Raw genomic sequence first — 57671 nt, 5'->3', positions numbered from 1 at the left:
GCCGAGGTTCCACAGTGCCTCGCAGGCAACCAGTGCCCCCGCCGCGTCCGCGCTGCCGCCGGCCATGCCCCCGGCGACCGGAAGGTGTTTGGTGATGTGGATGCGGACGTTCGGTTCGGCTCCGCTGTGCTTGGCCAGCAGTGTGGCGGCCCGGGCAGCGAGATTGGACTCGTCGGCGGGCACGCGCTCCGCCCCGGCCCCCGAGACGGTGAGGCTCAGCCTGTCGGCCGGGGTGGCAGTGATCTCGTCGTAGCCGGAGACCGCCAGGTAGACGTTGGCGAGTTCGTGGAATCCGTCCTCACGAAGCCCGCCGACGGAGAGTTGCAGATTGACTTTGGCCGGGGCGCGTACGGTCACGGATCGGGTTCGGGGCACGACGACGGTCCTCTACGTAGGCGTGTGGAGTGGGCTGGGTGCTCGATGGCCGGGAGGTCGTCCCGGGCGGGGGCGCGGCCGCCGCTCAGAGCCTGTCGACGGCCGCGCGGTACTCGCCGAATCGCGGGTGGTCGAAGACCAGGCGGACGGGGACCGGCTTACCGGTCAGCCGACGGCTGTGCATCGTCATGCGGGTGGCCTTCAGGGAGTCCCCGCCGAGCGCGAAGAAGGTGTCCTGCGGGGATATATCCGGCACGTCGAGAACCTCCTTCCAGAGGGTGAGGAACGGGTCCTCGCCGGGCTTCTGCGGGGCGTTCGGGGCGGGCGTCGCGGTGGCGAGGGACAGCAGGGCGCGGACGTCCGCCTTGCCAGTGGCGGCCATCGGGATCCGGGGGACCGGAGCGAGCACGGGGATCATGTGGTCCGGCACGATGTCCGAGAGCTGCCGACGCACGTCGTCCGGCGTCGTGTCCGGCGCGGTAACGACCCAGGCCCGGAGGGTCGCGGAGGCCTCGGAACGATCCAGGGCGACGGCGACGTCCAGGACTCCGCCGCACTTGCGCAACGAGGCTTCCACCTCGCCGAGTTCGACCCGGAACCCACGGATCTTGACCTGGTCGTCCGCGCGGCCCAGGAACTCCAGCTGCCCCGCCGGGTCGAGCCGGCCGAGGTCCCCCGTGCGGTAGGCACGGACGGTCCGGGCTTCGCCGGGAACCCGGATCTCGACGAATCGCCGTGTCTCTTCCGGGGTTGCCCCCAGATAGCCGTGTGCGAGCTGGGGGCCGGCGACACAGATCTCGCCCGTCTCGCCCTCGGGTACCGGTTCGAGTGCGTCATCGAGGAGGTGGATGGCGCAGCCGGGCCACGCCCGGCCGATCACCGGCGTCCGGCTCCCGCGGACGGCGGCCCCCGCCACGTCGACCGTGCACTCGGTCGGACCGTAAAGGTTGTGCACCGCCACCCCCTTGAACGACCGGAGCGTCGACCACAGGGGAGCGTCCACCGGCTCCCCGCCCAGGACCAGGACGGTCAGTCGCTCCAGCACCTCGCGGTGCCCTGCCAGCAGGAGGGACCGAATCTGGGTCGGCGTCGCGTCGAGCGCCTCGATGGCGTGGTCCCGCAGAAAGCCCGCCAGACGATCCGGGTCGCGGCGGGTCGCCGCGTCGAGGAGGTGCAGCGTGCGGCCGTGTGCCAGGTGGGCCAGCTCGGAGAAGTAGGCGTCCGTGGTCATCGGGTTGTTGAGCGCGACCTGGCCCGTCCACGCAGGAAGCGGGCCGTAGACGGAGTCCTCATGGGCCCGGTCCAGGTGGGCGAGAGCGCCGTGTCCGACCAGAACGCCCTTGGGCTCTCCGGTGGTTCCCGAGGTGAAGATGGTGTAGGCGGACCTGTTGAGGTCCGGGGCGGGCAGGTCCAGCGGGGCCGTAGCGGGCTCGGCCGCGATTGGGTCGCCGTCTCGGCCGACTGCCAGGACGGGAATGCCGAACCGCTCGGCCTGCGCCATCAGCTCCAACGGTACGACGAGCAAGGCAGCTCGAGTCACCGTCAACATATGCAGCGTCCGGTCGGGCGGCGCGGCCGGGGAGAGCGGGAGGTACGTGCCGCCGGCGTGCCAGGCGGCGAGGATCGTGGTGGGAATGGCCGCGCCGCGGGGCAGCATGGCGGCGACGGTCCGCTCGGCGGTGATGCCTGCGCGATGCAATGCAGCGGCCAGCCGGAGTGAGCGGGCGTGCAGTTCCTCGTAGGACTGCGACCTTCCGGAACTGACCAGGGCGGGTTGCCCGGGCCGGGTGCGGGCGACACGGGCGATCTCGGCGTGGAGCGCCCGCGGGGGTACGGAGGTGTCGAGCTGGTCGGTCATCTCACCGGGTTCCGTCTCGGTCAGTTCTCGGAGGCGACGCTGCGCATGCTCCACAGCAGCGTCCGCATGGATGGGGGTTGCGCCAGGGCGTACACGATGGCGTCGGCGACGTCCTCGGCGCGCATCATCGTCGTGAGCTGCGGCATCTCGGGGGTGCGGCCCCGGCCCATGGCGAACTCGGTGTCGGTGGCGCCCGGGCACATCGCGGTGACGCGGATGCCAAGGGGGCGCAGTTCACGGTCAAGCGATCCGGCGAGTCCGACGACAGCGTGCTTGGTGGCCGCGTACACCGCCTCGTCCGGTCGGCCGCGCAGCCCAGCCACAGAGCTGACGAGAACGATGTCACCGCCGCCGCGCGCGGTGAGCAGGGGGACCGCCTGGCGGACGGACCAGACCGTGCCGGTGAGATTGGTGTTGATGAGTTCCTGCACCTCTACGTCGGACAGGGCGAGGATGCCGCCGTAGGCTCCCACGCCAGCGTTCGCGACCAGACAGTCCACGCCGCCGAAAGCGTCCACCGCGCAGGAGAAGAGTTCCTCGACGCGCTCGGGGGAGCGGATGTCCACCTCGGCCCATGCGACCCGTTCGTTGCCGAGTTCGTCGGCGATCTCCTTGAGCCGGTCGCCGCGTCGGGCGCCGAGGACAACCTGAGCGCCGAGCTGGTGGAGCCGGCGTGTGGTGGCGGCGCCGATGCCCGAGCTGGCCCCCGTGATCACGGCTACTGAGCCGCTCAGGTCCCTCATTTGGCGCCTCCCCGGCCGGACAGGACCGTCTGCGCATGGGCGTGGACCGCTTGGGCCAGCATCAGGTCCTGTTCGAACGTGATCTTGAAGTTGGACGCGGTGCCTGGTGCCGTGACGACGGTGCCACCGAGGCGGCTGACCATCCCGGCGTCGTCGGTGTGTGTCGTTCCCTCCCGCAGGGCCTCCTCGTAAGCGGCTCTCACGCAGTCGCGATGGAAGACCTGTGGGGTCTGGGCGGCGCGCAGGGTGCTGCGGTCGAAGGGCTCAGCGAGGAGCGGTTCCTCGGCGGCCAGGTGCACGCTGTCCGCCAAGGGGAGGACGGGCACCACACCGCAGGGGTGTGGTGCCGGCCCGGGGCTCTGGGCCGTGGCACGGAGGCTGTCCAGAAGCCGGTCCACGGTGCCCGGCTCGGTGAAGGGGCGTGCGACGTCCGTCACCGCGACCCATTCCGGTCCCGATGGGAGGGCGGTGACCCCGGCGTGCGCGCTGGCCTGCCGGGTCGGCCCGCCGGGGACGACCCGGACCGGCACCTGCGGTTGCCTCGAGTCGATGAGTTGTTCGAACTCCTCGGTCAGGCCGTCCGGCGCGGTCACAGCGATGGCAGTTACTGTGCGGTTGGCGGACATTGCTTCCAGGACGTGCAGAAGCAGTGGCCGGCCGCCGAGTTCGATGAGGGCCTTGGGCCCGTGGCCGAGGCGTTCTCCTTGCCCGGCGCCCAGGATGACGACCCCTGCGGTCCAGGGTTCGCCGAGCGTGTACGGATGGTGGTGTGGCAGCTTCAAGTTTCCCCCGTAGTGATGTGTGTTCGGTGGTGTCAGGTCGGGTTGTCGTCCGCCTCTGTCAGATATCCCCGCACCTTGTTCATTAGGTTCGCGACGGTGTCCTTCGCGTACCGGCCGGTGGAGTAGCCGGCCCGCAGCACCATGAGTTCGTCGCCGGGCTCCAGATCGACGCTGATCCAGGGGAGATCGCCGTAGGCCGCTGTCTCCGGGGGCCAGAAGTGGGAGACGTCGAGCCCCGGCAGTTCGGGCGGGGCCGGGGCGGCCTCGACGTTCAGGTGGACGTAGGGCTGGTCCGGACGTCGGTCACGTGCCTGGGGCGCCAGCCTGTCCAAGAGGACCTCGAAGGGCATCATGTCGTGTTCGAGCGATTCGAGCATGGCACTGCGGGTCCGGTCGGCGATGTCGAGGAAGCCGTCCTGTGCGGGAGTGGGGACCCGGAGCAGCACGCGATTGTTGAGGTAGCCGATCATTCGCTCGCCGCCGTCGAGGAAGCGCCGGGACGATGGGTGCAGCAGGCCGGACTCGTCCTGGCCGGTGACATCGCGCAGTGCCGTCACGACCGCGGAGGCGGCGAGAGCGGTCAGGGAGATGTATCCGTGCGGAAAGCTCCGTTGCCGCTCCAGAACGTTCCTCGTGGGGAGGACCGCCCTCCACTCGGCACCCCCGCCGGGGCTCCGTTCGGTCCGTATCGGAAGCCGGGTCGTGGGGAAGGGCCCGAACCCGTCCCATATTTTCTTCCAGTGGGTGAAGGCCGCGTGGGCCTCCGCACCGACGAGCCAGTCGCGCTCGTAGGTGCTGAACTCCGAGAAGTCGGAACCCTGTTCGCCGGGACGGGAGCGCTCCCGAGAGCCTTCGTGCGGCGCTTCGGAAAGCTGCCGGTAGGCCGTCCCGAACTCGTCCAGGAACACGCCGACAGAGGCTCCGTCGAAGACCAGGTGGTCAATGGCCACGGACAGGGACCATTCCTGTTCGTACCGCATCAGAAGAGCTCTGAAGAGGGGGTACCGATCCGGCGCGAAAGGCTCCTGGAGCCTGTGGAACGCCGCCTCCTCCACGTGTGCCCGTTGTGCCTGGGGGACTTCGCGCAGATCGATGGTCTCGGTGGGCCATTCAAGCTGATGCGGATTCAGGCATTCGGCGCTGCCGTCGACGCACGACGCGGGGAAGTAGGTCCGAAGCGCGGTGTGCTGCTGCACAACCCGGGTCAGTGCCCCGTGGAGCAGTTCAGGGCGTACGGTCCCTTTGAGCCGCAGTCCGAACGAGACGGGTGGCTTGCGCCACTGGTCCGAGCCGCTGGCCAGGGCGATCCGGCCCAACTGATTGCGGGTCATGGGTATCTGACGGGAGCCCGTCGGGATGGGGTGGGACGGTGAAGCGACTGTCATGCCGATGACCTCTCAACGAGGCTCGCCAAGGAGGCAAGCCGGGTAATCGTCAACAGCCGTCCAACGGTGTCGACTTCAGTCACATCAGCAACGACTATAGGCTAACGTCACAGAAATCACAGGAGGATTGATCAAGGAAGTCACTGTCCGGTCCGGTCGGTTGATCACCGCTTGACGGCAGTGCGAAGACGGGGGGCTTCATGTCCGGTGAGCGCGTTCTGCTCCTCGGGGGCAAGGCGGACTTCATTCGTAAGGCGGTGGAGTGCGGCCTGGAAGTGGTCAATATCCAGAAGCCCAGTGGCTTCGCCCCCGCCCTCCTCGAACACTGCGGCCAGCTCCACGTGCTGGACTACCAGGATGTGCCGCTCGTGACTGCCGTCGCGGAAGCAATACACCGGGTGCGGCCCTTCACTCGCGTACTGACGCAGACCGAGGCCGCTCTCGTGGTGGCCGGCCATCTCACGAGCCACTTGGGCCTTGCGGGAAACGGGGTGGAAGCGGTGCGCATTCTGCACGACAAACGGGCGTTGCGAACGCTGCTCAACCACAAGGGAATCGGCGAAGTCGCTTTTCTGCAGGGGGCCGCGCGAGAGGATGCACAGGACTTCGTGCGCCGGCACGGTGCGGCCGTACTCAAACCCGCCATGGGCTCCGGAAGCCTGGGAGTCAGAAAGGTCCGCTCTCCCGCAGAGGCCGATGAGGCCTGGCAGTGGGCGGACCGCTCGGGCTTGACCGACTTCATGATGGAGGAACTGCTGGCCGGCCCGGAGTTCAGCGTGGAGACTTTCTCCATAGGCGGCGAACACACGGTGCTGTGCGTCACCGGCAAGGACACCGCGGCGCGCTTTGTCGAGGTCGGCCATGTGGTCCCCGCGCCGCTGCCCACGGAGACGGCCGAGGAGATCGGCCGCTTCGTCCGGAAGGTCCTGGACGCGGTCGGGCTGATCGAGGGGCTCGCGCACACCGAGGTGATGCTCACCCCGGACGGGCCGCGTGTGGTGGAGTCCCACAGCCGACGGGGCGGCGGGCGCATCAATGAACTGGTGCAGCTCGTCCACGGCATCGACATGGATGTGCTCGCCCTGAAGGTGGCGCTCCCGGGTCAGAGGGTGCCGACGGTTCCCGCTGCGACGGGCGCCGCCGCCACGCGCTTCGTCATGGCAGAGCCGGGCCGCGTGACCTCCGTCGACGGTGTTGCGGCCGCGGCCGCACTGCCGGGCGTACGGGAGGTCAAGGTCGGAGTCGCTCCAGGTGACGTGGTTCGTCCCACGCAGTGGTCCGAGGACCGGTGCGGTCACGTCGTGGTGTACGCCGAGGACTCCGCGGCCGCGGAGCGGCTTGCCCGGCAGGCCGTCGACGCCATTGTCATCCGTACCGTCCCGGACGACGAGGCGATCGCCGCACCCCTGCACCACCGGCTGGCCGAGGTCGACGAAGTGCTCGATCCCTTTGCCTCCCGAGAGGGCCGGCCGGTGAACACGTGATCGCAAAATTGCGTGCCGCAGTGCCGTCGTGTGGACCAGCCAGGACTCTCGTACTCAGCGGATTCAGCGGTTCGATCGGAACCGGTCTGTTTCTCGCGGGCAGCATGCTCTTCTTCACTCGGGGTGTGGGGCTCTCACCGTTCCAGGTGTCCCTGGGGTTGTCGCTCGCGGCTGTCCTCGGGATGATCGCCTCGGTCCCCGTGGGCAGCCTGGCGGACCGCGTGGGGCCGCGCAGGGCCCTTATCGCCCTGCACATATGGCGCGTCGTCGCCTACAGCCTGTACGTCACCGTGCACAGCTTTGCCGCCTTCCTGGTCGTGGTGTGCGCGACGACGATGGCCGACAAGGCAAGCCCGTCCGTCAACCAGGCCATGGTGGGCACCCTTTTCGACCAGCAGGAACGGCTGCGGACGATGGGCTTTCTGCGGGCGGTCCAGAACGTCGGGCTGTCCTTGGGCGCCTTGATCGCGGCGTTCGCGCTGCCATGGGATTCGCGGTCGGCCTATGACACCCTCGCGCTCGGGAATGCCGCCTCGTACGTGGTGATGGCGTTCCTCATCTGGCGCATCCGCGGAATCGACAGCGGCCGGGCGGCATCCGCGAAGGCGGCCGTATCCGCGAAGACAACGGAGAACTACGCGGTCGAGGCAGCACAGGCCACGGCCGCCAACCCGTTCAAGGAGCTGCCCTTTCTGGCGCTCAGCGGACTCAACGGTGTGCTGGCACTGCATGACACGGTCCTGTTCGTGGGGCTTCCGCTATGGATCGCCCAATTCACGCGCGCGCCGGTGTCCCTGGTGAGCGTCGCACTGATCCTGAACACCCTAATCACGGCGCTGAGTCAGACGTGGTGGACGCAGCTGGCCGACACCACGGCCAAGGCGGTGCGGGGCATGGTCATCGCGGGCCTGGTACTGGCGCTCGCCGCCTTGTCGGTCGGCCCCGCCGCCCACGTCGGCACCGGGACCGCATGTGTGCTGCTGCTGTGCGGGGTTCTGTTGCTCACGGTGGGCGAGAACCTGCACGCCGCGTCAGCCTGGGCGATCAGCTTCGAACTCTCGCCGGCCACGTCCCGCGCCAGATACCTCTCGGTGTTCGGCCTCGGACAGTCGACGCGGGACCTGGTGGGCCCGGCGCTGATCACCACCGTCGTCATCGGAATGGGCACCTGGGGATGGATCGGACTGGCAGCGCTCTTCACGCTCGCCGGTGCGGCATCCCGTCGCGCCGCACTGTCCGTCGAACGGATCCGGCAGATGCGGTCCGCGCAGACGGCAACGGACCCACCCACTGAACGCATGCAACCCCCGGCCGCGCCCTCCCCTCTCTGACGTGGGGATGGGGCGCAGTGATGTGAAAGGAACCGCATTGTCCGAATCAGGCCATCGGCATCTGTTGTTCATCGGCGGTGGACTGGACCTCCCCGTGCGCGCCCGTTCGCTCCGGCCGGATCTGCGCACCAGCGTGATCTGCCGGCGGGAAGTCCTGTCCCACCTCGTCGAACCGGAGAAGATCGAGCGGTTGATCGTGCTGCGGTCGGACGCCGCTGTCGAGGAATGGGTGGCGGCCGCCCGGTTCATTCATCAGGCCGACCCGGTGGACCGCGTCTTCAACTTCACAGAAAAGGACACCGACAAGACCGTGGCCATCGGTGCCGCACTCGGGCTCCCGACCCCCGCAGCCGACACCTACCGCGTGATCGCCCACAAGCTCGACATGCGGTGGCGGCTCTCGCAGCGCGGCGTCGACGATACGCAGGCCCAATTGGCGGAGAGCGCACATGATGTCGCGGCTTTCGCGGAGCGCGTGGGGTTCCCCGTGATCTGCAAGCCGGTGCAGGGGGTGGGAAGCCGTGGGGTCACCCGGATCGACTCGAACGCCGACATCGACGCGGCCCTGGCCTGGGGCGCGGAGGCCGTCGAGTCCCTGGACCGGCGAGAAATGATGGTGGAGCAGTTCCACAGGGGAGTCGAATTCAGCGTCGAATGTCTGAGTGAGCGGGGCCGCCACGTGGTCGCCTGCATCACGCAAAAGATCTCCGAACGCGAACACTTCGTCGAGCTGGGCCACGTCCTGCCGGCCCCGCTCGGCGACACGGACCGCAAGCGGATCGAGAGCGTCGTGGCGGACATGCTCGATGCCCTGGGCGTCACGGACGGAGTGACCCACACCGAGGTCATCGACACAGGTGACGCCGTCCGTATCGTCGAAACCCATCTCCGGCCGGCGGGCGACGAGATCCCCTACATGCTGGAGAAGGCGTCCGGCATCGACCTCATCGACGCCCTCGCCCGGCAGAGCGCGGGACTGCCCGCTCTCGACATGGTCATCGGGCGACTGGAGAGCGCCGAGCCGAACCGCTATGCCGCCATTTGGTACGTGTGCCCGCCAACGGCTGGTGAGATCCGGGACATCGAGGGGCTCGAAGAAGCGCGCGCCCTGCCCGGAGTCTGCGAGGTGTCCGTCCTCCGCGGCGTCGGCGAACGGCTCACAGGGCTGTCGGCATCTGCTGCTCGGGCCGCCTACGCCTGGGCTGTCGGGTCCTCCCCACAAGAGGCGCTGGAGCGAGCCCGTGCCGCGGCCGAACGACTGGCCTTCACTGTCTCAGTATCGGGCCTTCCGGCCGTCCCCGCGGATCTGGATCTCGGCGGCGACGTGCCGAACGGAGAAGTGGCCGTACCGAAGGGAGAACAGCGAACGTCCTAGGAGTGTCCTGAAGTGCAGCGTCTGCATGTTTTGCAGGCGATACGTGGGGCGGGCACCGGCCGCCGATGTCAGTCGTGAACGGCCGAGGCCCTGGTCGGCTAGGAGATGTCTTCAAATGATCTCGGATGGTGGATCTTGGTCGGGTGATACATCCAGCCCGGCCGGCGCAGTCTCCTTGTACTTGTTGTGCACGTGAGGCGCCTCGGATCCGACAGGTGTCACCGAGTATCGTGCAGGTTGCCTTAACGGAGGTTGGCGGACACCAACGTCGACAACCCGAACCGCCAGGTGCGGCTGAGTTTCCTGGGCTGACCAAGACCGTCCCAGGGGTGGCCGCGAATCCTCCGTACCTTGCAGGCCCGAAACGGGAGAGACCTTGCGCGGTACGGACCTGGAAATGATCGAACGCCCCTATGACGGTTGCGGAAAGCGCCTGCTCGGCGTGCGGCGGCTGTCCCGCATGAAGCTGGCCTGTCGTCCCCGGAGCGTCAACGGGAAGACGTGCTGACAGCCGCGGCATCTGTCGGTGGGCACATCATCGGCTGGGCTGATGACTGGGAGGTATCGGGAGCCACGGACCCCCAACAGCTACCACGTCCGCCTCGGCCCCACCCTCGAGGGTGGCCCCCTCCTGGCCCGCTGGTAACCGCCCTGGCCGGACCCGAGGATGTCCCGGCCGGCCGATGGCGGGCCGACCTGGACATCGGGCTCAGGCGAGGTCGAACCGGTCGAGGTTCATCACCTTGTCCCAGGCTGCGACGAAGTCACGCACGAACTTCTCGCCCGCGTCCTGGGACGCGTAGACCTCCGAGACGGCTCGGAGCTGGGAGTGCGAACCGAAGATGAGGTCAACGGCGGTGGCGGTCCACTTGATCTCGCCCGTGACGCGATCCCGGCCTTCGAAGACGTTCTCAGCCGATGCCGACGCCTTCCACTCCGTGCCCATGTCGAGCAGGGCGGTAAAGAAGTCATTGGTCAATGCCCCCGGTCGCTGTGTGAAGACGCCATGGGGGCTTCCCGCGAAGCCGGTGTTCAGGGCGCGCATACCGCCCATCAGCACGGTCATCTCGGGAGCGGTCAGCGTCAACAGGCTGGCGCGGTCCAGCAGGAGCGTTTCCGGCGACAGCTTCTCTCCCGCCCGGAGGTAGTTGCGGAACCCGTCCGCCCTGGGTTCGAGCACGGCGAACGACTCCACGTCGGTCTGCTCCTGCGAGGCATCCGTGCGTCCGGGGGCGAAGGGAACGGTGATGTCGTGCCCGGCGTTCTTCGCCGCCTGCTCGACGGCCGCGCATCCGCCCAGGACGACCAGGTCGGCGAGGGACACTTTCCTTCCGCCGGTCTGTGAGCCGTTGAAGTCCTGCCGGATCTCTTCGAGCGTCCGCAACACCTCGGCCACCTCGGGCAGGTCGTTGACCTCCCAGTCCTTTTGCGGCGCGAGTCGAATCCGTGCCCCGTTGGCCCCGCCACGCTTGTCGGTGCCGCGGAAGCTTGAGGCCGCCGCCCAAGCGGTGGTGACCAGCTGGCGGACGGACAGTCCCGAGGCGAGAATCCTGCGCTTGAGGTCAGCGATGTCGTCGGTGGCGACCAGTTCGTGATCGACCTCGGGGACGGGGTCCTGCCACAGCTGGGGCTCGGCAATCCAGGGGCCGAGGTAGCGCGAGAGCGGTCCCATGTCACGGTGCAGCAGCTTGTACCACGCCTTGGCGAACGCTACCGCGAGCTCGTCCGGGTTCTCGTGGAACCTCTTCGCGATCGGTCTGTAGACCGGGTCCATCTTCAGCCCGAGGTCCGTCGTCAGCATCATGGGAGCGTGCCGCTTCGACGGGTCATGGGCATCCGGCACCGTGTTCTGGGCCGCGGCATCCTTCGGAGTCCACTGCTTCGCCCCGGCGGGGCTCGTCGTCAGCTCCCAGTCGTACCGGAACAGGTTGTCCAGGTACTCGTTATCCCACTTCGTCGGCTGGGAGGTCCATGCGCCCTCCAGTCCACTGGTGAGCGCGTCGGCGCCCTTGCCACTGCCGTACGTGTTCCTCCAGCCGAGGCCCTGCTGCTCCAGCGGACCCGCCTCGGGCTCCGGGCCGATGTACGAGGGATCGACCGCACCATGACACTTGCCGAACGTATGTCCGCCGACGATCAGCGCCACCGTTTCCTCGTCGTTCATCGCCATCCGTCCGAATGTCTCGCGGATGTCCCGGGCGGCAGCCAGCGGATCCGGGTTGCCGTTGGGCCCCTCCGGGTTGACGTAGATCAGACCCATCTGGACGGCACCGAAAGGACCGGTGAGTTCCCTGTCGCCGGTGTAGCGTTCATCTCCGAGCCAGGTGTCCTCGGGCCCCCAGAAGATTTCCTCGGGTTCCCAGATGTCCTCCCGCCCGAAGCCGAACCCGAACGTCTTGAACCCCATCGATTCCATCGCGCAGTTGCCGGCGAAGACCAGAAGGTCGGCCCAGGAGAGTTTCCGTCCGTACTTCTGCTTGACCGGCCAGAGCAAACGGCGCGCTTTGTCGAGGCTCGCGTTGTCCGGCCAGCTGTTGAGGGGTGCAAAGCGCTGAGCACCGGCGCCGCCACCGCCCCGGCCATCGGCGATGCGGTACGTTCCCGCTGCATGCCAACTCATCCGGATGAAGAGCGGCCCGTAGTGGCCGTAGTCGGCCGGCCACCAGTCCTGCGACGTCTTCATCACCTCGAATACGTCGCGCTTCAGCGCGTCGACGTCGAGGGTCGAGAACTCTTCCGCGTAGGTGAAGTCCTCGTCCATCGGATTGGACCTGGACGAATGCTGATGGAGAATCTGAAGGTCCAGCTGATTCGGCCACCAGTCCCGGTTCGTCCTGGGCCGGGTCGGGGTGGGGGCCGGGGAAGGGATTACTGGGTTCTCGCTCTCGCTGCCGGACACGTCCGTCCTTCTTCCTGTCTCGAAGATTCCTTCTGCTGGCTACTGGCTGCTTGCTCTTGACGTTGGTTTGTCTCGTGGTGTCGAACACTGCGACCCGCGCTCGCAGCGCGCATGGCGCCCGCCGGCGGGAACCGCCTGACCGGACCCGCGGCAGTCAACGCGGGCTACCGGCCGGCGGGAACCCACCCTCATGCACGACGCCGGTGATCGATCCTGTGTCGGCGTCCGTATGGTCGCGCATCGCAGGCCGCACCGTTACGAGAACACGCTGAGCACCCTGCGTAACAAGCACTCGAAGGCCGAAGGCGAGGTGGGTGCGCTCCGACGGGTACGCCATCAGCCTCGTCAAGCGACGCGGCCGGCGGGTCGGTGAGGTGCCGTCGGCAGGTAGAGCGACATCATGTGGTGTGGCGGGGCGAGACGACCTCGTGCGGCACCCCGGTCGGGATCCACCGGGCGCGCATGGAGGGCACGGCCCACCGCCGGGAGTCCGCGCCGACCGTGAGGGTTCCGCGTCACGCCAGGCCAGCTGGTGTGTCCGGGGCGGGAGCGCTGGGTGAGCCGGGTTCCCGCAGGTATGGGGGCCGCGGGCGGGCGGGGTTACCGTGCGGTTCACCGAGTACCCGGAGCGGTGCACGGGTTCCTCGCCATACCGGGCGTGGAGAAGCAGACCGAGAATGCCCGAGCGGAGATCCTCGGATCCTCCGCTCGGCCCTGGCAGAGCAATGGTGGGACACGCTCGATCGAGCAACCACCCGAGGCGTGTCCCACTCTGTGCTCAATGAGCGGCGCGGCCTCGGCCCTTCGGTGTGGTGGAACGTTCGATCAGAGCGTTGATCTTCGTGTCACTGTGCTCATCCATCGGCATGGCGTAGTCACCGACGGCCCAAAAGGTGCCGGAGTCACCGGCCGGCGCGAGGTCGTAAAAGGTGTACGACGGCCAGCTGGTGTCGGCGTCCGGAGCGAGTGCTCCGGCCTGCTTGGTCCACTTCGCGCCGTCGTAGTGCCAGATGAAGGGCTCGGACCCCACTTCGGCGCTCCTGTCAGACCCGGTGGCCCACAAACCACCCGCGCCATCGGAGGAGAGGGCATCGAGGTGCATGTCGGCGAGCGGACCGGTGACGTCTCGCCAGGCGGTTCCGTTCCAGTGCATGACGCCGGGGACGGGCGGGGCGGCGTGCGTTCCGTAGGCCCAGCCGCCGACGTACACACTGCCAGGCGACTTTGCAACGATTTGCACGGCATCCGTGCCCTTCTTCAAGGGCGGTTGCGGCAAAAGGGTCCAGGTCGTGCCGTCCCAGTGGTAGACGACGGGATGGCCGTCGTCCACGGGGTACTGCATGCCGGTCGCGTAGGCGTTGTCCGCCGACAAGGCGTCGATGTCCCTGATGTCGACGAGATACGGCAACTTGAAGGTCTGCCAGTTCCCGTCGGCGTAGGTGTAGAGGGCCTTTCCCCCCTTGAACAGGCGCCCGGGGACGGCGTCGAGCGGAACCTCCGGCCAGGATCTGTCGAGGGCGCCCACGGTGGGCACGCTGCTCCAGCGATCGCCGTCATAGTGCACGAGAGTCTGGCCGTCCTCGTCCGACCCGTACGCCCACACGTCTTTGGCGGAGACGGCGCTCACCGCCGACCACTGCCGTACGTCCGGCAGCCCCGGCGTGGTATCCGCACGCCAGCTCCGCCCGTCCCACCGCATGATGATGCCGCGCGTGGCCTTTCTGCCGACAGCCCAGGCATGATGCGCGTCGGGCGCGGAGACCGACATCAGAGACTCTGCCGCGCTGTCACCCGAAAGCGATAGCTCCCACCCCGGCGCCGTGGCCGCCGCCACCCCCGTGCCTCCTGTGGTGAGCAGTGTCGCCCCAAAGGCCAGGGAGACGGCCATGGCGCGCACCAAGTGCCGTAAGTGCATCAGCGGGTCCTTCCTACACGTCGAAAGTCACGGGGATCGCGTCCGGCAGGGAAGCCGGACGAGGTACGAGACCCACGGCAGTCGGTGATGGTTGTACCGGAATGCGCTGATCACGCATGGGCCGAACGGCACTCGGTGCGGTTGTGGGCGATTTTGGCGGCGCTCCAGTCATCCATCGCGAACGAGACTTCCGCGAAAGCCAGGCCGTTTGAGAACGCCGGTCACAGCCGACCTCAAACGATCCGGCAACCGCTCTGGTCAGCAACTCACCACACGCCAGACACAGTGCGACAGGACAGCAGGTCGCGCTCGAACCTCTTTCGCGCAAACCCGAAGCCTGGAAGGCCATGGCCGCGGCGGGAACAGTGGTCAGGCCGGCACGGTTACATCGACCGAGGGACCGGCGCCGCACGGGCGGGGAACACGGAGGCCACGAGGTCGTCCGCCCCACCAGGAGCCGGGCCCGGGGTCGCGGTACGCCCGCCGCGTGTTCGGAGCAAGACGTATGTCTGCAGGAGGAATGTTTCATGACTGGTCGGCCCTTGACGCTCATGGCAGTACACGCCCACCCTGACGACGAGGCCACCGGAACCGGAGGGGTCCTCGCGCGGTACGCGGCAGAAGGCATCCGCACGGTTCTCGTGACGTGTACCGACGGCGGTTGTGGTGACGGGCCGGGGGGTGTCAAGCCGGGCGACCCCGGGCACGATCCGGCGGCCGTCGCCTTGATGCGCCGTCAAGAACTCGAGGCGAGCTGCGCCGCCCTGAAGATCAGCGATCTGGAGATGCTGGACTACGCCGACTCCGGAATGATCGGCTGGCCGAGTAACGACGCCCCAGGATCCTTCTGGCAGACCCCTGTGGAGGAAGGCGCCGCCCGGCTCGCGGAACTCATGCGGCACTACCGGCCCGACGTGGTCGTCACCTACGACGAGAACGGCTTCTACGGCCACCCCGACCACATCCAGGCTCACCGCATCACGATGGCGGCGCTGGAGATGACCGCGCTGACACCGAAGGTGTACTGGACGACGATGCCCCGCTCGGGGATGCAGCGGTTCGGTGAGATCATGCGCGAGTTCCATGAGGACATGCCGGAGCCGGATCCTGCCGAGGCCGCCGCGATGGCCGAGATCGGCCTCCCCGACGATGAGATCACCACGTGGGTGGACACCACCGCATTCAGCAGTCAGAAGTTCGATGCGCTGGCCGCGCACGCCAGTCAGGGCGAGAACATCTTCTTCCTCAAGATGGGCAAGGAGCGGTTCGGCGAGTTGATGGGCATGGAGACCTTCGTACGTGTCAAGGACGCCACCGGCGCGGCCGTACCCGAGAACGATCTCTTCGCCGGACTGCGCTGACCGGCCCGTCCGACCGAGGTCCGGAAAAGCTCATCGGCCGCGCGACGCGATCGAGCGGACGCACCCGGAGGCTTGTCCACGCGAGTTGCGCTCCGGCAGCCCGCGTCCGGGCACTCGCCGACGGCGTCGACGGGTGCCCGCGCTGCTGACCCGACACCGCGCTCGTCCCCAAACCGGCAATCAACCGCACAGGTGGGAGGCCTGCGGGCTGCTGACTCGGAAGGTGCGCGGCAGCCCAGGTCACAAGCTCGGCGGTCTGCTCCGATCAAGACAGACCGCCGAGGAAGCGACACGAAGCTGAGGCTCCTATGTCCGACAGGCCGTGAGACAGCGGAAGAAGCAACAGGGCACGACTGATATAGAAACCCTTGACATGTCGTGATTCAGCCGGAATTGACGCTGCGTCGGCTCAGATCGCTCGCCCTTGGCCGCGCCGGTGGGCACAGACCGTCAACTTCCTCTTCACGGGGTTGCTGTCGCTGCTCTTCGCCGTGGGCCTGTGGCGTGCTGGGCCTTCCCACTGGGGTGCACTGCTGATCGGCGTATGGGCGGTCGGTCTGCTGGGCGCAGGCGCCTTCCGTACGGATCCGGTGAGCGGTTACCCAGTCGGCACCCCCGATCAGCTTCAGCACCCCACCCGCGTCGGTGCTCTGCATGACCTGTTCTCCCTCATCGGATTCCTCGCCCTTGCCGTAGCCTGTTTCGTCTTCGCGGCACCTCAACCGCCACCTTCCTCGGCTCGTACAACTATAAATTCAAGGTCATCTCGCGAGACTCCAAGACAGGAAAAGCCAAGATAGATATCCAGATCAAGAACGACACCACCATCACCTCCTTTACTCACCTACCGGGGCCCGCCCAGAAATGTATTGAGAAATATGTCGGCAACCCACTCACCTATATTGCGGATCGGTTCGATCTTCCGCTTAGAACGAAGACGCAGTTCGCATATTGGGAGGAAGAGGTGAACTTGCGATGAAGAAAGCCATGGTGCTGTCCGTACTCTGCGTCGCATTGGCGCTCGCCGGTGGGGGATTCCTCCTTTACCGCGCAATCGACTCCGGAGCCATCACCGGAGGCTCGGCCGAACGCACTGAACTAATCGGCTCCTGGCACGCCCCGAATGGAGCCCAGGTGACTCTACGCAAAGACGGCACCGCTGAAGGAATTAAGATTCCTGGCCACTTCTCGGACGACGAGAGGCCACAGAACCCCGTCACCGGCGAAGGAAAGTGGACCTTGGAGAAGTGCCGCACCTTCGTAGACCAGGAGATCACTGTCGTACTCAACACCGGACCCGGAAAGCGCTCAACCATCGAATTTCGGATCGTGGACAAGGGAGCCCGGGGTGGCATCTACCGCCCCATTTCCGTGGAGTCCTCAAGTATGTTCGTCTTCAAGAAGCCTTACTAGGGCTTGATCCTGCATAAGGGTCCGCCAGCAAGCTGGCGGACCCTTATGCACCTCGAGGTGCGGCTCTTCGGCGTTCGGCCAGGGTCCATTTCGCCGCCATCCACGTCGCCATAGCCCAGCAACTCATCGCCGAAGCCGCCGGAACGGCCGCCACCGCGCAAAAGAACGCAGCGGAAGCAAGGGTCGTCGCGGGCAAGGCCAACAAGGCCGCAGCTGACGCTGAAAAGTACAGCAAAGAGGCAACGCAGGGGGCCGGCCAGGCGAACGAATACGCCAAGCAAGCAAGCATGCAACGGAAGCCGAAGAATCGGCAGCCGCCGCCAAGCCGGATGCCATAGGCCTCGGGTTCCAATGGCTGTTCGGCACCGGAAACAAGGTGGACTTCTTCACCGCCGGAGACGAGTTCACCGAGCAAATCCGCAATGATCATTCGATGGACTACGTCCGCGCAGAGATCGTCACGAAAATCCGGAACGACGATCCGGACCATTTCCTTGGCGGTTATAGCGTCATGAAGCTTGAGGGCTGGCCTCGACTGCTATCGGACGCCACGGATGTACTCTCGCTCGGCTGGACAGGAACAGCCAAGAACCGGGCCTCCGGCGGGAAGTTCGGCACCTCAACCGCCACCTTCCTTGGTTCATACGGCTATAAATTCAAGGTCATCTCGCGAGACTCTAAGACAGGGAAAGCCAAGATAGGTATCCAGATCGATAACAACACCACCATCACCTCCTTTACTCGCCTACCGGGGCCCGCCAAGGAGTATATTGAGAAATATGTCGGTAACCCACTCACCAGTATTGCGGATGCGTTCGATCTTCCGCTCAGGACAAAGCATCAGACCGTTCATTGGGAAGAAGAGGTGAACTTGCGATGAAAAAAGTCATCATGATTTCCGTGCTCTGCGTCGTACTGGCGCTCGCCGGTGGAGGGTTTCTCCTCTACCGCGTTATTGACTCGGGGTTCTTCACTGGTGCCTCCGCAAAGCGGAGCGAACTGATAGGTACCTGGTCCGGACCCCGGGGGGCACGGGTAACCCTGCATGAAGACGGCACGGCCGAGGCGGTAAAGATTCCAGCTGGCTTGGTCGGCGAGACACCCGTAGGTTCCACCACCGGCGAGGGGACATGGACCCTACCGAAGAGGCCAACCTCCTTGGCGGATCAGCAGATCACTCTCGATCTCAAAACGGGTCCAAAGATCCGCGCACTCATAGATGACCTTTACGTCATGGGTAAGGGAGCCAAGGACGGAATCTACATCCAAACCGAGGAGGATTCACCGAACAGATTCGTTTTCAAGAAGTCTCCCTAGCGTATGTCGTTGCCGTCGCCTTCAGCTGACGCCATGCACGGCAGTGGTCAGCGATTTCGTGCTGGACATAGGTGACGCAAAGGGAATCGTGAAATACTAGGCTTCGATCTTGCAATAGGGTCTGCCGACCTAATGACAGCCCGTCATTTACCTCAATTAAGAAGCATGAAGTTTCGGTTTCTATGCGTCCGAGCCTGACCACAGTTGACCCTCATGGACTGGGAGGGCTGGGGCACCGCCCCCTCTGGCTACGACGCTGCGAACTTGTACCTGCACTCCCTGCCCCTGCCGGACCTTGCAGAACGGGTTCGCAAAGAGTTCTCCCACATCCTGGACACCTCCAACCGGCCGAGTCGGCGAGCTGACCGCCTGGACCGAAATCCTCCCGGCAGCACCCCGCGTGCCGTTCTACGCCGATCTGGCCGACGCCGTAAGGGGCCGGAGGGAGACCGCCGCCAAGCCCTGGAGGCGGAGGCCCAACGTCTGCGTGTCAAGCCGCTCGCCGCGGTCTACGCGGCACAGCATCCGAGCGCTGTGAAGGCCGCGGTCGCGGTCGACGGGGCCGCCCGCGAAGCCGCCCTGGAAGGGCTCGCCGAGTGGCGCCAGCGCCAGCAGGAGGAACAGGACGCGGCCGACCGGACAGCGGCCCGCCCAACCTCGCCCAGGGGGCCGCCCTCTCACTGGAGGACGCCTGGGTGCTCCCCGGCATACTCGCCGCGGCGGACACCTGGGACGACGCCCTGCTCCAGGCGTATTACGAGCGCCGGATCAACCGCGTCCGCCCGGTGGTGGAAGCGTCGGTGCAGATCGGCCAGGGCAGCTGGACGGCACCCCGGACACGGACATCCCCGGCCTCATTGCTGATCGCCGCCCACGGTGGCGGCTACCTGCCCACCCACATCGGCCGGGCCGACCACGCGTGGCGGGCCCGCACCGACGCCGCCGCGGACTGCGCCCACGCGCCCAGCAGTTACCTGCGGGGGCTGTACTTCGACTCCCTCGTCCACGACCCGCACGTCCTGCGGGAGCTGGTACGGGTCGCGGGCGCCGACCGGGTGCTCCTCGGCTCGGACTTCGCCTTCGACATGGGGCCCAGGACCCGGCCGGTGCCCTGCGCGCGGCGGGCCTGTCCGACACCGACCGCCACCGAGTCCGCGGCGGCAACGCCGCCGCGCTCCTCACGCTCCCACCGCCCCAGCCGTCCAGCCCTGAAGAGGAGACAACCCCATGAGCGCACGTCTGCTCACCCACCTGCGGCACGTCGGCCTCGCCGTGCCCGACTACGACAAGCAGCTCGATTTCTACTCCGGCCTCTGGGGCCTGACCAAGGTCGCCGAGGGCTCCGGCATCTCCTTCCTCGCCGCCGAAGGCTCCCCCGAGCAGTACGTGGTCCGACTGCGCAAGGCCGACGAAAAGCGCCTCGACCTCGTCTCCTACGGGCCGCCCACCCCGCCGACGTCGACATCCTCGCCGAGCGGCTCCTCGCCGGCGGCGTGCAGTTGATCACCCAGCCGAAGCCGGCCGCACCCGCGGCAAGCTCGTCCTCACCCTCCCCAACTGACCGCCCCGGCGCGGACTTTGGAGCCGCACGTGTACTACGAGATCCGCCGCTATCAGGCACAGCCCGGTCGCCGCGAGGAATGGGTGCGCTACATGGAAGACGTGGTCATCCCGTTGCAGGCCTCCCTCGGCATGGCGACCGCCGACCGGCTGGCTGTGCCGCTGCACTTCCACCCGCAGACGCCGGTCCAGTCGGTCATCGACGCCTATTGCTCGAACCTCGTAACCCCTGTGGGCCCTGTGCCGGCCGGAGCCGGACTCGGCTGCACTACGACCTCGGCATCCTCCCCGCCCTGTGGGTGATCGCCTGACACCGGGGCGGGGGCGTGGAGTTCTACCTCGATCGCACCTGCCTCTTCGGCGAGGCGGGAGGGCGGCTGGTTCACCCACCACAGCCCTCGAGCGACAACGGGCTACTCGCGGCCGCCCTGGTTTCCGTGCGCATTCAATCCTGTCTTGGGCTTCGGTGGGGGGCGGTGGCAGAGTCTGCCACCGCCCCCCCTTGGTTCTTCAGTCGGGCTTGAACGGCTGAATGCGGTTCGCCTCCATGCCCGTTTGAAGCCGGCCCCCGCTGATGCCTGAGGGGGGTGGGCTGTCTTGCCCTTCTAGTACGACAGGTCCTTCTGGTCGGTGATCAGGCGGCCGGCGATGTGCAGGTTGCCGTCGGAGTCGAGTACCGCGATGACCTTCTTCGTGGAGCCGTGGTGGGTCGTGAAGTAGATCTTGTCCGCCTCCTGCGAGGTGGAGTAGTTCGTGTTCACGGACAGCTCGATGCTCACCGGAGAGCTGATGAGCACGTCCTTCTTGGGTGAGGTCGGGTAGATCTGGTTCTGCCGCAGTTTGATGCGGCCGTGGGTGTCGCCCTCGTCCCAGTCCGTCGCCAGTCCAAGATCGATCTCGGCCATGTGGCTTCCCCTCCAGTTCAGGCGGACCGCTACTCCGCTCGCAGGTCTCCAGCCACGTCGCTCCATGTCTGCAGTCCGGCAAGGGCGCGCCCCGCTCCCCCAGTGAAAGAACTTTCCGGCCCGGGCGCGTCGCAACACTTTCCGAGCCAGTTCGAGAACCTACACAGCCCGTTCACCTGATGGGGGCAAACGCCATGGATAGCCATACAATGACCAAAAACATCGTCAGATGTCTGAATAATTGCGTACCGGGAGCGAAGGGGAAGTGGCCGCTCGGCCGCTCCGTGACAGCAATCCAGCTCCTCCGGTCGAGTGCGCCTGCGTCAAGGCCAAGGTCAAGTCGGACCGGAGCGCCGTGGTGGGGGAGAAGGACGAGAACAACGCCGGCCGTTAGAGCCGTTGCGGTACCGCCACGCGCCCGAGAGAACGCGGCCATCGTGTCCTGGCTGCACGGCACCGAGGTGTGCCGGGCAGAGGTGGCCTTGATGGACGGTACATCGCCCGACCTGGCCACCTTCGTCACGCTCACACTCGCCACAGTTTGCTCGGGCTCGCCCCGGTGCACCCCAAGCTTCCCTGCGGCGAGCTCGTCACCGGCACGCAGCGCGGCGCGCCCTGGCCAGAGCTCCTACGCAAGCCTGATCGGCTTCAGTTCGTCGAAGCGGTCGCCCGGTCCCGGGTTGGCCGCGCTGGTCTTGCCGCCCAGCTGGGTCATGACGCCCCAGACGGCGTTCAGACCGGTCGTGACCGCGCCTTCGGCCCAGCCGCCGGTCCAGGACACGTCGTCGCCTGCGAGGAAGATTCCGCGGTGGGCCGGGTCGAAGCAGTCCTGCATGAAGTGGGTGTAGAGGCGCTCCTGGTAGCGGTAGTGGCCGGGCAGGTTGTCGCTGAAGGCGCCCATGAAGTCCGGGTCGTTCTCCCAGGAGATGGTGACGGGCTCGCCGATGATGTGCGACGCGATGTCGACGTCCGGGTAGATCTGCTTGAGGGAGTGCAGCATCAACCGCACGCGTTCGTCGACATCGAGCGGCAGCCACTTCAGCGCATCGTCGTTCCAGGTGTACGACAGGCAGATCAGCGCCGGCTTGTCGGGACCGTCGTCCAGCAGATACGTGCCGCGCGTGAGCCGGTCCGTGAGCGTGGTGCTGAGCACATGCTGACCGGTCTCGGCGTCGACGTCCTTCCAGAAGGGCCGGTCGACGACGACGAACGTCTTGGACGACTGCATGTAGTGCATCCGCTCGATGGCCGTCCACAGCTGGTGGCTGAACAGTGATTCGTCGGTGTCGATCCGGGCGGACAGCAGCCATGACTGGCAGGTGGCGATCACCGCGGGGTAGGACGACGTCCTGCCCCACCGGTCCGTGACCTCGATATGGCTGCTCCCACCGTCTGCCCGTCGTATGCTCCGCACGGCGCCGCGGGGCGAGCCGCCGTGCAGAGAGGCGAGACTCGTTCCGGCGGGCCAGTGTGCGAGCTGCTCGGGGCTGTGCTGCCACAGGAGCTGGGGGAGGCGCTGGGCACCGCCGACTATGCGCTGTTGGTCGTCCTCGGCGCCTACGTAGACCACGCGCAGGATCTCCAGCATCGAGTCGGGGAAGTTGGTGTCCCAGCCACCCGTGCCGAAGCCGACGAGCCCGAACGCCTCGCGGTATTCGAAGGGGAGGGCGGAGAACGCCTTGGAGGTGGCGAGGTAGTGCGAGAAGGACATGTCGTCCAGGACAGGCACCAGCTCGTTCCAGAGCTTCTTGATCGTGGCGTGGTCGCGGGCCGCGATCGCCTGCTGCATCGTGCTGAAGTGGGAGCGTTCCTCGAGGCAGTCCTGCCAGGCCGTGGCGACCTCATGGAACAACTGCGGCAGGTCGGCAGGGGTCTCGGCGTAGTGCTTGCGTCCGGCGATCTCGATAACGGTGCTGTCGGACGCGGGGGTCAGGGGGTTGGGGAACGGCTTGGTGCCGAGGCCGAGGAGGTCGATGTAGTGGAAGAGAGCACGGGCGGACAGGGGGAACCGCATGCCGCCGAGGTCCGCCACCGGGTGGCCGGTGCCGGGCCGGCCGGCACCACGCATTCTGCCGCCGAGTTGGGCGGACTCGTACACGACCGGCTTCAGCCCCAGTTTCATCAGCTCGTAAGCAGCCACCAGACCGGACATGCCGGCGCCGACGACGGCGACCTCCGTGCCGTGGTGCTGGGGCGGGATCGAGCCGAGCCCGTCGGGGTGGGCCAGGTACTCGTCGTAGGGGAAGGGGAAGTCCGGGATCAGCATGCTGATGCCGCTCTGCGGGGTGGTGTTCACGGGATGTCCTGAAGGGCTCGTGCCGAGTGGGCCCGGCGCGGGTCGGTGGTGCGGAAAGGGAGGGGGTGACGCTTCGAGGCAGGCCGGTCAGCCGCGCGGAGCGAGGTAGTCGGTGTCGCGGCGCGCCGCGCGCAGGAGGCGGCGGCTGACGTTGCCCGTCACCAGTTCCTCGGGTGTCTCCCCGGCCGCGACGGATCGGCCGTAGGGATCGCTGAGGCAGCTCAGTCCGGCGAAGCCGGGGCCGGCGTGGTTGGCGTAGGCGATGAAGATCTGGCTCTCCAGCGCCCGGGTGGGCACCACCATGCCGGGGATGAGACGGGTGTCGAACGGCGAGGGCCGACCGTCGGCAGGTCCGCGCAGCGGGACCGCGGTCGGCACGCACAGCAACTCGGCGCCGGACAGCGCCACCGCGCGGGTGAATTCGGGGAACTCCACGTCGAAGCAGATGCCGAGCGCCACCCGGAGCCCGTGCAGGGGAACGATGCGGGGGCGTTGCCGGCCAGGCGTGAAGTACCTGTTCTCCACCGCGCCGAAGAGATGCGTCTTGTGGTACCTGGTCAGTTCACGTCCGGTGCGGTCGAAGAGCGAGGCACTGATGAAGCGTTCGCCACCCTCGTGGTCGACGGTCGAGGCGACGAGCGCCACCCTTGTGGACCGTGCGAGGGCGGCCAGCCGCTCGCGGTACCGGGCTCCGTCGTCATCGGCGACGGCCGCGGGGTCGTAGCCGCTGACGAACAGCTCCGGCGTCACCAGAAGCTGCGCACCGCGCGCCGCGGCCTGCTGGGCGAACCTCTCGACGGTCGCAAGGTTGCGGCTGACGTCCCCGACCACACCGGTCGCCTGCAGGACCGCCACCGTCAAACATCCGAGCTCAGTCATCGAGCGTGCCCTCGCACAGTCGTCGTACCACCTCGGTCAGTACGTCGACCCCGGCACACAGGTCGGCGTCCTCGGTGAACTCGCCCTCGTTGTGGCTGACCCCCTCGCGGCTCGGGACGAACAACATGACCGTCGGCACGATGTCGTTGACGTTGATGGAGTCGTGTCCGGCCAGCGTGTGCACCGGCCGGCTGCTCACCCCGAGGGAGTCCGCGCACGCGCGAGCCAGGTCCACGCCGGCGGTCGGGTACGGACGGATGCCCCACGCGTGGGAACCGTCGACCTCGATGCGGACGTTCACCTCGTCCTCGATCACCTTGATGCCCTGCTCCAGCAACTGCTTGGACTCGGCGAGGACCTCCTCGTCGGCGGAGCGGAGATCCATCGTCAGGACGACCTGGCGGGGCACGACGACGGGGGAGTTGGGCAGCACGGTGAGCTGTCCGACGGAGGTGTGCAGCGCGCCGTCGGGGTAGCGGTCGGCCAGCTCGCGCAGCAGGACCACCAGCCGGGACGCGCCGAGGAGGGCGTCACGGCGGTCGGCGATGACGGTGGATCCGGTGTGTGCCTGCTCGCCGTGCACGGTGACGGTGAACTTCTCCGCCGCCCAGCAGGAGTGGACGAGCCCGATCGTCGTGCCGGAGTCCTCCAGGGACCGCCCCTGCTCGATGTGGATCTCGGCGCACGCAGCGGCCTTCGGCCCGGTCCCCGAACCTGTGTGCCCGATGGCGGCCAGGGCCTCGGCGACCGTCACTCCGTCCACGTCCCGGGTGGCGAGCGCGTCCGCCGCCGTCATCTTCCCGGTGAAGACCGAGCTGCCCATCATGGACGGGGCGAACCGGGACCCTTCCTCGTTGAACCAGTCGACCACCGCCAGGTTGTACCTGGGCCGGTGCCCGGCGCCGCGGCCCAGGGCCAGTCGACGGCCCGCGTGCAGGGCGGCCGCGACACCGTACGCTCCGTCGAACTTGCCGGCCAGGGGCTGGCTGTCGAGGTGGGAGCCGACCAGAACGTAAGGCGCTCCCGGGTTCCACTCCAGGAGCCCGAAGACGTTGCCGATCGCGTCGACCTCGACGGTGAGACCGTACTGGCCCAGCAGGGTCGTGAACCAGGCCCGCGCCTGGGCGTCGGCGACGGTTGCGGCCTGCCGGTCGACGCCTCCACCAGGCGTCTCACCGATCCGGCTCAACGAGCGGAAGTCCCGCAGGAACAGGTCGGCGTCGGAACCCGTGGTGAGGTGTTCGCTGCGCATATGCGTGGTCTCCTGAACAGTCGGATCAGTCATGCAGGAAGGGGGCGGGGGAGGAGCCGCCCCGGCTGCGGCGCGGTCGTCCGCGAGCGCGGGGGCGGCCGAGGCGGCTCAGGAGACGAAGGAACCAGAACCTGGCCGGTGTGGAACGAATTCGCCGAGCGCCCGGAGAATGAAGAAGGCGAAGAGGCCGCAAAAGGCATGTTGTCTCCGTGCCCTTTTTCACAGCCACGATTTCCTCCCTTTGCCGGCGCCGAAGGGTGCGCAACCGGAAGGTTGTCAGGGGCCGGGTGAACGAACAATGAAAAGTTGCACTGCGCTCGGAGCCAAAAATTTGGCGTCTGCACAACGCCGCGTCCACGGGACGGGGAAGGGAGGGCGATGCTCGGTGCCTCTGGACGCCGTAGAATTCCGGAGCATGTGCTGGAAGGAGGGAGTCGCGCGTGTCCGATGAGCAAGAACGGCAATGGGACGACCTCATTGAGCGGACACGCAGTCGCGTGGGCGCGATGGTGGAAAAATTCCTTGCCCGCACGATGTCGGACCCTTCTTACGCCGAATCCGGCCTAACGGCGGAAGATTTGCGGCGGGCGAGTGCAGAGTCGTTCACGGCGCTCCTGGACAGTCTGCGCTCGGACGGGACCACGAGCAGACTGATCTCCATCGCCGAGTCGGTGGGCACCCGGCGTGCCCGGCAGGCCGTTCCGCTGGAAAGTCTGCTGCGGGCCGTCCGCCTGGACTTCGCGGTGCTGTGGGAGCAGCTGGCGGAACCGTCCTGCGGGGCGGACCCGGCCCTGCTGGTGCGCAACGCCGGGCGCGTGTGGAGCACGGTGGACGAGTTCGCGGCGCATGTGCAGGAGCACTATCGCGCGGAGCAACTGGCCATCGAACAGGCCAACGCCGATCTCCAACAGCAGTATCTGTCCCAGCTGTTCGCGCCGGCGAGGCCGACCGAAGCCGCCCTGGAACGGATTGCCGGCGCGCTGCGCGTCTCCCCGTCCGGCAATTTCTGTGTGGCCGCGGTCTCCCGGGATGACGGAGTCGTGGTGCGCCGGCGGATCCGTGGCGCCGCTCGGCGCGCCCACACCTTCTTCGCCTACGACATGGGCCACCACACTCTGTTCATCTGGCCGACGGACGAGGTGGCCCTGGGACGGCTCTCGCCTCGGGTGAAGGACTTCTTCACCGACGTGGCGGTCGCGGTGGCACCGGTGGCCAGAGGGCTGGCGCGAGTCCGGGAGTCCGCGGCGGCCGCCCGGGAGATCATGATCGATCTGCCGATGGACAGTTCGGACGTGGCCACCTTGTCGGACCGCTGGCGGTCGGTGACCCGGCATCTTCTCGCCGGGGTGGGATGCGATCTGGGCCAGATCGTCTTTCCGTACCTTGAGAGGTGCACGGAGCTGGAGCGCAGGAAGATCCTGGAAACCGTCAGCACGTATGTGGAGACGGGCAGCCTGGGAGACACGGGCCGCGTGCTGAAGTGTCACCGCAACACCGTGCTGAACCGGCTGAACGCGTTCGAGAAGTACACCGGCCTCGACGTACAACGGCCCTACGACGCGGCTGCCGTGATCATCGCCATGGAGTGGCAGGGCACACGGCCCTGATGGACGGTGGAGCCAACCGGCCATGCGGCGTGAGAGCCGGACGCGCCACGCCGGTTCTGTCGTGGGGGCGCACACCGGCCTGATGCCGTGTGGTGTGGGATCACGATGCGGGGTTCGCGGTGTCGTTCGCGTCAACGACAGCGCCCCGCATTGCGGCCAGCCGCAGCTGGAGGTGGGCGAGCAGCACGGCATCGGCGTGGGCGAAGTCCAGCCCGGAGACTTCCCTGATCCGCCGCAAGCGGTAGCGCATGGTGTTCACGTGGATCTGCAGTTTCGCCGCTGCGGTCTCGGTGCTCCCGCCGGCGTCGAGGTAGGCGGACAGGCTGGTACGCAGCAGTCTCTGTGGCCCGTCCTTCTCGTCCAGCCGGCGCAAGGCCCCGGTGGCGGCCGGCAGGCCCAGGCTGTCGGCGATGTCGGCGAGTCCGAGCAGCAGCACCGGCAGCGCGGCGTCCTCCAGGGTGCCGACCGCTGGTTCGCCGTCGCCGGTCAGCCGCAACGCGCGCACCGTGGCGTCCGCCTGCTTGCGGATCGCCGGCACCTGCGCCAGCGACCGCCCCGGCCCGCCGACCGCGATCGCGTATTCCCGTCCGATCGCTGACCGGCCGAGGAAGTCCCGGGCCAGTGCGCGGGACGCCTCCACCGCCTGCTTCGGGGTGCGCCGCGGCCAGCTCAGCACGCCGTAGACGACGCCGTCGCCCGCCACCGCCACCGCGGTCGGGTGCACCGCGGCCAGGTAGCGTTCCAGCGCGTCCTCGAAACGGCGCAGCTCGATCGCCACGTCGGCGTCCCCAGCCGGCGGAGAAGCCCCGCGGCGGCCGGCGGCCAGCACGCACAACGGCCCGTCACCGAGTGGCAGCCGGCCGGCCGCGTCCAGCCCCGCCGGTCCGCCGCCGAGCACCGCGGTCGCCAGCCCCCGGCGGTGCTGGCGCGCCCGGGTGTCGTCGATCCGCGCGTTGACCAGGTGCAACGCCACCAGCGGCATCAGCTCGCGCAGCTCCCGGGAGCGCTCGGCAGACAGCGGGCCGGTGACCACGGCCCACACGTAGCCGAGGACGTCCGACCCGGCGCGGACCGCGATGGCCACGCGTGGCAGCATCCCTGGGCCGGTCGGTTCGACGTACACCGGGTCCGGGTCAGCGTGCAGCCTGGCGAACACCCCGCGGGCCTCCAGTGCGGCGAGCCCGTGGGGCTGTACCGCTCGGCCGAGGATGGTTTCCACCCGAGCCTCGTCGGTCTGGTCCTGACCGGCCGACCAGGCCAGCACCGCCGAGGAGCGATCCTCGATGGTGACCGGGGCGCCGAGCAGGGCGCTGATCGTATTGGCCACGCTGAACAGGTCGCCCGTGTCGTCCGACCGCAGTTCCGCGCGGGCCCGGTCCAGCAGCCGTTCCCGGACGGTGGCCGCGATGTGAAGCCAGGACGCGCCGGGGTTGACTTCGACCACCGGCAGCGGACAGTCGTCAAAGACAGCCGGCAGCGGACCCTTGACCACGACCGCGCGCGCCCCGGCGGCAGCCATATCGGCAACGAACTCGCGCAACGCGGCATCCCCGTGCACGCCGACCCCGAGCACCACGCTGCCCGGTTCGAGCTGGTCGGCCCTCGCGCCGTCGTGGATGGCCACCCCGGTCAGCGGCTGGTCCGGGTCGCCGCGCTCGATCGCCAGCCGGAGCACTGTGCTGCCCAGGTCCTCCACCAGTGTGCGGGCGGTGAGCTCACGGTTCATCTCGGCATGCTAAGCGCATCGGGTTGTTGGTGGCGACAATCCGCGGGGGCCATTCTTGACGTTCACAACGACGCGGCCCGCTGATCGGCTCCGGCACGCTGCCGCCCATGGACAGAACAGTAACGGTGCGTGATCTCGACCAGCGGGACGAGCTGGAAGAGCTCCGTGCTTTGTTGGCCAGGATCTGGAACTCGCCCGAGCCGCTGCTCTCCTTCCCGGTGCTGCGCGCGCTGTCCCATGCCGGCGGCATGGTGCTCGGGGCGTACGTCGGCGACCGGATGGTCGGTGGTGCGGTCGGCTTCCGCCACCCGGACGCGCCGTCCCTGCACTCGCACATCGTCGGGGTCGACCCGGACCACCAGGGCAAGGGGGTCGGCCGGACGGTGAAGCTGTACCAGCGGGACTGGTGTCTGCGGCGCGGCATCACCGAGATCACCTGGACTTTCGATCCCTTGGTGTGGCGCAACGCGGTGTTCAACATCGACCGGATCGGCGCGGTCGGCGTGCGGTACCTGCCGGACTTCTACGGACCGATGGTCCACGGCTCCGACGCCGAACCGCCGACGGACCGGATGCTGCTGAGCTGGGACCTCAGCACCGACCGCCGTCCGGAGGCGCCCGGACCGCGCGGAGCCGCGGTGCTCGACGTCGGCCCGGACGGCGAGCCCCGGAACGGCGTGGACCCGGACGACGGGCGGCCGGTCTGGCTGCGGCTGCCCGAACGGGTGGCCCCGGCACAGGCGGTCCCCTGGCGGCACGCGTTGCGCGCGGTACTGGCCCCGCTGCTGGACGCCGGACATCGCTGGACCGCCGTGGCCGACGGCGGCTGGTGCGTGCTGACCCGGCCGGACGCCGAGCCACATCCCGGAGCACAAGGGCAGCCGCAGGAGCTGCCGGAACATCCCATGGAGGAGAACCGATGAAGATCGAGTCCGTCGAACTGGTGCGAGTGGAACTGCCGCTGGTGACACCGTTCCGCACCTCATTCGGCACCCAAACCCGGCGGGACGTGCTGCTGATGCGGGTGCTGGCCCCCGAGGAGGAGGGCTGGGCGGAGTGTGTGGCAGGCAAACACCCGGTGTACTCCAGCGAGTACACCGAGGGCGCGCACCGGATCATCGCGGACGAACTGCTGCCCCGGCTTCTCGGCGGCGACGTCACCGCCGCGTCGGTGATGCCGGCGCTGTCCGGGGTGCAGGGCCACCGGATGGCGAAGGCGACGGTGGAGACTGCTGTGCTGGACGCACAACTCCGTGCGGCCGGCATGTCGCTGGCCCACTACCTGGGCGCCACCCAGAGCGAGATCGTGTCCGGGGTATCAGTAGGCATTCATGACAGCATCCCGGGACTGCTCGACACCGTCGGCGGCTACCTGGACGCCGGGTATGCCCGGATCAAGCTGAAGATCGAACCCGGTTGGGACGTCGAGCCCGTCGCCGCGGTGCGGGAGCGGTTCGGGGACGACGTCGCGCTCCAGGTGGACGCCAATTGCGCGTATACGCATGCGGACATCCGCCGGCTACGGGCGCTGGACGAGTTCGGGCTGCTGCTGATCGAGCAGCCGCTGCCGGAAGAGGATGTCGCCGGGCACGCGCAGTGGGCGGCCGCCTTCGACACCCCGATCTGCCTGGACGAGTCGGTGGTCTCCGCGCAGGCCGCGGCCGAGGCGATCCGGCTCGGCGCCTGCTCGATCGTGAACATCAAGCCCGGCCGGGTCGGCGGCTACCTGGAGGCCCGCCGGGTGCACGACGTGTGTCAGGCCGCCGGGGTGCCGGTATGGGCGGGCGGGATGCTGGAAACCGGGATCGGCCGGGCGGCGAACCTGGCTCTGGCCGGTTTGCCCAACTTCACCCTGCCCTCGGACATTTCCGGCTCCGACCGGTACTATCAGCAGGATCTCACCGAGCCGTTCACGGTCGTGGACGGGCTGATTCCGGTGCCCACCGGGCCCGGCATCGGCGTGACCCCGATCCCGGATGTGCTGGCTGAACTCGCGGTGCGACGTGAGGTGGTGAAGCCATGATGCCGCTGGACACCCTCGTCGAGCGGACCGATGAGATCGTCGAACAGACGCTGGCGCTGTGCCGGATCGAGTCGCCGTCGGACGACTTGCCCTCGTTGGCCGCTGTCACTGACGCAGCGGCCGAACTCGGCGAGCGGCTCATCGGGCGGGCGCCGGTCCGGATCGTCGAGCAGGGCCGGCCGGCGCTGCTGTGGGAGCCTGCGCCTGGCGGCGCACTGCTGCTCGGCCACCTGGACACGGTGTGGCCGCTGGGCACGCTCGCGGGCTGGGCGCATCCGCAGCGCACCGACGAGGTGATCAGCGCGCCGGGCGTGTTCGACATGAAAGCCGGCGTGGTGCAAGGGTTCCATGCCATGGCGGCGATCGGTTCCCCGGCAGCGTGCGGGATGCTGCTGACCACCGATGAGGAACTCGGGTCACCGGTGTTCCGGCCGGTCGTCGAACGAGTCGCCGCCGACGCCGGCACGGTGCTGGTGCTGGAGGCGAGTGCGGACGGTGCGCTGAAGATCGGCCGGAAAGGCGCCGGCCGCTACACCGTACGGATCCACGGCAAGGCCGCGCACGCCGGGTTGGAGCCGGAACGCGGCGTGAACGCACTGTGTGAACTGGCCGAGCAGGTGCGCGTCGTCGCCTCGTTCGGCGCCGGTGAGCTGACCGTCACGCCCACTGTCGCCGCCGCCGGCACCACCGGCAACACGGTGCCCGCCGAGGCGTCATTCGTGGTGGACGTCCGCGCCGCGACCCGCATTCAGCAGGACGACCTGCATGCCCGGATCACCTGCCTGAACCCGGTGTTGCCCGGCGCGCGGGTGGAGGTCGACGGCGGGCCCACTTCACCACCCATGGAGGCGGCCCAGGCGCAACCGGTACTCGCCGCGGCCCGGGACGTCGCCGCCGATCTCGGACTCGGTGAGCTGCGCGGGGTGTCCGTCGGCGGCGGATCGGACGGCAACTTCACCGCGAGCATCGGCGTGCCGACCCTCGACGGGCTGGGCGCCGTGGGCGCGCATGCCCATGCCGAGGGGGAGTACGTCGTGATCGCCGCGATGCCCCGCCGCGCGGCCCTGCTGGCCGGACTGATCGGCCGGTTGATCCGAGAACCCCTCACCACAACGGCAGGCCGTCCGGCCGGTTCCCGGCGCAACTGAGCCTCGCTTCCACGGTCTCGATTCCAGTCCCTACAGCGCGGCCCCGCCTCACCGGCACGCGCGCATCACCAAGACCAGCCATCGAGCTGTTTCCCCACCGGCGGCCCGCGCCCTCGGGCCTGTGGCAGAGGAGTATCAATGAAGAACCTATTCCGAACGATGCCGGTGGAGGAGGTGCTTGCCCGCGGCGAACGTGGTGGGCTCAACCGGAGGCTATCGGGTGTGGACCTGATCGGGTTCGGTATCGGCATCATCATCGGCACCGGCGTCTTCACGCTGACCGGTATCGAGGCCAAGAGCCACGCCGGGCCCGCCGTCATTGTCTCGTTCGTCATCGGCGGCATCGTCGCGGCCTTGGCTGCGATGTGCTACGCCGAGCTGGCCTCGGCGGTGCCCACGGCGGGCAGCGCCTACACCTACGCCTATGCCACCCTCGGCGAAGTCTTCGCCTGGATAATCGGCTGGGATCTGCTGTTGGAGTTCGTGCTCGGCACGGCTGTGGTCGCGCGCGGCTGGTCCGGCTACCTCGCGAATCTGCTCGGACTTCCTGGCGAGTGGTTCGGTGAGACTTCCACCGTCAACATCGGCGCGATCCTCATCATCGCGGTACTCACCGTCGTCGCCGTGGCCGGCATCCGCGAATCCTCCCGCGTGACCAATGCCCTGGTCGTGGTGAAGGTCTCGGTGTGCGTGCTGGTCATCGTGGCCGGTCTGTACTACTTCAAGGCAGCCAACCTCCACCCGTTCGTACCGCCGGCGCAGCCCTCCGAGAGCAGTGCGAGCGTCACCGAGCAACCCCTGGTGCAGGCGCTGCTGGGGATGGGGCAGTCGGTGTACGGCGTCGGCGGGATACTTTCCGCTGCGGCGGTCGTGTTCTTCGCCTACACCGGGTTCGAGGCCCTGGCCAACCTCGGCGAGGAAACCAAACGGCCCAAGCGCGACCTGCCGGTCGGTCTGCTCGGCAGCCTCATCCTCTGCACGGTGCTCTACATAGCCGTCGCCCTGGTCCTGATCGGGATGGTCGACTACCGGCACATCGACGAGGGAGCCCCGCTTGCCGCAGCCTTCCAGTCGGTGGGTGCGCCCTGGATCGCCGCGCTCATCTCGCTGAGCGCGGTCACCGGGCTCACGTCGGTGATGATGGTCGAACTGGTCACCATCGGCCGCATCGGCTTCGCCATGAGCCGCGATGGGTTGCTGCCGGCACCGTTGTCGAAGGTACATCCCCGGTGGGGCACCCCGCACCGCATGACGATCGCGGGCGCCGTGGTCATCATGATGTTCGCCGGGTTCGTGCCGCTGTCCGCACTCGCCGACATGGTCAGCATCGGAGCGCTCTCCGGATTCGTCATCGTCGCGATCGCCGTACCGGTGCTACGGCGCCGCAAACCGCAGCTCGCCCGGCCGTTCCGGGTGCCGCTGTCGCCGTGGCTGCCCATCCTCACCGCGGTGGGATGCCTCTACCTGATGATGAACCTCAACGTGATGACATGGCTGCGCTTCGGTATCTGGCTGGTGATCGGTCTGGCCGTGTACCTCATCTACGGCCGACGGAACGCCCGGATCGCGCAGTCGCCCCAAGCGAAGACCACGGGTGCGCCTGTCTGAGGCCGAGAACGCCACGCATCACGCCAAGCACCAAGGAGACACCGGTGTGGCACGGCCCTTGCCGTGCCACACCACTCCTTGCGCCCCCGCACTGGCACCGCACGGAGCCTACGGAACAAGACGCACGGCAAGCGAAAACCCCACACTTCCGGGCTGCGGTGCGCACCCCCGCTTCCCGCGCGGCGAGGGTGGCGATGGAGCGGTCGCGGTCGGTGATGGGCAGGTCCTGCTCGCCCGGTGCGATCCAGCAGGACGGCATCCTCAGGGCCTGGAAGCCGCACAAGAGCCCAGCAAACCGACTTCCTCGCCCACAGTCCGCGCCGTCAACTCGACGCGCAGACCCGCGACCTCGTGGCGCCCCGTTTCGACGCCATCACAGACGCCAGCGCCCGTGCGGCCGTGCTCCGGGCAGCCATCGACTCCGTGACCCAGCTACGAGACTCCTGGACGCGGGCACACGCGATCGCACGAGATGTCCGAGCTCAAGGTGCAGCGAACCCGCGCAACCGCTGAGAAGCAGGCCCGCACAGCCGAACTCGCTGTGCGACAAACCCTCGTGAGCGACCTTGGCCGAGACGCCAACACGATGATCTCTGGGCGACCAGCGGCGCGGTTGACAGTCGGGCACGGAGTTCTGTCGCAGCTCGCCGGACTGCGCCTGTCGCGGGCCTGTGCCCAGCACGTCTCGGCCTGGGAAGGGTCGGCCCGCTGACGAGGGCCTGGGCACGAGCGGGGTAGCCGCGGCCGAAAGAGATCGAATTTACTCAGGAAGGCAATTAAATGGCGCAAGTATGCTCTCCCGCCGCTTGCCGAAACGTCACTCCTGAAGGAAATCCGGGAAATTGAAAGCAAACCTTTTCTCACTCGAAATGGCTAGGGGGCGACAAAGGTAGACAGGTGGTTAGTCGGAGCAACGCATTATGCATATCCTGTGTGTGGCGAGGCCCTGGGCAGGGCAGCAATGCATCACGATGACTGCCGCGGCGGTTCAGCGTCCGGCGACCGGCCACTCCGACTACCGCCCGTTGAAATTCATTAAGGCGGCTGATTCTCACAGCCTGCTTCGTCCCTTTGGACCCGAGCGATTTCCGAGATCGGTGCCGCCCGGCGGCGATTCACGCCTCATCTCACACTCTCTCAGAATCGGAAACAGAATGATTACCGAACAGTCCGATGCGCAACTGACGGCGCAGCCCGCCAACGACGACTACCGGCTGGGCAGCGTCGCCTACACCGATGAGCAGCGGACCGCGGTCCTCGCCAAGCTGGAGAGGTATCTGGGCGGGCAGCGCGGGCGTCTTCTGGGTTACCAGGTGAACCTGTCGCTCGACGGCCACGCCGCTCTGGGGCGTTTCCTCGGTTATCACATCAACAACATCGGGGACCCTTTCGTCGACAGCAATTACAGCCTGCACTCACGGTGGTTGGAGCGGGCGGTCCTGGAGCACTACGCCCGTCTGTGGCATGTCCCCCTGCCCGAGGATCCGGCCAGTCCTGAGGATCAGGACGGATGGGGGTATGTCCTGTCCATGGGCAGCACCGAGGGCAACCTGTACGCCATGTGGAACGCGCGTGACTACCTCGACGGCAACGCTCTGGTACGCGACGAGATCTCCGGGGACGCCAGCTGTCGTACCAGCTATCTACGGGCCAAGCACCCCGACGACAACCCCAACGCATACATGCCGGTGGCGTTCTTCTCACAGGAGACCCACTACTCGCACATCAAGGCGATGCGGGTGCTGGACATCCCGACCTTCTACGACCTGGGTGGCAGCCTCTACCCAGGCGAGTGCCCGATCGACGTGGCCGGTACCGGGATGCAGACGTACAACGGCTGGCCGCTCGGCGGAGTCCCGACCACTGGTGGCGACGAGGGGCCGGGCACGGTCGACGTCGATGCCCTGGTTGCCCTCGTGGACTTCTTCGCCGCCAAGGGCCACCCCGTCCTGGTCAATTTCAACATCGGCAGCGTCTTCAAGGGAGCCTACGACGACGTCCAAGGCGCCTGCGAGCGCCTGCGCCCGGTATTCGAGCAGCACGGCCTCGTCGACCGCACCGTGTGCTTCGACCCTGACGACCCCGAGCGCGTCAGTATCCGCAACGGGTACTGGATCCACGTCGACGGAGCCCTCGGCGGCGCCTACGCCCCGTACCTGGAGAAGGCCCGCGACAAGGGGCTCATCGACAGCGCACCCCCGGTCTTCGACTTCCGGATTCCCGAAGTGTCCTCGATCGTCACCAGCGGCCACAAGTACCCCGGCGCGCCCGTCCCCACCGGGATCTACATGTCCCGTGCGGGATCCAAACTGCGCCCGCCGTCCGACCCGGCCGTCGTCTCCTCCCCCGACAGCACTTTCGCCGGCTCCCGTAGCGGCTTCGCCTCCCTGGCCATGTGGAATCACCTCGCCCAGTTCAGCGAGGAGCAGCAGGTCTGCCAGGCCGCCGAGGTCCTGCGGATCGCCGAGTACACCGCCGAGCGCCTGCGTCAGCTGAGCGTGCAGTTGCAGGAACGCGGTGAGCCCTGGGCCGAGGACGGCATCGAGGTAGGACACGGCGATCACGCGCTCAGCGTCTGGTTCCAGCAGCCCCGCGCCGAGATCACGCACAAGTACTCGCTCGCCTGCGTGCCGCTCAACCTCGGTGGCCGCCGGCACGACTACAGCCACGTCTACGTGATGCCGCACGTCACGCAGGAACTCATCGACGAGCTCCTTGACGACCTCTCCCGCCCGGGAGCGTTCGACCGCTCCGCCGAACAAGACGCCGAACGACCCCTGCTCCCCCACCAACGCTGACCCGCAGGCGGGCAGCCGGACCGTAACCGACTGCCCGCCTCCTGGGGATGTTGCCCCGTCCCTCCCCGCGTGCGCGGCAACAGGCAGAGGGCGCGCCCCCGACCAACCGGCAAGGAACGTCCCATTCGGAGCGTGCGGCATTCCGGCGTTGGGGGCCGGCGGCACGGCCGTGACGGCAAGCACTGGACCACGGCCCTGGGCCTTGGTTCCTGTGATCCGCTTGGGCGTGGGCCTGCGAAGGAGGCGCCGACAGCAGCGGCTGCGCTCTGCCGCACACATCGCCTGGGAAACCTACGGCTGCCGCTCCTCGTCCGACTTCCTCCGCTCCGCATGCATGGCACGTCGTCCCGGTTCGAATACCCCGATCGCCTCAACGACAATTCTGGCAAGCGCGGATAACGCTGTGAGACAGATACCGGTTCTCGCGCCTTCGAACGGCCATCCCCACACGGCGACCACCGCGGCGAAGACGCCACTGGCGACGGCGCCCCACACTCGGTGCGACAGGAAGAGGAACCAGGGGACGGCCGGCGCCAGGAGCGCTGCGATCCCGATGAGTACGGCTCCTAGCCACATAGCACGTGTCTCCTTTGTCGAAGGCTCGGTGTCCGAGCCCCCTGTGCGGGGCCCGGACACCGAGCTACGAGTCAGCGGGTGTACTCGGGATCGGGTCGAAAGCTGTGAATGGCGGAGGGTCGTCATCCAGGTGTGTTGCTAGGTGTGTTGCCCAAGGATCTCCACGGGCAGTCCCACCAACTCACCTGTGTCGTCGCACAGACGGCGGTGCGGTACGGCGCGATCGGTGAGCCAGCGCACCGCGATGGCCCAGACACTGGGGGAGCCGGCGCGGTGGTGGAGGCAGCGCAGGGCGGAGTCAAGGCTGTGCGGGGCCTTACGGGTGTCAGGCTGGTCGTAGGCGGCTTCCCACACTGTGCGCAGGACGGTGGGGGCCAGCGCCGCAGGGCGGCCGAGGCTTGCGGTGGAGGCGGCTGAGGACCGGCGCCGGCCGGCCGGTGGCCGGCGGTTCGATGGCAGTGATCGTGGGGATGGGCTTGCCGGCTGTCTGGTGCGAGTCGCCTTCCACATCGGTGGTGGCGGTGTGCGGACGGGACCGGTGCCGGCATCTGTCGGCGGGCTGGCACCACATCAAGGCCACTCGGACACCTCATGAATGGATGCCCCCTTCGTGGAGGCTACGTTCGCCCATTCGTGCCGTAGGCCGAGAGGTGTGTATTGCCGGAAGCCTCTGTCGAGCTGGTGCGGTTCCGGGAGGCGTAAAGCGGAGCGGGGTAATCCGACTTCTCTCTCCAGTCCAACGTCCGTTTCGATAAAAGAAATTCGGCCTAAGATCGTCAGATCTCGACCGGATTCCGGCGTGGCTGCCCAGCAGGCTTGATTCAGTCGGGGCGCGCATGCTTGGCTGGTGAATGAGTAGTCACTCGGGGTCTCTCTGTTGCTTGCTTGATCGGGCTGATTTGAGTCTGCGGCGTTGGTGACTCGACGCGGGAGTGGGGGTCGGCCGATGCGGTGGGTATTTCGGGTGTCATGGTTCGGGCGCCTCCATGGACGGCGCGGGGGAGTGTCGGGGGACGGTGCGGAAGTTGGCGACATGATGTCCTGAGGGGTCGTGGCAGACGCGCGCAGGTTACGGTTCGATCCCGGCGCGGGAACCATGTACATGCCATTTTCCTGGGTGCAGTAGCTCGGGGAAGCGGCAAAGCGTCATATGTCGCTGTGCTGGTTTTCCGGCATCACCTCCTGATCGAGACGTGTGGCCCCCTTTTCGATCGTCTTGGCCAGTGATGTGGCGGGTCAACCGTTCCCCCTCCATTCATCGGTTCACGGCCATCAGTAGACCAGAGGAAGCGTGAATGGGGTATTTTCGTCTACTCGTCGTTGGTAATGGCATCTCGGCGTACGGCAGTTACCTGAATTTGGTGGCCCTGAATGTCTTCATCTACGACGTCACGGGGAGCGCGTTAGCCGCCGGACTCTTCATGGCCGTACGCCTGGCGACCAGTGTCGCGTCGGGCTTTGTGAGCGGCCGCCTCGTCGCGGCTTACGACCGCAAGCGCCTGATGGTCGGCGCTGACCTCTGCCAGGCCATTTCGCTGCTGACACTGCTGCTGGCCCCTGAGGGGACGCGCGCCACGCTGCTCTATTTCCTCGCTGTGGTCACCGGCGGTTGCTCGACCCTCTCTCAAGTGGCTCTGCGCAGCAGCATTCCGGAGATCGTCGGCAGCGAGCACCGGGCCCGTGCCAACGGTCTGTTGGTCACCGGCCGGTCGCTTGCCATGATCGTCGGTTTCGCCTCGTCGGGCGTGGTGGTCGCGCAGTGCGGCTACTCCGCTGCGTTCGCGCTGGATGCTGTGAGCTTCGTGATCTCTGCGACGGTCATGTTCTTGCTGCCTTTGCGCACCAGGGCGGACGCGCCGGTGGAAGCCGCCGAAAAGGCCCCGGAGAATGCCTCCCCTGCGACGGGGCGGACTGTCCGGATGCTGCTGCGGACGGCCCCTCTGCTGGTGGTGATGATCGCAGTGCGGGCGGTGGACGGGCTTGGCTCCTCTTCCCACAACGTTGCCTTGCCCATCTATTCCAATGGCTTGGACCCGGGGCACCCGGCCACGTTCATCAGTCAATTCTGGGCCACGTGGGCGATCGGCAACATCGTGGCTCAGCAACTGTTCAGCCGGGCCACCAAGAGGGCCGGCCGGACACCGGGCGAGAAGGCGTTCGCGCTCGGGGCCTGTGTGATGTCGGCGGGGTTCATTCTGGTGTTCAGCGGGCTTCCCACCCTGCCGACAATCATCGCCACGCTCATTGCGGGGGCCGCCGATGGATTCACCGAGACCGTGTACGTCACGAGGCTGCAGGCCGCCCCTGATGAGCAGCGCGGTCGCCTCTTCGGGCTCTCCGCCTCGGCCGAGAACGCCGGCTTCGGTCTGGGGATGCTCGTCAGCGGGGCGCTGTTGGAGACTTTCTCGCCGCTGCAGGTGGTGGCGTCCTTCCACGGCCTTGCCATCGTCCTGTGCGCAGTCCTGCTCTCGGTGATCCTTCGCCGGACCGGCGCGGGCGCCCGGCGCGGGGAAGAACCGGTCAGCCCGGACCTGCCGACAGCGGCGAAGGGACGCGGCTGATGACGAGAGGCAACCCCGACCCTCGTATGGCTGTCATCGGCATGGCCTTTCGGCTGCCCGGCGCCGGCACTCCCGAGGAATTCTGGCGCATCATCCGCGACGGCACGGACTGCATCACCCGGTTCACTGAGGAAGAGCTCGCTGCCGCCGGTATTCCCGCTGAGCAATACCGGGCGGCGGACTTCGTCGGCGCGTCCGGCGTGGTGGAGGACATCGCCGGATTCGACGCCCAGCACTTCGGAATGAGCGCCCGCGAGGCCCAGCTCACCGACCCTCAGCAGCGCATGTTCCTGGAGTGCGCCCAGCACGCCCTGGAGAACGCCGGATACCCGGACGAGCGGGACGGCAACCGTGTGGGTGTCTACGCCAGTACGGGCTACCACCTGTACACCCTGCAGAACTATCTACTCAACAACGTACTGCCCGGTCAGTCCGTCGATGACTGGCTGGCGGGGATGCAGATCATGGTCGGCAACTACACCGATTTCACGGCCACCCGCGTCGCCTACCGGCTGGGTCTCACCGGCCCAGCCCTCAGTGTCCAGACCGCCTGCTCCAGCTCCCTGGTCGGAGTCCAACTCGCCGCGCAGTCGCTGCTCATGGGCGACTGCGACATAGCCCTCGCCGGTGCGGCCGCCATCCATGTACCTCAAATACTCGGCTATCGCTACGTCAAGGGGTCGATTCTCTCCAAGTCCGGCTACCTGCGGGCCTTCGACGCCGGCGCGGACGGGACCGTCGGGGGTACGGGGGTGGTCGCCGTGGTTCTGAAACGGCTGGACCGGGCGGTCGCCGATGGCGACACCATCCATGGCGTCATCCGCGGCTGGGGCGTCAGCAACGACGGTGCCGGCAAGAAGACGTTTACCGCCCCCAGCGCACAGGGCCAGCGCAGATCCATTCGCCAGGCTCTGGAGCGTGCGGGCGTCGGCGCGGAGACCATGGGCTACCTGGAGACCCACGGCACCGGCACACACAAGGGTGACCCGATCGAATTCGAGGGCGCCACCGCCGCGTACCGCGAGGACACGGAGCGCGCCGGCTACTGCGCCCTCGGCTCGGCCAAGGCCAACATCGGCCATCTCGACGTGGCCTCCGGACTGGCCGGACTGATCAAGACCCTCCTGGTCTTGAAGCACGGCGTCATCCCGCCGATGGCGAACTTCAGCAAACCCAACCCCGCCCTCGACCTGGACCGCAGCCCGTTCTACGTTCCCCGGACCGCCCGACCGTGGCCCGAGGGCGACACCCCGCGCCGCGCGGGCCTCTCCTCCCTCGGTGTCGGCGGCACCAACGTCCACCTCGTTCTCGAACAGGCCCCCGAACCCAGGCCCCGGTCCGGCACCGCCTCCACGCCGGACGTGCTCCTGGTCTCCGGGAGCACCAAAGAGGCCCTGACCGCCAACGCCAGTGTCTTGCGCGACCGCCTGCGGCAGCAGCCCGGCACACACCTGGCGGACCTCGTCACCACCACCGCCCTCGGCCGCGCCCACGGCCGGCACCGGCTCGCCGCCCGGGGCGCGACCCCGGTCGCTCTCGCCGACGCCCTCGACGCATGGCTGACCGGCACCAACCCGGCAGCGGTGACGACGGGAACACCACTGCGGGAAGGCCCCGCCCGCGTCGCCTTCCAGTTCACCGGGCAGGCCAGCCCGTACCCCGGCATGGCCACCGCCCTGTACGAGCGCTTTCCCGCCGTACGCAACGTGCTCGACACCTGTGAGCGCCGTTACCGCGACCTCACCGGCGGCTCCCTGCTCACCGGGCTTCTCGGGAACGGCTCGCAGACGGGCGGGCTGTGGCACACGGACACCGCCCAGCCTGCCCTGTTCGCCCTGCAGTGCGCCCTCGTCCAGCTGTGGCGCGACGCCGGTATCGCTCCGGACTTCGTGACCGGGCACAGCGTCGGCGAGTACGCGGCGCTCTTCGCGGCCGGAGCCTTATCGCTCGACGACGGTCTTCGCCTCACCGCCGCTCGCGGCCGGCTGATGCAGCAGCGCTGCGCGCCCGGTGCGATGACCGCGGTAGCGCTCGACCGAGAGGCCGCCCAGGCTCTGGCCGCCGAGGTGGCGGGCCTGGAGCTGTCCGTGACCAACGGGGAGCGGGCAAGGGTCCTTGCCGGGTCCGCCACGGCCGTGGACCAGCTGGACGCCCTGCTCGACGAGCGCGGCATACCGGGCGAGCGGCTGCCAGTGGCACGCGCCTTCCACACCGCCCTGATGGAGCCAATGCTGGAAGAATTCCGGGCGATCCTTGGCGAGGTAGCCTTCCCACCGCTGCGGCTCCCGTTCATCAGCGGGCTTGACGGCATGACACGTTCGCCCGGGTGGGCCCCGGACGCCGACTACTTCATCCGGCACACCCGTGAGCCGGTCCGCTTCGACAAAGCATTGCGCGGTATCGGCCGGCACCAGACCGACGTGCTGCTCGAGATCGGACCGCACACCACTCTGAGCGGCCTGGCACGCCGGGCGCTGCCAAGCGTGCGGTCGTTGCCGTCCTTGCGGCGTGGCGCCGGGCTTCGCGCGCTCTGGGGCGCGGCGGCCGAGTTGCACTGCGCGGGAGCGGACATCAGCTGGCGTGCGCTCCTGGCGGGCTGCGGCGGCAGGCGCATACCGCTGCCCGGATACCGATTCCAACACACAGACCACTGGAAAGGGCCGGAGTTGCCGACCCTGCCATCCAGAAAACCACAGATATATGGAGCCGGAGTGGCACAGCACGAGGCAGTGATTGAGCGAATACGCCGAAGCATCACCGAGTCGACGGCGCGGCACCTCAGCCATGATCCATCAGCCATCACCAGCGACACCTCCTTCTTCGCCCTCGGCGCTGACTCACTGCAGATGATCAGCGTGCTGCGCGAACTGGAGCAGGAGCACCAGGTCAAGGTGACGATGCGGGAGCTGTTCGAGGAGACGGGCACGCCGGGCCTGCTCGCGGAGCTCATCGCCGGCCGGCTGCCCGGGGCGAAGCCGGCGCTGCCGGAGCCCGTGGCGGAGCGGGCCTGGGATCCGGAGCCTGTCGCCCAGCACCCCCCGGCCGTGCGAGAGCCTGTGGCAATCCACTCCCTGTCCGCTCCGGAGCCCACGCCCGTCGCCACCGCTCCCGAGTACGCCACTCGCCAGGAGCTGGAGGACCTCGCCCAAAAGCTCCACCAGATATCGCAAATACAGCTGCAGATGATGTCCCAGCTCTCCCAGCTGCTCGCGCTCCAGACCGCTTCGGCGACGCTCGGGTTCAACGGCAAGGCAGCCAAGTGACCGGGCTGAACGGCGTCTCCGCTGCCCTTGACCGGGACCTGGCGGCCATGGCCGAACTCTCGCAACGCATCGCCGAGCAGATGGGCGTGGGGGCGCCCGCCGCGGAGCGACCTGCCCAGCCGCACCGCATGCACGGCCCCCGGGTGACTGTCGCGCGTACCTCCGGCATGATCCAGGGCACCTCCCCGCATTCCCAGCAGGAGCATCTGGACGACCTCGTACGCCGCTACACCGCCAGGACCCCGACCTCAAAGGGGATCGCCCAGCGCTACCGCCGCGTGCTGGCCGACAGCCGTGCCGTCGTCGGCTTCCGCAGCGCCACCAAGGAGATGCTGTACCCCATTGCGAGCCGCCGGGCGAGCGGGGCGCGGCTGGAGGACGTCGACGGCAACGAGTACGTCGACATCACCATGGGCTTCGGCGCGCTGCTCTTCGGCCACGAGCCGTCCTTCGTCAGCGAGGCTGTCCGTGAGCACCTGTCGCGAGGCATTCAGCTCGGTCCCCGCAACCCCGAGACGGGCGAGGCGGCCGAGTTACTGGCCGAACTGACCGGCCTGGAGCGCGTGGCCTTCGCCAACTCCGGTACGGAAGCGAACTCCGCGGCCCTCCGCCTGGCCCGCGCGGCCACGGGCCGCGACAAAATCGTCACCTTCCTGGGCGCGTACCACGGCCATGCCGACAACGTCCTCGGCCGTCCTTCCGGCACCGGGGCGGAGCGCGTCACCGTGCCCGTCTCCCGCGGTATCCCGCACAGTGCCGTCTCGGATCTGCTGGTGCTCGACTACGGCAGCGACGCAGCCCTGGAGGCGATCGAGCAGCATGCCGCGGAGATCGCCGCGGTGGTGGTGGAGCCGGTACAGAGCAGACACCCCTCCCTGCAACCCGTCGAGTTCGTACGGAAGCTGCGCGAGCTGACCCGCCGCCACGGCATCGTGCTGATGTTCGATGAGATGCTGACCGGCTTCCGCCCCGCACTGCGCGGTGCGCAGGAGCTGTACGGCGTCAGCCCGGACCTCGCCACCTACGGCAAGCTGCTCGGTGGCGGTTTCCCCATCGGAGCCATCGCGGGCCGCGCCGACATCATGAACGGCGTCGACGGCGGTTACTGGACATACGGCGACGACAGTTACCCGCCCGCTGACACCACGTTCTTCGGCGGTACGTACATCCAGCACCCGGTGTCGATGGTCGCCGCGCGCGCCGTTCTCACGCACCTCAAGGAGCACAGCCCGCGCCTGCAGGACCGGCTCAACGCTCGTACCGCCGAACTGGCCGCCACGCTCAACGGCTTCTTCGAGGCCGAGGAATTCCCGCTGCGGATGAGCCACTTCGGCTCCCAGTTCCGTTTCGAGCATCGCGCCGACATGGAGCTCCTTTACCACCACCTGATGCTGCGCGGCGTGCATGTCTGGGAGTGGCGCAACTTCTTCCTGTCCACCGCCCACTCGGACGGCGATATCGAGTTCATCGCGGATGCCGTGCGGGGCGCGCTGCGCGAGCTGCGGTCGGCCGGCTTCTTCCCGGGCAGTCAGCCAACGGTCCCGAAGACGGTGGCTCCGAAGGCAGTGGCACCGGCGCCGGCCGCACCCGCATCAGAGTCCGCCGCAGTGGCCGCCATGGCCCGGAACACCGCTGCGGCCACCGGAACCCGCCCGGCCCCCGCGAACGGGCCCACCCCCCGGACCCCCGACTTCAGCGTCTACTTCTTCGGCGATTACCCACAGGACTCCGACGCCGCCACCGCCCGGCACAGCGCGTACGAACTTCTCATGGAGACCGCCCGCTTCGCCGACCGGCATGGCTTCCACGCGCTGTGGATGCCCGAGCGCCACTTCCACTCCTTCGGCGGCCTCTTCCCCAACCCAGCGGTGCTCGCCGCCGCGCTGTCCCGCGAGACCGAGCGCATCCGGCTCAACGCCGGCTCCGTCGTGCTGCCGCTCCATGACCCGATCCGCGTGGCGGAGGAGTGGTCCATGGTCGACAACCTCTCCGGCGGGCGTGTCGGCATCGGCGTTGCCAGCGGCTGGAACGCCAATGACTTCGTCTTCTTCCCCGACCGTTTTGGCCGGCACAAGGAGCTGATGTACGAACAACTGGAACAGGTGCGGAGCTTCTGGCGCGGTGACGCGCTGCGGCGGACCACTGGTGACGGCGAGAGCGAGGTGCGGCTCTTTCCGCGGCCCGTGCAGGACGCCCCGCCCATGTACACCGCGGTGGTCGGCAACCCCGCCTCGTACGAACTCGCCGCCCGCCACGACCTGGGCATCGTCACCAACCTGATGACGCAGAGCGTCGAACAGCTCCAGGAGAACATCGCGCGCTACCGCCGCGCCCGCGCCCGTCACGGCCTGGATCCGGACGCCGGGCGGGTGGCCGTCCTGCTGCACACCTACCTCTCGGCGGACCACGACACCGCGCGGACCGGGGCGTACGAACCGCTGTCCCGCTATATGCGCGCATCCCTGTCCCTGTTCAGCGGCGTCACCAACAGCCTCGGTCACAGCGTCGACCTCGCCGCCCTCAGCGAGGACGACCTGGAGACGGTGTTCCGCCGTGCGTACGGCCGCTACTGCGACCAGCGGGCCTTGATCGGTACGGTGGACAGCGTCGGCCCGGTGGTGGACGCGGTGACCGCGGCGGGCGCCGACGAGATCGTCACACTGGTCGACTTCGGTGTCGCGCCGGCCGAGCTACGCGCGGGCCTCCCTCACCTCGCCGCGTTGCGCCGTCGCTACCTGGAGAACCCACCGAAGCCTGCTGCCCTGGCAGCCTTGACGCCGCCCCCTGCCGCCCCTGTGCCGCCCGCCCTCGAACCCGTGCCTCGTGACACGCCTGGTGACGCGCCGCTGTCGCCGGGCCAGGAGCGGATCTGGTTCCTGGAGCAGCTGCTTCCGGGGCGTACCGCCTATAACGAGGTCAAGGCGATCCGCCTCGACGGCCCGCTCGACGTGCCTGCTCTGCGCGCGGCTCTGCACGGCCTCATCGCCCGCCACGAGGGACTGCGCACCGTCTTCCGGGAGACGGGAGGCGAGCCGCGGCAGATGGTGCGGGCATCGGCCCAGCCGGACTTCGAGGTCGTGGAGGGCACCGGCAGTCCGGCGGCCGCGGTTCAGGAGGTCCTGGCAGCGGAGAGCGCGCGCCGTTTCGATCTGGCGGTCGGCCCGCTGTTCGTCAGCCGGCTGGTCAGAGTCGCTGACGAGGAGCACGTCCTCGTCCTCTCCCTCCACCACATCGTGGTCGACGCGGCCTCCGCCACCGTCCTGGCCCGCGACCTGTCCGCCTTCTACCGCGCCGAACTCGACGGAACCGCCCCCGCTCTGCCGGCGCTGACCTGGAGCTACGCCGCTCACGCAAGCGAGCAGGCGGCGTCCGTGGACGATCCCAAGGCCACCGAGGACCTGGGCCACTGGCTCCAGGCGCTCGGCGGTGATCTGCCCGTATTGGACCTGCCCACCGACCGGCCGCGACCCGCGACGATGACCTCCAACGGCCGGGCGGTCTTCCGTACCCTCGATCCAGAACTCTCCCGGCAGTTACGTGAGTTGAGCCGTACGCACCGGAGCACCCTGTTCATGACCCTGCTCGCCGGGTACGCGGCGATGCTGCACCGGGTCACCGGGCAGGAGGACATCATCATCGGCGTCCCGGTCTCCGACCGGCCTCAGCGGGCCGAGGACCTGCTCGGATTCTTCGTCAACACCCTCGCGCTGCGCTTCGACCTGTCCGGCGATCCTGGGTTCGGCAGACTGCTGGACCGGGTGCGTACCGTCGCTCTCGACGCGTACGACCACGCCGATGTGGCGTTCGAGACGGTGGTCCGCGAGCTCGCCCCGCCACGGGCGGCAGACCGTACCCCCGTGTTCCAGGTGCTCGCCGAGTTCCAGCGCAGCGAACCGTTCCGCTTCGAGCTGCCCGGCATCGCGGCGACACCGCTGGACTCCGGTCCGGACAAGGCCCTGACGGATCTCACCCTCTACTTCACCGACCAGCCGCAGGGCATTCGCTGCCACCTGGAGTACAACACCGACCTGTTCGATCCGGACACCGTCGAGCGGTTCTTCACCACCTTTCGGGACCTGCTCGCGGCGGCCGTCGACACCCCAAAGACACCGCTGTCCCAGCTTGCCGCAGCGGCCGCCTCCGGGGAGCCCGTACCGGAATCCTGGCAGCGCGGCCCCTCCCGTACGTCGCCGGACACCGCTGTTCACGAGCTGGTTGCCCGGCAGGCCGCCGCAGCCCCGGGCCGTACGGCGATAATCTGCGGCGAAACCGTGCTGACCTACCGTGAACTGGATGAGCGCGCCGAGCAGCTGGCCGCCGTTCTCCAGGAACAGCACGCGGATGGCAGCCCCGATGACATGGTGGCCCTGTGGCTGCCACGCTCCGTCGACCTCGTCGTAGCCATGCTCGCGGTACTCAAGGCGGGCCGCGCGTACGTGCCGCTCGACCCCTCCCTCGGCCGGACGCGCGCCGAGCAGGTGATCGCCGAGTCCGGGGCCCGCATCGTGGTGTCCACCCGGGCCGAGGCGGCCACGCCGGCGCTGTCGGGACAAGTGACCACCGTGGCACCCGACGCCATCCCGCGGCGGCCCCATCCCGCCGCGGCCGCCACGGACCGCGAGTCCCCGTGCTGCGTCCTCTATACCTCCGGCAGCACCGGCACACCCAAGGGCATCGCGGTGCCACACCGCAGCATCGTCGACCTGTGTCAGTGGCACCACCGGCGCTTCGCCTTCACCACAGCCGACCGCAGTGCCGTCGTCTGCAGCCAGAGCTTTGACGCCTCGCTCCTGGAGATCTGGCCGGCACTGACCGCGGGCGCCTCGGTCACGATCGCCGACGAGACGGTCCGCAAGGACCCGCTCGCCCTCGCCCAGTGGTACGCCAGGCAGGGTGTCACCTTCTCCATCCTGCCCACGGCACTGGGCGAAGCGGTGCTGCAGCTGCCGCCCGGCAGTCAGCCGCCGCTGCGTCACCTGCTGATCGGTGGTGACGTGTTGCGCACCCGCCCACGGCCCGAGGCACCGTACGAGACGGTGAACGTGTACGGGCCCACTGAGGTCACGGTGCTGTGCACGGTGGAGACCGTGCCTCCTCGGACCGAGGGCTCTCGCCCGGCGGCCGAGGCGATCGCCATCGGCCGGCCGGTCGACAATGTGCGCCTTCGCGTAGTCGACGAGTCGGGCAGCCCGGTGCCGGTCGGGACCGTGGGGGAGCTGTTCGTCGGCGGCCCGGGTGTGACCCTCGGCTATCTGCACCAGCCCGAACTCACCGAAGAGCGCTTCCTGCCGGACCCGGACGGTGGCCGGGCCGCCCGCCTGTACCGCACGGGCGACCTGGTGCGCTGGACCACCGACGGAAAGCTCGAGTTCCGCGGCCGGACCGATGACCAAGTGAAGATCCGCGGTTTCCGGATCGAGCCGGAGGAAGTCTCCCGCGTACTCAACGGCCTGGACGGCGTGCGCGAGGCGGCCGTGCTCACTCGCCGCAACGAACGGGACGAGGCTTATCTCGCCGCCTACGCCGTCCCCGCCGACCCGGTCGGCAAAGCCGCCGATGACCGGCAGGCGTTCGCCGACCTCATGGCCGACGAACTGGCCGCCTGGCTGCCGGAGTACCTCGTGCCGCGCGCCTGGCAAGTCCTCACCGAGCTGCCTCTGACAGACAACGGCAAGCTGGACCGCTCCAGACTGTCGCCGCCCGACCTCGTCACCGCGGCACCGCTGCCGAAGCGACTTGCCACCGGTCAGGAGACGGAAGCCGGCCCCGGCACAGGCATCGAGCCCAGCTCACACATCAGCATCGAGCGGCGGATACGGGAGCTCTGGGCAGCCGAGTTCGCCATCGACGCCGACGGCATCGGGCCATGTGCCTCGTTCTTCGACCTGGGCGGTCACTCGATCACCGCGATGCGGATGGTCAACCGGGTCCGGGAGGAATTCGGCACCGAGTACCCCATGGTGCGGTTCTACCAGGAGCCAACGCTGCGGGCCATGACGGCCTATCTCACCGGGCAAGCAGGGGAACGTGGACCGTCCGGAGCCGACCAGGGGAGAAGCATCGTCGAACGCCGGGCGCCCGCTACTGAGCAGCAGGCCCGCTTCGCCTCGGCTCACGCCCGTCACCCTCTTCCGCAAGTCTTCAACGTCGCCATGCGGATCACCTTCTCCGGGGCCTTGGACGTGGTGGCGCTGCGCACCGCCCTGACCCGGCTCATGGAACGGCACGAGGGCCTGCGGACCCGCCTTGCCAAGGACGGCGAAGGCTGGCAGCAGGAGGTGCTTCGTGCCCGGCCGGTGGACCTCCCCGTCGAGGACCTCATCACCCGGCCGTCACAGGAGCGGGAATCCGCCTTGGAACGGGCCAGTGCTGAGGCTGCGGAGACGCCACTCGACCCCGCCGACGGAGTTCCGACGACCCTTCGCCTGCTGCGCACCGGCGAGAGCACCTGGGTGCTGCTGTTCGCCCTGCACCATGCCATGTGCGACGGATGGTCCGTCAGCCTGCTGCTGAAGGAACTGGCCGCGCTCTACGCCGCGGCCATGACAGATAGCCCCCCTGCCCTGCCACCCGCGCCGTACCAGCCCATCGCGTACGCGCAGTGGCAGCGCGACCACTCCGACATAGCCACCGATGAGCGGAAGCTGGAGTTCTGGCTGCGCCGGCTGGACGGCGTACCCTTCGGGATCGACCTGCCGCTTGACCGGCCACGGTCGACGACCGCGAGCGGGCGGGGCGGCATCGTGACGTTCACCGTGCCGGCCGAGGTGCGTACCGCCGTGGAGCAGCTGGCCAGGCAGCGGGGTACGACCCCGTTCGTGGTCACAGCAGCGGCCCTGGGCCGGATGCTGTCGCAGAAGTCCGGGCAGCCGGACGTCTTGTTCAACGTTTCCTACGCCAACCGTGAGCGGCGCGCGTTCGAGTCGCTGGTGGCCTGTACGACCACGGGGTTCGCACTTCGGGTGCGCAATGGCGCGGCCGGTTCCTTTGCCTCTCTGACGGACCAGGTCGCCCGTACCACGGTGGAGGACATCGATCAGGTCATGCCGGTCCGCCGGATCGCCCCGGTCATGCGGGAGCGAAAAGGCATCGCCATGCCTGACCAGCTCGCTGTCGGCTTCGCCTACCAGAGCTCGCTGAAGACCGACATCGAACTACCAGGGCTGAGCACGTCCGTCGAGGACCTTGCCCCCGCCGCGTCCAGGACGGACCTCACCCTCGGGCTCGTGCCCACCGGGGATGTACTCGCGGGCTTCGCGGAGTACTCGGCCGACCTGTGGGACCGCGCGACTGTCGAAGGGTGGGCCCATGACTACGTCGAGCTCCTGCGGAAGGAGGTTGGGCAGGCTCACGGCGACTGAATCGCTGAAGGCCGGGGTCCACCGGACCCCGACCACCTTGCCCTACCCATCGCACACGGACATTTTGGAGGCATGAACGGGGCCAACGAGGAACCTCCGGACGCGCGGGCCCGCCGGGCCAGGTGGGCGAACAGCCGGTCCTCCCCCGTCCACTGAAAACACCCGGCCGCGCAGGGCCGCAGCTCGGATTCCCTTCCGAGCTGCGGCCCATCACACCGTCCCGGCGCGGCCGGGCCCCGGATGCCCGCCCCACGCCCGGTCGCTCTCCAGGGCGCTCATCCTCGACAGCGCTGCCGCAGTTATCGAAGTCTGTCCATCGCGTACCGCAAGCGATGCTTCGTGCCGGAGCATTCCGAGAGGGGCATGGCTCCTCGGAAACCTTCGGCGGTCAGGGGCATCCCAGGGACGTCTGCGGGACCTTCCGGCGTGCAGGGGGAAGGCCATGACAGTGCTGAAAGGCACAAATGCGCTGGTCAGGGGCCCCAGGCGCAGGGGGCGATGACGATGACTGCGAGCCCGCCACGGGCGGTCCGGTGCGCACATGAGGCGCCTCGGATCCGAAAGGTGTCACCGATGTGGTGCAGGTTGCCTTAGCGGAGACCGGCGGATACCAACCGGTCGACATCGGTGGCTGCCTGCTCCCGGCTGACCAGCCGGTGGCCATCAGCTGCGCAGACTGCAACAACGACCCCGCCCCGGGAGCCCACCGGTCGGTGGGCCATCGCGCTCACCTCGCGTGGGGCGCCGGGCAGCACGGCTGTCCCGCCGGCTCGCACGCTACCCCGTCGCCGAGGCCGCCATCTTCCACGTCCTCGATGTCCTTCCCGAGAGGGACCTCGTTAGCCACTGTGACGACCTCGTCCGGCGTCCCGGCGCCTTCCACCGCTCCCTCGCCGCCCTGCCCGTGAATCTCCCCCCGCAAGCTGAAAGAGGCACTACCGTGTCCCCACAGCAGATCCTCGTCCTCGACCCCACAGGCGCCGATCCGGACGCCGAGCACCAGGCCCTGCGTGATCGCGGCCCGGCCACGCCGGTGGACATCCTCGGCGTGCGCGCCTGGAGCGTGTCCGACCCGGACCTGCTCAAGCAGCTCCTGACCAGCAAGGACGTCTCCAAAGACGCGCGCGCTCATTGGCCGGACTTCGCCGAGACCGTGCCCACCTGGCCACTGGCCCTGTGGGTGTCCGTCAGCAATATGTTCACCGCCTACGGCGAGGACCACAGCCGCCTGCGCCGCATGGTCGCCCCCGCCCTCTCGGCCCGCCGAGCCGCCGCCCTCCAGACGGATATCGAGGCCTTCGTCAACGCCATCCTCGACGGCCTCGATGCCGTTCCGGCCGGCGAGACGGTCGACCTGCGAGAGCACCTGGCATACCCGCTCCCGATCGCTGTCATCGGCCAGCTCATGGGCGTACCTGCCGACCGGCGGCCCGAGTTCCGCACCGTGGTGGACAACGTGTTCGCCACTCATCTCACGGTCGGGGAACAGGTCGCCAACACCGCCACCCTCTACGGCCTGCTGGACGCCCTGATCCAGATCAAGCGCACCGAGCCCGGTGAGGACATGACCTCGTCGCTGATCGCCGCCCGCGACGAGGAGGGCGACGGCGCGGCCCTCAGCAGCGCCGAGCTGCGTGACACGCTCCTGCTGATGCTCGCGGCCGGATACGAGACCACGGTCAACGTCATCGACGCCGCCGTCACCGCTCTGTTGACCGACCCGCAGCAGTTGGCTCACGTCCGCTCCGGCCGTTACGCCTGGCAGGACGTCGTCGAGGAGACACTGCGCCACCAGCCCGCCATTAAGCACCTTCCCCTGCGCTACGCCCTCGCCGGCATCGCGCTCCCCGATGGACGGACCATCCAGGCCGGAGACGCCATCCTCGCCTCATATGCCGCCGCCAACCGGCACCCCCGCTGGCACAGGCACCCCGATCGCTTCGACGTCACCCGCCCCAGCAAAGAGCACCTTGCCTTCGGTCATGGCGTCCACTTCTGCCTCGGGGCTCCGCTCGCCCGCCTCGAAGTCGTCACCATCCTCAGACTGCTCTTCGAGCGCTTCCCCGACATCCAACTCGCCGCCGGCCCGCACGAGCTGAAGCGACTGCCCAGCCTGATCAGCAACGGCCACACCGCTGTCCCCGTGCGCCTGCGCCCGACGCCGGACCGCTGACGTGTGCGACGCGGCACCCGGCGGTCCGGGCGACGACGACGCTGACAGGGACCGGCGAGGCCGGGCGGGGGCTCGGGGCGTCAGCTGCCGAAGGGGATGTCCCGAGGGGTCGCCATCCGGCGGGTCTCCGGGTGGGCCTTCACGTAGTCCGTGATGTACGACAGCGACTCCCGCACCGCACTGTCGTCCGTGCCGCAGCCCTTCGGGCCGCTGACACCGTCCGGGTAGCACGACATGCGGTGGCCGTAGATCAGGCTGTCCACGGCGGCGCTCCCGTCGGAGGAGTCGAGCAGGGTGGTGGCACGTTCCCCGTCACCCTTGCTCACCGTCCAGCCGACGGTCTGCGCGAGCTCTCCGGCGTCCCGGGCCTTCCTGCCGGCGGCCAGCTCCTCCCGGATGCTGTCGAATTTCAAGGCCATGCTGAACTCGCCCTTGTCCATCACGCGCTGGTTGCCGGGGACGTTCGGCCCGTGCTCGGCGAAGCCGTCCCGGACCTGCGCGTAATCGCCGCTGTAGCTGACTGCTTCCTTGGAGTTCAGGTCAGCGAGGGCGGTCTTCCAGCCGCTGCCGCCCTCCTTGCCGTAGAAGCCGTAGAGCACCCGGATGCCCCTGCTTTCCAGCTTCTGGCGCGCCAGGTCCCGCAGCCCGGCCACGGAGCAGTGGCGCCACTTGGGGTCGTTGCTGTCGCACCAGTCGGGGTTCTTCATGTCCAGCCAGACGAAGGAGGCGTGACGCCCGTGATCATGCTCCTTTGCCACCTGGTCGAACATGGCCGACATGGTGTCCCCGGAGCTGGTGGGAGAGCCGTCGTGGTCGGCCCACCAGCCCTTGCGCCAGGCCGTTGCGTCCATCTCCAGCGCGTTGGCCCCGTTCTTGAGCGCCGTGGTCACCCCGCCCGTGGTCAGCACCCGGTGGGCGATGGCCCAGGTGGGCTGCTGCTCGGTGGCGGCGGGCGCGGTCTTGGAGGACTCGTCCTCCGAGACCGCGCCCATGGCGGCTCCGGTGCCCAGAGTGGCTGCGGAGGCGATCAGAACCAGCGGCAGCAGTACGGCGCGAAGCCGGCGTGGGGAGGCCATTCAGGACAGTCCTTTCCGTTGCACGGGCTACGCGTGGTGGCAGCCTGTGTGCCGTGTGGTGACTGTCTGCCCTACGGACAGACGGCGGGCCAACTGCCCGCCGCTGCAACACTGTACGGTAAGTTACCCATCAGTAAACAGGCTGCCGTCCGTACGTGGCCGCCCCGCCGGTCCGAGGGGAGGGCGGCGGGAACTTGTCGGCGGTGCCCATTGGTGGAGCGGCGTACGGCGTCAGATGCGGAGCAATTTGTCCCCGCGTACGGGCAAACACCGTTGCCGTACTAGGGCCTGATCCAAACGACAGGCCCTAGGCCTCGGGGCCGAACCGGTCCTTGATCTCCCGCCACTGCTCCGGCCTGGCAGTCCTGAGCCACTGGGACTTCTGCTGCGCTGTGGCCAGGGTGAACAGCCGGGCGACCGGCTTGTCCTGGTGGCGCGGATGCTGCTCGCGGTACCAGTCCGCGAACGGTTCCACGTTGCCGGGACCGGCGACGCGCGTGTTGATGGCCCGCACGGCCTCGCTCCGCCGGGTGCCGAACTCCGACAGCGGATCGGAGATCTCCACCTCGGCCTGCCGCTGCTGCGGGACGTACCGCTTGAGCTGGTCGGGAACGGTACGGAACTCGAACAGTGCCGCGGGGTGATCCGTCTCCCGGCCGTCCTTCGCAGAGGTGACCACGGCGTCGTTGATGCCGTGGCCGGCGACCTCACCGCCGCCCCTGAAGATGTACCGGTGCGCGGCTTGCCACGCCTTCTCGTCACCCCGCGGCGGCATGGTGCGCAGCAGCTCCATGGCGGCGCTCCGGCTGCTGCCGTCGAGGGTGTCCAGCATGTTCTTCGGCCGGGTGCGCGGCAGGATGTGCCATTCGTTCTTCACCTTGGGGTCGGTGAGCCCGAAGGCCAGTGGGTTCCCCTCGGGCTCGTAGTCCTCCATGGGCAGGCGGTACTTGGCGAGCAGACCGGCGGTGAAGTCGATGACGGAGGCCAGGTAGGCGTAGACGCGGGCCACGGAGGCCGGGTCGCCGGGCTGCGCGGACAGTCCAGGCATCCGCTGGGCCGCCTCGGCTGCCAGTTCACGCCTGTACCAGGGGGCGCTCTCCAGCAGTTTCAGCTCTTCGCCGTGCCCGGGCTCGCGCGTGAACCCGGTGCCGAAGTCCTTGGCGGCGACCCCCATGGTGAGCTGCTGGCCGGCGGGCGGCATCCGCACCGATCCGTCCTCCTCGGCGTGCATGCCGGTGCCCGAGGCGACGACGTGCCGGGCACCGACCACCTCCAGCCGGTACTGGCCGTCCTCGCTGGTCTGCGCCCGCAGCGGCTCGTGAGTGCGGGAGGAGGTGTGCGCGCGAAAGACGTCGAGCAGGAACTGCACCGCGTTGTTGCGCTCCTGGACCTGCCCGTCGTCGATGAGCGAGGGGTAGGTGACCAACTCCACGGTGTGGATCTGCCACTGCCCGGAGTTGGCCATCGGCAGGTTCTTCGGGTTGGGGTAAGGGCCCTGGACCATATCCTTGGTGATCTGGACGAGGGGCTTGTCGTCCCGAGCCGACCGGACGACGGCGAACGTCCGGCTCGCGTTCATCGGCAGCGCGCAGACGAATCCGCTCAGCTCGCTCTCGGTGCCGAGGGAGGAGCCGGAGAAGCGCTTGCCGAACGGCGGGGCACCCACCCGCTGCACCGGCGTGCCGGCCTGGCTGCCTCTTCCCAGAGCCGCGGTCACCGCGCGGTTGCCCACGGCGCCCTGGAGCATCCTGACCGACTCGGGGGTACAGCGACCGGCGGCCGACGCGTCCAGTCGGGCGGCGTCGGAGGCGACGCGCGCGGGCGCGGGGCGCGGCGCCGGGTGAAGGTGGTCGTGACTCAGCTCGTGCTGCCGCAAGGCGCGCTCCAGGTTCTTCTGATCGCCGGGCCCGATGACATGCAGATACAGACCGCTCCAGTCTGACACTCGTCCGCCCGCCCGGAAAGGCCCACGAGGGCAGGCCCGGGGCAGGACACGCGTGCTGGAGGGCAAGCCCGCATACGACGCGGATCGCGTCGTGGAGCGAGGGCACCTGGCAACTGGCCCGGCTGTAGGACGGACTCACCAGCACCTTCGCTCCGGACGCACAACGTGCCAACGCCGACGGAACCTCGATGCGGGTCTAGCGCAGATGCCGGGCGAAGAACCGGGCCGCGGCGTCCCCCGCGAACTGCGGGACGCCGCTGTGTCCGCCCATGTTGGCGTGCAGTGTCTTCTCCTGGGAGCCGAAGGCGTCAAACAGGTCCAGGGCCGCCTGCCGGTCGTTTCCTTCGTCGTCCCACTGCAGCAGGACGTGCAGGGGAATGGTGACCCGGCGGGCCTCCTCGAACATGGCGGCGGGCACGAGACTCCCGGCGAACAGCACGGCGGCCGAGATGCGCGGATCGACCACCGCAAGCCGGATGCCGATGGAGATCACTCCCCCCGAGTACCCGACCGGGCCGCCGATCTCGGGCAGCGACAGAAGAGCGTCCAGGGCGGCCTGCCATTCCGGGACCGACTTTTCGACGAGCGGAAGGACGAGGGCGTCGACGATCTCGTCGCCGACCGGCTCGCCGGCCTCCATGGCCCGGCGCAGCTCGGCGCGGGCCTGCTCGGCGGCGGCCCAACGGGGCCGGTCACCGCTCCCGGGGAGCTCGATGGTGGCCGCGGCGAAGCCATCCGCCGCGGCGCGCCGGGCCCGCCCCGCCAGCCGGGGATACATCTTGCGCAGTCCGAGCGGAGGGTGGCCGAGCAGAATCAGCGGCGCCGGTCCGGATGCAGATGCGGACGGGGGCGTCCACAGGATGCCCGGGATCCCGCCGAGGGTGAATTCGCGTTCGAGGACGCCGTCGTCGAGGCGCCGTTCAGAAGTGAAGTGCATGGTCGTGCCTTTCGGGAGTGCGCTGGAACGGCGCTCCCGGACGACCTATCGCCCGACCGTGACCCCGGAGGGGAGCACCCATGTCGATACTGCGTTCACGGGTACCACCTCCTCGTTCTCTCGCACGGCCTCCGGGAGATTAGCAACGGTCGCAGTGGTCCGCCAACGGGTTTTTGCGGCGGCTCCGTGGTCGATGCAGCGGGGACCCGGGGAAAAAGTGTTTGATGCAAGGGTGAGTCGAGGGCCCCCGAAAGAGACTCTTCGACGGGCAGGACTTGGGGCAGGAGGCACCGTCATGCGCATCCCCGGACCCGAGTACCAGGAGGACGGCGGGCTGAGCGCCGTTGCGGCTGCGGGCGGGCTGCACCGGTACCAGTTACGCCTGCACGAGGCGCACGGACCCGTCGTGCGCTTCCAGCTGCCGGGCGCGGACACGGCCGTGTCGATCGCCGATCCCGTGCTTCTGGAGGCCACGGCGCACCTCGACACACGGCCCGAGGGACTGTTCGCGTTCCTGGACCCGCTGTGCGAGGCAGGCAACCTGCAAGTGCTGCCCGCCGAGGAGCACGCCCCCTGGCGCCGACTGCTGCTCTCGGTGCTCGCCGGACGGCCGGCTCACGAGCGGCACTTCGCGCGCTTCACCGAGCTGGCGCGGGAACTCGCGGACCGCTGGGCGGGGCAGGGGGACGGAGAACCCGTCGAGCTGCAGCAGGAGTTGACCGCGCTGTCGCTCCGTATGATCTGCGGGTTCGCGCTCGGCGGCGCGGAAACCGACACGGACCGTGTCGTCGCCGCGTTCGAGGAAGTGCTCACCGAGCACCTCGGGCGGCTCTACCAGGTGCCACGGGCCGACCCGCGCTCGGCGGAGCGGGCCGAGGCGGCCCTTGCCTATCTGCGTGCGACGGTCGACCGCGTGGTGGCGGCGCACCGTTCGGGCGGCCGCACCGACCGCAGCGACCTGATCGGGGCGCTCGTGGAGGCCGGTCAGGGCCCGGCGCGGATCAGGGACACCGTGATGATGACGCTGCTCGCCGCCCACCACACCACCGGCGTCGCCGTCTCGTGGACGCTGCACCTGCTGGGCCGTCATCCCGACGTGGCCGATCGCGTCGCCGCCGAACTGGACCAGGTGTGGGTCGAGCGCGCCACGCCCGATTACGGTGATCTGCGGCGGCTTACGTATCTGGACATGGTGCTCAAGGAGTCGATGCGCCTGTTCCCTCCCGGCCCGTACGGCGCACGTGAGACGACCGATGACCTGGTTCTCGGCCCGTATGAGATCCCGGCCGGGACGACGGTGTTCTATCCGTTCTGGGCGGTGCACCTGAACCCTGAGCACTGGCCCGAGCCGGAGCGGTTCGACCCCGAGCGGTTCACGCCGCAGGAAGTGGCCAAGCGGCCGCGGCTCGCGTACGTCCCCTTCGGGATCGGGCCACGCAGCTGCGAGGGCGCCGCCCTGGCCACGGTCGAGGCCCAGCTCGTCCTGGCCGTCCTCCTCAAGCGTCTGCGTTTCCGGCCCGCGCCGGGGCACGAAGTGACGCCGGTGGAACGGTTCGTGCTGTGGGCACGGGACGGGATCCGGATGACGGTGCGGCCACGGGACCGCTAGGGCGTGTCCGCAAAGTCCCGCCTGGCTCGCGACGCCTGGCACGCACGCTCGCTGCGTTGTCGGGATCGTCCACGTAGACCCACTACGAGGACGACCCTCCGCCTTGCGAGCGCACGCACCAGACGCCGCG

The 57671-nt window shown here is 68.4% G+C and carries 37 protein-coding genes and 3 pseudogenes (1 of these 40 running past the window's edge); 24 read left to right on the top strand and 16 right to left on the bottom strand.

Translation table 11 applies throughout. The features are described 5' to 3' along the window. The 5 genes from ABZ851_RS33445 to ABZ851_RS33425 all read right to left on the bottom strand — a co-directional run. Positions 1–375 carry the start of a 4-(cytidine 5'-diphospho)-2-C-methyl-D-erythritol kinase gene (locus ABZ851_RS33445; RefSeq protein WP_361135816.1) on the bottom strand. It extends 552 nt beyond the left edge of the window, so 375 of the gene's 927 nt are visible here — the first part of the coding sequence; its start codon is at positions 373–375; its stop codon lies off the left edge, out of view. Positions 376–460: 85 nt separating this feature from the next. Next, complete coding sequence (locus ABZ851_RS33440; protein ID WP_361135814.1) at positions 461–2233, bottom strand: non-ribosomal peptide synthetase; 1773 nt, start codon at positions 2231–2233, stop codon at positions 461–463. 20 nt (positions 2234–2253) lie between these two features. Beyond that, on the bottom strand, positions 2254–2976 hold the full coding sequence (locus tag ABZ851_RS33435) for an SDR family oxidoreductase (RefSeq protein ID WP_361135811.1): 723 nt from the start codon (positions 2974–2976) through the stop codon (positions 2254–2256). Further along, entirely contained in the window at positions 2973–3758 is a 786-nt protein-coding gene (locus ABZ851_RS33430) for an IspD/TarI family cytidylyltransferase (RefSeq protein ID WP_361135808.1), read from the bottom strand. The genes ABZ851_RS33435 and ABZ851_RS33430 overlap by 4 nt, the downstream gene beginning before the upstream one ends. Before the next feature lie 32 nt (positions 3759–3790). After that, positions 3791–5143, bottom strand: coding sequence for a condensation domain-containing protein (locus ABZ851_RS33425; protein WP_361135805.1), 1353 nt, complete (start codon positions 5141–5143; stop codon positions 3791–3793). Positions 5144–5343: 200 nt separating this feature from the next. On the opposite strand from ABZ851_RS33425, the gene ABZ851_RS33420 reads away from it, so the two are divergent. Genes ABZ851_RS33420 through ABZ851_RS33410 form a run of 3 tightly spaced genes read left to right on the top strand, consistent with a single transcriptional unit; the run spans position 5344 to position 9333 of the window. Continuing rightward, positions 5344–6627 carry an ATP-grasp domain-containing protein gene (locus tag ABZ851_RS33420; RefSeq protein WP_361135802.1) on the top strand — a complete coding sequence of 428 codons (1284 nt, stop codon included), beginning with the start codon at positions 5344–5346 and terminating at the stop codon, positions 6625–6627. Continuing rightward, positions 6624–7958 (top strand): MFS transporter, encoded by a 1335-nt coding sequence (locus ABZ851_RS33415; RefSeq protein WP_361135799.1) that lies wholly within the window; start codon positions 6624–6626, stop codon positions 7956–7958. Before ABZ851_RS33420 ends, ABZ851_RS33415 begins: the two co-directional genes overlap by 4 nt. A gap of 37 nt (positions 7959–7995) precedes the next feature. After that, positions 7996–9333: an ATP-grasp domain-containing protein gene (locus tag ABZ851_RS33410; RefSeq protein ID WP_361135796.1), complete on the top strand. Its 1338-nt coding sequence runs from the start codon at positions 7996–7998 to the stop codon at positions 9331–9333. A 709-nt stretch (positions 9334–10042) separates the two neighbouring features. Here the strand turns inward: ABZ851_RS33410 and katG are convergent. Beyond that, positions 10043–12232 (bottom strand): catalase/peroxidase HPI, encoded by a 2190-nt coding sequence (katG, locus tag ABZ851_RS33405; RefSeq protein ID WP_361135794.1) that lies wholly within the window; start codon positions 12230–12232, stop codon positions 10043–10045. Between the two features lie 778 nt (positions 12233–13010). Continuing rightward, the gene (locus ABZ851_RS33400; protein WP_361135791.1) at positions 13011–14120 is read right to left on the bottom strand and encodes a hypothetical protein; all 1110 of its coding nucleotides are present in this window, start codon (positions 14118–14120) and stop codon (positions 13011–13013) included. Positions 14121–14674: 554 nt separating this feature from the next. Here ABZ851_RS33400 and ABZ851_RS33395 point away from each other — a divergent pair. From ABZ851_RS33395 to ABZ851_RS33355, 9 genes and pseudogenes are all read left to right on the top strand, one after another. Further along, positions 14675–15508: a PIG-L family deacetylase gene (locus ABZ851_RS33395; RefSeq protein WP_336054526.1), complete on the top strand. Its 834-nt coding sequence runs from the start codon at positions 14675–14677 to the stop codon at positions 15506–15508. Between the two features lie 368 nt (positions 15509–15876). After that, the gene (locus ABZ851_RS33390; protein WP_361135787.1) at positions 15877–16308 is read left to right on the top strand and encodes a DUF998 domain-containing protein; all 432 of its coding nucleotides are present in this window, start codon (positions 15877–15879) and stop codon (positions 16306–16308) included. Positions 16309–16483: 175 nt separating this feature from the next. Next, positions 16484–16921 carry a hypothetical protein gene (locus ABZ851_RS33385; protein ID WP_361135784.1) on the top strand — a complete coding sequence of 146 codons (438 nt, stop codon included), beginning with the start codon at positions 16484–16486 and terminating at the stop codon, positions 16919–16921. 376 nt (positions 16922–17297) lie between these two features. Further along, the gene (locus tag ABZ851_RS33380; RefSeq protein WP_361135781.1) at positions 17298–17801 is read left to right on the top strand and encodes a hypothetical protein; all 504 of its coding nucleotides are present in this window, start codon (positions 17298–17300) and stop codon (positions 17799–17801) included. After that, positions 17798–18238, top strand: coding sequence for a hypothetical protein (locus ABZ851_RS33375; protein WP_361135778.1), 441 nt, complete (start codon positions 17798–17800; stop codon positions 18236–18238). Before ABZ851_RS33380 ends, ABZ851_RS33375 begins: the two co-directional genes overlap by 4 nt. Before the next feature lie 647 nt (positions 18239–18885). Further along, positions 18886–19097, top strand: a pseudogene (locus ABZ851_RS33370) (2-polyprenyl-6-methoxyphenol hydroxylase); the annotation flags it as partial. Between the two features lies 1 nt (position 19098). After that, positions 19099–19469, top strand: a pseudogene (locus tag ABZ851_RS33365) (amidohydrolase family protein); the annotation flags it as partial. Then, positions 19466–19752 (top strand): annotated as a pseudogene (locus ABZ851_RS33360) (VOC family protein); the annotation flags it as partial. The pseudogenes ABZ851_RS33365 and ABZ851_RS33360, both read left to right, overlap by 4 nt. A gap of 76 nt (positions 19753–19828) precedes the next feature. Next, positions 19829–20101 carry a hypothetical protein gene (locus ABZ851_RS33355; protein WP_361135775.1) on the top strand — a complete coding sequence of 91 codons (273 nt, stop codon included), beginning with the start codon at positions 19829–19831 and terminating at the stop codon, positions 20099–20101. 302 nt (positions 20102–20403) lie between these two features. On the opposite strand, the gene ABZ851_RS33350 is transcribed toward ABZ851_RS33355, so the two are convergent. Then, positions 20404–20703, bottom strand: coding sequence for a DUF6342 family protein (locus tag ABZ851_RS33350; RefSeq protein ID WP_336049079.1), 300 nt, complete (start codon positions 20701–20703; stop codon positions 20404–20406). Positions 20704–20968: 265 nt separating this feature from the next. On the opposite strand from ABZ851_RS33350, the gene ABZ851_RS33345 reads away from it, so the two are divergent. Then, entirely contained in the window at positions 20969–21097 is a 129-nt protein-coding gene (locus ABZ851_RS33345) for a hypothetical protein (protein ID WP_361135771.1), read from the top strand. A 234-nt stretch (positions 21098–21331) separates the two neighbouring features. Here ABZ851_RS33345 and ABZ851_RS33340 read toward each other — a convergent pair whose 3' ends face one another. From ABZ851_RS33340 to ABZ851_RS33330, 3 genes are all read right to left on the bottom strand, one after another. Beyond that, positions 21332–22969, bottom strand: a complete 1638-nt coding sequence (locus tag ABZ851_RS33340; RefSeq protein ID WP_361135939.1) for an NAD(P)/FAD-dependent oxidoreductase — start codon at positions 22967–22969, stop codon at positions 21332–21334. Between the two features lie 117 nt (positions 22970–23086). Next, positions 23087–23878 carry a nitrilase-related carbon-nitrogen hydrolase gene (locus ABZ851_RS33335; RefSeq protein WP_361135768.1) on the bottom strand — a complete coding sequence of 264 codons (792 nt, stop codon included), beginning with the start codon at positions 23876–23878 and terminating at the stop codon, positions 23087–23089. After that, positions 23871–25163 carry a M20 family metallo-hydrolase gene (locus ABZ851_RS33330; protein ID WP_361135765.1) on the bottom strand — a complete coding sequence of 431 codons (1293 nt, stop codon included), beginning with the start codon at positions 25161–25163 and terminating at the stop codon, positions 23871–23873. The genes ABZ851_RS33335 and ABZ851_RS33330 overlap by 8 nt, the downstream gene beginning before the upstream one ends. A 407-nt stretch (positions 25164–25570) precedes the next feature. Between ABZ851_RS33330 and ABZ851_RS33325 the strand changes: the two genes are divergently transcribed. Continuing rightward, the gene (locus ABZ851_RS33325) at positions 25571–26737 is read left to right on the top strand and encodes a helix-turn-helix domain-containing protein (RefSeq protein WP_361135761.1); all 1167 of its coding nucleotides are present in this window, start codon (positions 25571–25573) and stop codon (positions 26735–26737) included. A gap of 100 nt (positions 26738–26837) precedes the next feature. On the opposite strand, the gene ABZ851_RS33320 is transcribed toward ABZ851_RS33325, so the two are convergent. After that, positions 26838–28463, bottom strand: a complete 1626-nt coding sequence (locus ABZ851_RS33320; protein WP_361135759.1) for a helix-turn-helix domain-containing protein — start codon at positions 28461–28463, stop codon at positions 26838–26840. Positions 28464–28570: 107 nt separating this feature from the next. Here ABZ851_RS33320 and ABZ851_RS33315 point away from each other — a divergent pair, with 107 nt between their 5' ends. The 5 genes from ABZ851_RS33315 (at position 28571) to ABZ851_RS33295 (ending at position 36040) form a co-directional block, all read left to right on the top strand. Beyond that, positions 28571–29386, top strand: coding sequence for a GNAT family N-acetyltransferase (locus ABZ851_RS33315; protein WP_361135756.1), 816 nt, complete (start codon positions 28571–28573; stop codon positions 29384–29386). Then, positions 29383–30486, top strand: coding sequence for an o-succinylbenzoate synthase (gene menC, locus ABZ851_RS33310; RefSeq protein ID WP_361135752.1), 1104 nt, complete (start codon positions 29383–29385; stop codon positions 30484–30486). Before ABZ851_RS33315 ends, menC begins: the two co-directional genes overlap by 4 nt. Next, complete coding sequence (locus tag ABZ851_RS33305; protein WP_361135749.1) at positions 30483–31634, top strand: M20/M25/M40 family metallo-hydrolase; 1152 nt, start codon at positions 30483–30485, stop codon at positions 31632–31634. Before menC ends, ABZ851_RS33305 begins: the two co-directional genes overlap by 4 nt. 138 nt (positions 31635–31772) lie before the next feature. Then, positions 31773–33242 (top strand): amino acid permease, encoded by a 1470-nt coding sequence (locus ABZ851_RS33300; RefSeq protein WP_361135746.1) that lies wholly within the window; start codon positions 31773–31775, stop codon positions 33240–33242. A 1154-nt stretch (positions 33243–34396) separates the two neighbouring features. After that, on the top strand, positions 34397–36040 hold the full coding sequence (locus ABZ851_RS33295; protein WP_361135743.1) for a histidine decarboxylase: 1644 nt from the start codon (positions 34397–34399) through the stop codon (positions 36038–36040). 714 nt (positions 36041–36754) lie between these two features. On the opposite strand, the gene ABZ851_RS33290 is transcribed toward ABZ851_RS33295, so the two are convergent. Continuing rightward, a complete protein-coding gene (locus ABZ851_RS33290; RefSeq protein WP_361135740.1) occupies positions 36755–36970 on the bottom strand; it encodes a hypothetical protein in 216 nt (71 codons plus the stop codon). A 941-nt stretch (positions 36971–37911) separates the two neighbouring features. Between ABZ851_RS33290 and ABZ851_RS33285 the strand changes: the two genes are divergently transcribed. The 4 genes from ABZ851_RS33285 to ABZ851_RS33270 all read left to right on the top strand — a co-directional run bounded on the left by ABZ851_RS33285 (position 37912) and on the right by ABZ851_RS33270 (position 51974). Then, positions 37912–39177 (top strand): MFS transporter, encoded by a 1266-nt coding sequence (locus ABZ851_RS33285; protein WP_361135737.1) that lies wholly within the window; start codon positions 37912–37914, stop codon positions 39175–39177. Further along, complete coding sequence (locus ABZ851_RS33280) at positions 39177–42440, top strand: type I polyketide synthase (protein ID WP_361135734.1); 3264 nt, start codon at positions 39177–39179, stop codon at positions 42438–42440. The genes ABZ851_RS33285 and ABZ851_RS33280 overlap by 1 nt, the downstream gene beginning before the upstream one ends. Beyond that, positions 42437–49801 (top strand): MupA/Atu3671 family FMN-dependent luciferase-like monooxygenase, encoded by a 7365-nt coding sequence (locus tag ABZ851_RS33275; RefSeq protein WP_361135731.1) that lies wholly within the window; start codon positions 42437–42439, stop codon positions 49799–49801. Before ABZ851_RS33280 ends, ABZ851_RS33275 begins: the two co-directional genes overlap by 4 nt. A gap of 940 nt (positions 49802–50741) precedes the next feature. Next, positions 50742–51974: a cytochrome P450 gene (locus ABZ851_RS33270; RefSeq protein ID WP_361135727.1), complete on the top strand. Its 1233-nt coding sequence runs from the start codon at positions 50742–50744 to the stop codon at positions 51972–51974. An 80-nt stretch (positions 51975–52054) separates the two neighbouring features. On the opposite strand, the gene ABZ851_RS33265 is transcribed toward ABZ851_RS33270, so the two are convergent. The 3 genes from ABZ851_RS33265 to ABZ851_RS33255 form a co-directional block, all read right to left on the bottom strand. Continuing rightward, the gene (locus ABZ851_RS33265; protein ID WP_361135724.1) at positions 52055–53050 is read right to left on the bottom strand and encodes a phospholipase; all 996 of its coding nucleotides are present in this window, start codon (positions 53048–53050) and stop codon (positions 52055–52057) included. 307 nt (positions 53051–53357) lie between these two features. Beyond that, positions 53358–54995 carry an actin cross-linking domain-containing toxin gene (locus tag ABZ851_RS33260; RefSeq protein WP_361135721.1) on the bottom strand — a complete coding sequence of 546 codons (1638 nt, stop codon included), beginning with the start codon at positions 54993–54995 and terminating at the stop codon, positions 53358–53360. Positions 54996–55191: 196 nt separating this feature from the next. After that, complete coding sequence (locus ABZ851_RS33255; protein ID WP_361135717.1) at positions 55192–55932, bottom strand: alpha/beta hydrolase; 741 nt, start codon at positions 55930–55932, stop codon at positions 55192–55194. Positions 55933–56227: 295 nt separating this feature from the next. Between ABZ851_RS33255 and ABZ851_RS33250 the strand changes: the two genes are divergently transcribed. Then, positions 56228–57541, top strand: a complete 1314-nt coding sequence (locus ABZ851_RS33250; protein WP_361135714.1) for a cytochrome P450 — start codon at positions 56228–56230, stop codon at positions 57539–57541. Positions 57542–57671 lie beyond the last annotated feature (130 nt).

The organism is Streptomyces sp. NPDC047049, from assembly GCF_040643995.1.
Classification (GTDB): domain Bacteria; phylum Actinomycetota; class Actinomycetes; order Streptomycetales; family Streptomycetaceae; genus Streptomyces; species Streptomyces mooreae.
The sequence above is the reverse complement of the archived record's forward strand: the minus strand, read 5'-3'. Positions and strand labels throughout refer to the sequence as shown.

Excerpts from the sequence above, each read along its gene's own strand:
- ABZ851_RS33285 (WP_361135737.1), top strand. The coding sequence starts at position 37,912 with ATGGGGTATTTTCGTCTACTCGTCGTTGGTAATGGCATCTCGGCGTAC.
- ABZ851_RS33335 (WP_361135768.1), bottom strand. The coding sequence starts at position 23,878 with ATGACTGAGCTCGGATGTTTGACGGTGGCGGTCCTGCAGGCGACCGGT.
- ABZ851_RS33255 (WP_361135717.1), bottom strand. The coding sequence starts at position 55,932 with ATGCACTTCACTTCTGAACGGCGCCTCGACGACGGCGTCCTCGAACGC.
- ABZ851_RS33420 (WP_361135802.1), top strand. The coding sequence starts at position 5,344 with ATGTCCGGTGAGCGCGTTCTGCTCCTCGGGGGCAAGGCGGACTTCATT.
- ABZ851_RS33400 (WP_361135791.1), bottom strand. The coding sequence starts at position 14,120 with ATGGCCGTCTCCCTGGCCTTTGGGGCGACACTGCTCACCACAGGAGGC.
- ABZ851_RS33440 (WP_361135814.1), bottom strand. The coding sequence starts at position 2,233 with ATGACCGACCAGCTCGACACCTCCGTACCCCCGCGGGCGCTCCACGCC.
- menC (WP_361135752.1), top strand. The coding sequence starts at position 29,383 with ATGAAGATCGAGTCCGTCGAACTGGTGCGAGTGGAACTGCCGCTGGTG.
- ABZ851_RS33435 (WP_361135811.1), bottom strand. The coding sequence starts at position 2,976 with ATGAGGGACCTGAGCGGCTCAGTAGCCGTGATCACGGGGGCCAGCTCG.
- ABZ851_RS33350 (WP_336049079.1), bottom strand. The coding sequence starts at position 20,703 with ATGGCCGAGATCGATCTTGGACTGGCGACGGACTGGGACGAGGGCGAC.
- ABZ851_RS33280 (WP_361135734.1), top strand. The coding sequence starts at position 39,177 with ATGACGAGAGGCAACCCCGACCCTCGTATGGCTGTCATCGGCATGGCC.
- ABZ851_RS33340 (WP_361135939.1), bottom strand. The coding sequence starts at position 22,969 with ATGCTGATCCCGGACTTCCCCTTCCCCTACGACGAGTACCTGGCCCAC.
- ABZ851_RS33250 (WP_361135714.1), top strand. The coding sequence starts at position 56,228 with ATGCGCATCCCCGGACCCGAGTACCAGGAGGACGGCGGGCTGAGCGCC.
- ABZ851_RS33300 (WP_361135746.1), top strand. The coding sequence starts at position 31,773 with ATGAAGAACCTATTCCGAACGATGCCGGTGGAGGAGGTGCTTGCCCGC.
- ABZ851_RS33330 (WP_361135765.1), bottom strand. The coding sequence starts at position 25,163 with ATGACTGATCCGACTGTTCAGGAGACCACGCATATGCGCAGCGAACAC.
- ABZ851_RS33320 (WP_361135759.1), bottom strand. The coding sequence starts at position 28,463 with ATGAACCGTGAGCTCACCGCCCGCACACTGGTGGAGGACCTGGGCAGC.
- ABZ851_RS33385 (WP_361135784.1), top strand. The coding sequence starts at position 16,484 with ATGAAGAAAGCCATGGTGCTGTCCGTACTCTGCGTCGCATTGGCGCTC.
- ABZ851_RS33305 (WP_361135749.1), top strand. The coding sequence starts at position 30,483 with ATGATGCCGCTGGACACCCTCGTCGAGCGGACCGATGAGATCGTCGAA.
- ABZ851_RS33395 (WP_336054526.1), top strand. The coding sequence starts at position 14,675 with ATGACTGGTCGGCCCTTGACGCTCATGGCAGTACACGCCCACCCTGAC.
- ABZ851_RS33295 (WP_361135743.1), top strand. The coding sequence starts at position 34,397 with ATGATTACCGAACAGTCCGATGCGCAACTGACGGCGCAGCCCGCCAAC.
- ABZ851_RS33265 (WP_361135724.1), bottom strand. The coding sequence starts at position 53,050 with ATGGCCTCCCCACGCCGGCTTCGCGCCGTACTGCTGCCGCTGGTTCTG.
- ABZ851_RS33425 (WP_361135805.1), bottom strand. The coding sequence starts at position 5,143 with ATGACAGTCGCTTCACCGTCCCACCCCATCCCGACGGGCTCCCGTCAG.
- ABZ851_RS33375 (WP_361135778.1), top strand. The coding sequence starts at position 17,798 with ATGAAAAAAGTCATCATGATTTCCGTGCTCTGCGTCGTACTGGCGCTC.
- ABZ851_RS33315 (WP_361135756.1), top strand. The coding sequence starts at position 28,571 with ATGGACAGAACAGTAACGGTGCGTGATCTCGACCAGCGGGACGAGCTG.